Source organism: Helicobacteraceae bacterium (assembly GCA_031258155.1).
Classification (GTDB): domain Bacteria; phylum Campylobacterota; class Campylobacteria; order Campylobacterales; family SZUA-545; genus JAIRNH01.
In genome coordinates, this window is the sequence record JAIRNH010000026.1 from 1 (window position 1) to 44,723 (window position 44,723).

Here is a 44,723-nt window from a genome sequence, read left to right on the forward strand (position 1 = left end):
ATCAAACGGATAGATTACGACTCCTTTGGAAATATCCTATCTCAAAGTAATCCAACTCCTTCGGTTACCGCCCTAGACAATCTGGATATTCCTATAGGCTTTGGAGGAGGACTATACGATAGGGATACAAACTTAATAAGGTTTGGATACAGAGACTACGATCCCTTTATAGGACGATGGACGGCTAAAGACCCGATTGACTTTATGGGAGGACAAGGTAATCTCTATGTTTATGTAGGGAATGATCCGATAAACTATGTTGATCCGACTGGGGAGTTTTGGCAGGTTATAATTGGAGGTATTATCGCATACTATCTGGTAGACGTTATCCTTGATACATATGAATATTTAATACAAGCAAAAATAAAGATCGATAATCCACAGGGCATTGGCTCGCCAGAACATCGCGATCAATTACGCGGCGCATTGGATGACACTGCGGGGTTCTGTCGGGAAAATGCGCCTATATCACCAATTGGCAATCCAGTGCGGTTAATACCGCTTCCAAAAAATGAGCATAACAAGCTATTTGATATTGGATATGAATTTGGTAACGATCTAATGAGAAACAATCAAAGTCAAGGCAATGGTAAACAATAACTGTAGATAATATGCGAGCTTGTCGGTTATGTATACCAAATTGACTTAATAAAATGGAGAAAACCAAAGCAATGAAGCGGTTAAGCACATATAAAACGCCGTTGATATTATTTTTGTTCCTTTCGATATTATGGATCGCTAATAATATTTATCATGTGCTTCCGCTCAAAATATATTACTATTTTGTTAACGGACAAACAATTACGCTTGAACGTTATAAAGTAAATCTGCCGTTCCCGCAATGGGTTTATGTTGGCAAAAACGAGCTTTTATTTGTCATAAGCTCCGATAAAAACAATTTTGCCGAGATAGCAATAGATTATAGAAATGTAGATATTGACCATCTATTAACTACATGCGATCAAATACAAAAAGAGCAGAAAACATATAAAAATATAAGCGGAACAGAATATCTATGCTATCAAGCCGATATTGGCGTAACGTTATATTTTCTATCAAGCGATAATTTTTTCTTTTTAAGAACCGCAAACTATCAAAATGATACTCTCTTGTATAAAATGTTATTTGACTCTATTACAGTTGCTGAATACAAAGATACGACAACAGATCATAACCTAACGTCAAATAACAATAGTAAGATTTCAAACAAGCAGGCAAGCTATGTCCAAAAGCCCCTCTAATCTAACCGCTCAATTCTCAAACGCAACTACTCCCAATCTCTCTTTAGAGGAAGTTGATATTCCGCTAGGCTTTGGAGGAGGACTATACGATAGGGATACAAACTTAATAAGGTTTGGCTATAGAGACTACGATCCCTTTATAGGACGATGGACGGCTAAAGACCCGATTGACTTTATGGGAGGACAGGGTAATCTCTATGTTTATGTAGGGAGTGATCCAATAAACTATGTTGATCCGACTGGGGAGTTTTGGCAGGTTATAGTTATAGTGGCTATAGCTGCTCCTATTGCTTATAATATTTATAAGTTTATCGCAAATACAATGGACAACATAAAGGAACCAACGCCAATTCGTGGTAAAAGTTGGGGGGAATTGCAAGGGATAGATAAAGGACACAAAGACGATCTAAAAAATGCGTGCGATGAAGCCGCAGATTTAGGACGCGCTTTAACGGGAACACTACCAACTTTGGGCATTCCAGTATCTGGCGCAGCTTCACTCGGTCTGACCGCTACCGATAGCGCATATCAGTATTTACGAGATCGAGAACGGCAAAAAGAACAAAAATGAAGACATTAGCGCAAACGTTAAGAGATGGGAAAAAAGCTTATATTATATTATTTATAATAAGTTGCTCTATATCAGTTATAATACATTATTTTGGTTTTTTCTTTATTCAATTGTGTTTTTATCTGAAAAATGGCAATCTCATCGACCTTAAATATTATTATGTTGAACTGCCATTTCCCAAGTGGGTTATTTCAGGTAACGATAATTTTGGCTATGCCGTATCTGCAAAAAATGATTTTAGTTATGCAATATCTACAGCAGAAAACGAATCTATCGACATTGCAATTTCAAGGCGCGTTGGGCAGCCGAACGATCCAGATTCTGAAATGGTATCTACAATATTACGCTGGAAAGCGTTAGCAATAACTTTTGTTAGTTATAAGGAAGTTGAAGGAACAAAGTATCTTTATAAGGGATTAGAAGGAAAATACGTTATGCTTTTTCTTTCAGACGATAGACGTTTTTATTTAATTGTTACTTCATACGATCCTACCGAAGAAAACGAAAAATATTTAGATTTACTACTTAATTCCGTTAAAAAGAAGCCCGATGTCTAAAATTGTTTCATTAGCTAAACTTTACGATAAGAAAGGTAACTTCGCTAGATTTACCTACGCTACCGATAGAACGCCTATTCAAATGGATTACAAGGAGAAGTCCGAGACAATAAATAGATACAATCGGGAGGCATAAGGCAATGGTATTTCCAGATATTCATACGCAACGTACGATAAGAATAAATGCTTTTGATTGAGTTGATCGCATTTTTTTTAATCGATACTCCTTATGAAGGACATTATGGAGTAGAATATGCCACAGTTTATTATCTAAATTTATTTAACGAAACTCATATAGAAACCGAAAAATTTGTTATAGAAACGCCAAAATTTACTTGGCGTAAGCGCTCTAAAGATCAAAATTATTTCATAGGACTATTTGAAGAGGTGAATAATTCAAGAGATTTTCCGTCAATAGGACATGTTGACCTATCGGACAGTAATTGTAGTTTGGAGATAGTATTCCCTGTTTTTTTGCAAAACTCGTCCAAAATATTTTACAGAAACGATAAACGACTGGGAAGCGGAAATATACGAATGCGAGGATAAAGAAGACAATAATAACATGAAAAGGTTTATTAAATATGAATGCGAGTCTTTTTGGTTGTTTTCATATCGCGATATTTTCAAGCCTCAATTTGATAAATTCTTTCAAGGCGTTCGTCTTAAAGACCAAAACGCTTCAAACTTCAATTCCGCCGTCTTTCTATAAACAAGTTTCATGCGTCGCGCAAGAGCGATCTTTGCGGATTTTGGCTCTTTTTGGCACAATCAGGGTTAAAAACGGGGTCAAATGAAAACGGAGCGCAAACGCTACGAGGTTGTCGGCACGGTTCAAGGGGTCGGTTTTCGCCCTTTTGTTTATCGGCTGGCAAACGAGCTAAAACTATGCGGCAAGGTCTATAACGACGGCTTTGGCGTAATAATAGAAGCGCAAGGTAAAAGCGAGGCGCTCGCCACGTTTGAAAAACGGCTAACGGCGGAAAAACCGTCTATGGCGGTTATTTTTCGCGTCGCGGGTCAATCGATCGCGCTTCAAAACGATTCGGCGTTCGCGATTGAGCAAAGCCAAAGCGCAGAAACGATCGCGGCGTATATTCCGCCCGATACCGCCATCTGCGCGGAGTGCGAGCGAGAGCTTTTTGATCCAAGCGATCGACGCTATCTGCACCCGTTTATCTCCTGTTCTCATTGCGGCGCAAGATACACGATCGTGGAAAATCTGCCCTACGATCGCGCCGCTACCTCTATGAACCGCTTTACAATGTGCGAAAAGTGCCAAAAGGAGTATAAAAATCCGAATGATCGCCGCTTTCACGCGCAGCCGATCGCGTGTAACGATTGCGGCTCGGTTTTGACGCTGTTAAACGCGGCGGGCGATACGATCGCGCAAAGAAACGAGGCGATCGAGAAAGCCGCCGAAGCGATCGAAAACGGAGCTATCGTCGCGATAAAAGCGTTAGGCGGCTATCAACTCTGCTTAGACGCAAAAAACGACGAGGCGTTGAAAGCTATCAGGGCGCGCAAAAACCGCCCGCTTAAACCGTTCGCCGTTATGTTCGCGTCGATCGACGAGATCGAAAAACAAGCGATTGTAACCGACGCGGATCGAAAGCTGTTAATGTCAAATCGCCGCCCGATCGTCCTGCTAAACAAAAGCGAAGCGTATAATCTTAGCGCGCTCGTCGCGCCGCAAATAGATCGCGTCGGCGCGGCGCTGCCAAGCTCGCCCATTCAGTATCTGCTTTTGAAGCGGCTAGAACGCGCGCTAATCGCCACGAGCGCCAACATTTCTGACGCGCCTATCATTATCGACGAAAAGAGGCTTTTCGCCGCGCTAGGCGGCGTTTTTGATCTCGCGCTCACGCATAATCGCGCGATTATCAACGCGTGCGACGACAGCGTAACGCAAACAATCGCCGATCAAACGATTATGATTCGGCGCGCTAGAGGCTTTGCGCCCGAAGCGTGCGTTCTGCCGCGCAAACTTGATCGTCCCGCGCTCGCGTTGGGCGCGCAACAAAAAAATACGATTGCGATCGGTTTTAATAGAAGCGCGATCGTAAGCCCGCATATAGGCGATCTCTTTTCGGTCGAAGCGACGGATTACTTTGAGCGGGCGATAACGACGCTAAAACGGCTATATCGTTTTGAGCCGCAACGCGTGATTTGCGATTTACATCCGCGCTATTTTACGACCGAATTCGCCAAAACGCTAAATCTGCCGATCGCGCGAGTTCAACACCACCACGCGCACGCGCTCGCGGTTATGGCGGAGTATCGATTGACGTCTAGCGTTCTGGCTATCGCGTGGGACGGTTCGGGATACGGAACGGACAATACGATCTGGGGCGGCGAATTTTTGATAGCCGATTATGGCGGTTTCAAGCGAACGGCGCATATAAAGCCGTTTGGGTTAATCGGCGGCGAAGCGGCGATCAAAGAACCAAGTCGCATTGCCGCGTCGCTTTTATACGAGGCGAAAATCGATAGCCCGATTCTCTCTTGCAACTATAAAACAATGCTTTCAAAACGGCTTAATTCGCCGCTTACAAGCTCGATCGGACGACTTTTTGACGGCGTTGCGTATCTCGCGGGCGTTCAAACGCGATACGGTTTTGACGGACAAAGCGGACTAATGCTGGAATCGCTTTTCGACGCGAAAGAAAAACGGGGCTATCCGTTCGAGGAAAAAAATGGCGTTATAGATTGTTCGTATATGATACGCGAGATAACAAAAAGCGCTAACGCGCGCGAGATCGCCAGCCGTTTTTTCAATACGCTTTGCGCGATCGCGGCGCAAATCGCGGCGCCTTACGATCTGCCAATCGTTTTATGCGGCGGGGTATTCCAAAATAAAACGCTTGCTAATATGCTGTTGAATAAACTACGCGCAAGCGGAAAAATGGTCTATTTATCTGAAAAATTTCCGCCAAACGACGGCGTGATCGCGCTTGGGCAATTGGCGTATGATAAGGAGTAACACATGGACGAGACAATCAGGTTTAGCGTATCGCTTCCAAAGGCGTTATTAGACGCGCTCGATCAAAAAATTATCGCTAAAGGCTACGATTCGAGAAGCGAGTTTGTGCGCGATCTTATCCGCGAGCAGATCGCCGCCGAGCGATGGGAAGACGAAACGGCGGAGGTTTTTGGCAACCTAACGCTTATCTACGATCACCACCAGCGAGAGCTAAGCGCGAAGATGATCGATCTCGCGCACCACTCGACGACGAACGTGCTATGCTCTACTCACGTTCATCTCGATCATTGCAACTGCATGGAATCGATTATTCTCAAAGGCAAACCAAGCGAAGTTGAAGCGGTCGCGACGCAAATAGGCGGTTTGCGCGGCGTGAGGCTTGCCAAATTAACCCGCGTCAGCCGTTTAGAACACTAGCGATCGGCGCATTAAGCGACTATAACCGCGTCAAAAAGCTGTCGGTAGGCGTTTTCGGCGGTTAAAAGCGAGCTAAAAGTCGGCTAATTGACGGGGCAAACGCTATTAACGCCCCCATCTTCCTCGCGAAACAAGCAACGTATAATCGGCGAAGGAATTCTAGGCTTTTGGCAATTTGTCCAATCGCTTTTTCGCGCCCTCTATCGTATTGTGATCGGGATAGAGCTTGATTAACGTTTCGTAGAACTTGCGCGCGTCGGCGTTATTTTTTAACCGTTCGTGGCAAATGCCGGAATAGTATAACAGCACGGGCATATACTTCGCTTTGTTGTCGGCTCCAGCGCTGGCTTTGAACGCCTCTAACGCCTTTTCGTTATTCTCTTGAAAGTAATAGACCGTCCCAAGATAAAACGAGGTTTCGGCGCTCTTATACTGCTTGCCGAGCAGATAGCTTAGGCGGTTATAAGCCGCGTCGTATTCTCTCGCGTCGATCTGTTTTCTAGCCTCGCTTAAAACCGCTTCGGGTTGTTGCCCTTCAAATTCGCTTACGCCTCCCAAAGCCCTGACGGTCTTTTCGAGTTGCGATTTAGTAACGGTGTTTTCAAGCGCTTTAGCCAGCTTTTCCTGATTTTTCGCCTGATCGCTAAGCGATTTATTAACCTGTTTCTCCAGCGAGTCTTGGCGCGAGCTAAGCGCGTCTAACTGCTTTTTGTTTTTCGCCTCGCTATCGACGGCAAACTTTACCTGTTCTTCGTATGTTTTTGAATCGCGCCTAAGCGTAGCAAACGCCTCGGCGTTGGCTTTGTTTATCGCGCTCATTCCCTCTACGAGTTCGGATAGCTTATCGACCTGTTGCTCAAGCGTAAGAACGCGCTTTTCCAGACGCTCAATAGTCTGCCTATTCGCGCGAATAGTCTTTTCGTTTTCGGTCAATCCGTACGGCGTAGCGCTATTGGCGTTCCCCGCGCGAAAAGCCGAAGGTTCGGCGGCGAGCGCGACGCTCGCCGTCAAAATAAATGCAATTGTTCGACGCATTCGCCGTTATTGAAGAGTGGTTACTTCAACGCGACGATTTTGCCGCCAACAACTAGAGTTGCTTTGCGTGCAAACCGGATTGGATTCGCCGTAGCTAATCAACGTTATCTGATCGACGTTTACGCCAGCTTTGACAAGCGCGTCTTGAACGCTTTTCGCTCTGCGAAGACCCAAAGCGTAGTTATACTCTTCGGTGCCCCATTCGTCGCAGTTGCCTTCGATCCTGAAGGTAACGTCGCCGTTGGACGAGATTGCGCTTCCGATGTCGCCGATTGCGCCGTCTTGATCGGCGCGAATTTCGTATTTGTCGAAGTCGAAATACACAACCGGCAGTTTTTCTCCGCTATACGAAACCGTCTCTTCGGTTTCCTCTACGCCTTCTTCCGTCGTAACCTCAATGGTTTCGTCAACGGTTTCGTCCGTTACGACCTCTTCCGTTTGCTCGTCCGCAGGTTCAACGTTCTGCTTGTCGCCGCAGCCGGTAAAAGCAACCAAAGTCGCCGCCAAAATGCTCGTGAAGATGAGCTTCTTCATCTCCTTACTCCTTTTTTGATTTAAACGCTACTATCATATCCTAGCGATAGTTAAAAATAGGTTAAAAAACCGCGCGAATTGCGATTAATTGTTCAATATAGCCGCTTTTTACCGACCTAAATTAGAGATTACGGGCATTTAGCGAAACTCGCCGTCCAAACGGCGACGCAACCGAACCTTATATATTGCCGCGCGCGTAACTACCGCAGATCGCCCGCCTTCAATTGGTCGAGTTATAAACGCGTGATCGCCCCGCCCCACGCGCCCTCTTTCGCGCTTATACCCGCGCGAGAGAACGCGACAGAGCCGGGCAAACCGAGCTTTTAGCGCCTCCGCGAGGGGGGGGGAGCTTCCGTTCCCCCTTAAAAACGAGCGGTTACCAGTCGATCGCCTGAATCGAGCCTTCTAAAGGAAAAAGAAAGCTCTTGTTGTAGGGCAAACGAATAATAGCCAACGCGCTTTCCTTGCCGCGTCTGATCTCTTTGGTGTGCAAGATCGTATCGCCGGAATTTGAAAATCGCGGAAAATTATTCTTACCCGTAGTAGTTAGCTGCCTAATGTAGTTGCTTTTCGTCGATACAAGATAGAGATTGAAGGTGTTTTGCGCAAACTCGCTATCCGTATCGCGGCTAACAAAAACCGCGTAGTGCTTCCACGTGGTAACGTAGTTGTTATTGCGCCCTTTGAATACATACTGCATCGCCGCTTCGGGATTTTTCATCGACGCGTAGAAAATTTCGGGATAGCCCAACCGATCGGTTACAAACACAAACGCGCCCTCGTCGTCGATATAGTGCCCGTTGACGTCGATACCCCTGAAATTGGTTAGCCTTCGTAGTTTTTTGGCGCTTACGTCAAACTCAAACACGTCCGGCTGATCGTCTCGCGCCATCGTTAGCAACAGCTTTTTGCCGTCTTTGCTCACATCGGAGCAAACAAGCATGCCCTCGCTGTCGATAATCTTGGTTTTCGCGCCCGTTTTCAGATCGACCTTGTAAAGCGTGGGTTTTTTGTCGTAGTGCGTGTAATAATAAGAGGTTTGTTTGCTATCCGCCCATTTAGGAAACACGTTAAAGCCGCCGCGAACGATCGTTTGGCGGTATGTCAAAGAGTAGTCGGCGATCATAATCTCCGTCTGCTTAGGCGAGGTTTGGCGCGACAAAAGCACGAAACGATTCATCCACTCCAAGCCGCCTACGCCCATCTTGTTGGCTAAATCCATAACGAAATGGTGCGATAAAAAGACGTAGCGATCCTCTCTTGAAACCTTATAAGGTTGCGAAAACAGCAGTTTTTTGGATTTAATATCATAAACCTGAACGCGAATGCCTACTTGCGTTCCCTCGTAAAACAGTTCGTAACGAATTAGCTGATGCAAACCGGCGTTTTGATAGATCGGACTATCAAAAGCCACGTTTGCTCCGGCTCCTTCCGGCGAAGGCAACACGTTGTAAAAACCAGCCGTCTTTAGATCGGCTTCGATCATCTTGCCGATCTTAACGTCCATCTGCGATCTGGTTCGGCTTTTAGACTCCACCGCTACGTTCAGCGACGATCTAGCCTCCTTGATAATCTCCAGCGTAGCGTCGGCGGCAAAAAGCCGAGTCGATACTAACAATAGACACGCTATTAGCAATCGCATTATTTCTCCTCCCTAACCTGAAAGTCGATGTTTATCGTCAGAGCCCTTGGCGGCGGCTCCAATTTAGATTGACGAGCCTGCTCCAAAGCCGCTATCAACCTATCTCTAAAGAACGGATCGTCCGGCGCGCCTACTATACGATAGGTAAAATCGCCGCCTCGATCTACGCGCAACTCAATTCTCGCGATCTTACCCAAATCGCTATTTCTTATCTGCCACGCGTTATATATCCGTTTATACAGCTCTTTGTAGTATTGCGCCTCAAGCGGCTTTTGCGCGGCGACCTCTCGTTGCGCGGATCTAGCGGAGTTAATCGCGCTAAAGGCGGAAAGCTCCGGTCTGTTAGTCTTTGTCTGCGTTCCGTCTTTATCTAAATCGTCAAGACTAAAATTTGGCAAAGCTACTCTGCCCGCGTTAGCCGTAGGATTTGGCGGCAACAAATCCTCCGGTTTGACAGTGGCGTTAGAATCGCCAAACAGCTCCTTAATAGCGTCGGCTACGCTTTTTTCCTGAGCGACGGACGCGTCGTAAGGCATTTCGATCTCCTCAATCAACTCGATCGATTGCGACGTTAAGGACTTCAACCATTCCTCGTCTATCTCAAAATCTTCCATAAGTTCGGCGGGAGAAAAAGAGATAACGGGAACGCGGTAGAGCATAAAAGTCATCAAAGCCGCAAAAAAAACCGAGCAGAACGCGACGGAGATTGTTCCGCTTAAACAAAACCAGCCCGCATGGCTATTGCTATCCATCAGTTATCAGCGCGATCTGCGTAAATCTCGCCGCTTTTACGCTTTTAAGAATATAGATAATCTCTTTGTAGTTCAGATCGCCGTCAGCGGCGATCAGTATTTTGTGGTTGCGATCGGGAAATTGATTGGCATATAGCACAAAACTGTCGGGAAAGGAGTCGTATTCAAACTTCTGCTTGCCCACCCACACGTCTTTTTTCGCGTCGATACGAATAACGATCGAGGCGGTTTCGCCGATCGGCGTCTGCTTGCTGCCTTTTGGCAACGCGATGCGTTCCTCAAAAAGCAACATGGGCATAGTCAGCATCAAGATTGCCACTAACACCAACATTACGTCCACAAGAGGCGTAATGTTTATCTCAGGTTTTTCTTCCCAGTCCATAATTAAGAGCGCGAGACCAAAATGTCTATTTGGACTTTGATTGCGTTCGTTACTTCGTATGCCTTGCGTTTAAGCAACAAATGCGTCCAATACGCCGGTATCGCTACGATAATCCCCATCGCGGTGATAACCAGCGCTTCGCTAATAGCGGGCGCGACAATCGAGAGCGTTACCCCCTCTTTGAAACCCGCGAAAGCCTGCAAAATACTTACGATCGTTCCAAAAAGCCCCACAAACGGCGCGGTCGAAGCCACCGCCGAAAGCGGCGTAAGCAACGAGGTGGCGTCTTTCGTCGCCGATTCGTATGCCGCTTTCATCAGTTGCGGACCGAAACTCTGACGCGAGCATGGAAACAACGAAGAGTCGAAATTAGGTCTTTCCGCGCCGCTAAGCAAAGCCTGCATCGAGCTGTTCTCGCGTTTAAGCCAGCCTCTTAGAACAAAATAGCGATACAGAAAAACCCAAACCACTATTATCGAATACAAAAACAGCCAAGCGGCGACGATTATGGCGACCGTTCCGGCGGAATCAAACCAAGCGAGCAATTTTCACTCCTTAATTATAGTTGAGAGCGCGCCGAAGTCTCAATTTTGGACTCGACCGCCGATAAAAGCAAGCGCGAATCATGCGCCTCGCGCAAAAGTTGTTTAGCCGCGTCCAGCGCTTTGGCGACTTCGCTTTCGTTTTCGCCCATAATCGGCACCGCGCCGTCCACCAACACAATCATGTTATCCGCGGCGATCTCGGCGTAGCCGGCGTTGATTGCGACGCTCTCTACGCTATCGTCCTCTTTCTGTATGTCGATCACGCCCGCCGCAAGCAACGAGACAAGCGAGGCGTGATGCGGCAGAACGCCAAACTCGCCGTCGGCGCCGGGCAGAGTTACGCTTTTAACGTTTCCTGCGAAAACCTTGCCTAACGGCGTGATTACTTCAAGATGTAAAACGCCCATCGCGTCTCCTTTTACGCTTTAGCTTTAAGCGATTCCGCCTTAGCCGTTACCTCGTCGATACCGCCGACCATATAAAACGCCGCTTCGGGCAGCGCGTCGTATTTGCCTTCTAACACCTCTTTAAACGCCTTGATCGTATCGCTTAGCGGCACGTATTTTCCCGCGCTACCCGTAAAAGTTTCGGCGACAAAGAACGGCTGAGAAAGCAGTCTTTCAACCTTGCGGGCGCGATAGACGACGAGCTTGTCGTCTTCGGATAGCTCGTCCATGCCTAAGATCGCGATAATATCCTGCAAATCTTTGTATTTTTGCAAAGTTTTCTGAACGTTTCTGGCGACCGCGTAGTGTTCCTCGCCCACAATTTGGGGATCGAGCAGGCGACTTGTGGAACCAAGCGGATCGACGGCGGGATATATCCCCTTTTCGGCGATACGTCGTTCAAGCACGGTCGTCGCGTCAAGGTGGCTAAACACCGAAGCGGGCGCGGGGTCTGTCGGGTCGTCGGCTGGGACGTAAACCGCCTGAACGGAGGTAATAGAGCCTTTTTTTGTCGAGGCGATCCGCTCCTGAAACGATCCCATTTCGCGCGCTAACGTTGGTTGATAGCCCACCGCCGAAGGAATACGCCCAAGTAGAGCGGACATTTCGGAACCGGCTTGCGCGTAGCGGAAAATGTTGTCGATAAACATCAGCACGTCAAGCCCCATCTCGTCGCGGAAATACTCCGCCATCGTTAAACCGGTAAGCGCTACGCGGTTTCTGGCGCCCGGCGGCTCGTTCATCTGCCCGTAGCACAGCGCCACTTTATTCAATACGCCGCCCTCTTTCATCTCGTGGTAAAGGTCGTTGCCCTCGCGCGTGCGCTCCCCCACTCCGGCGAACACGGAGTAGCCGCTATATTTATATGCGACGTTGTGGATTAGCTCCATAATGATCACGGTTTTACCCACGCCCGCGCCGCCGAAAAGACCGACCTTGCCGCCCTTTGGATACGGCGCCAGCAGATCGATAACCTTTATGCCCGTTTCAAAGGTTTCCGTTTTTGTGCTTTGGTCTTCAAAGCTAGGCGGATCGCGGTGAATCGGCCATCTAGCGGTAACGTTCACCTCGTCGCCCTCGTCGATCGCTTTGCCCGTAACGTCAAAAATACGCCCAAGCACAACTTCGCCGACCGGAACGGAGATAGGTCCGCCCGTAGCCGTCGCTTGCGCGCCGCGCGTCAATCCGTGCGTGCCGTCCATAGCGATCGCGCGAACGCGCTTGTCGCCCAAGTGCATAGCGGTTTCGCAAACTAATTTACGCTTCGCGTCGCCATGCTCTATCTCAATCTCTATAGCTTCGTTGATCTGTGGTAGGTAGTCGTCAAACGCGACGTCAACCACCGGACCGGTAATTTGAATAACTTCGCCGATTTTTCCAGCCATTGTCTTCCTTTCAAAATTATTTCATTGCTTCCGCGCCGCTGACGATCTCGCTAAGCTCGGTCGTGATCGCCTCTTGGCGGGCTTTGTTGTATTGCAACGTAAGCGCTCTAGCCAACTCTTTGGCGTTTTTCGTGGCGCTCTCCATAGCCTGCATTCTAGCGCTATGTTCCGCCGCTAGAGAGTCGATCAGCGCGTAGTAGAGGTTGAACTCCACGTAACGATCCACCAAAGAGTTAAGAATAGATTCGTCGCCCTTTGGCTCAAATTCAAGCAACGAACGCTCCTCGATCGGCTCCACGCGATTTATATCTACGGGCAGCAAAAGCACTTCGCGTATCTCCTGCGAAATCATATTCCTAAAGCCGTTGTATATTAGCGCCACGCGATCGGTAAGCCCTTTCATATAGTCGTTAGCCGATTTTGCTATATGCTCTTTGGCTCTCTCAAAATTAGGCGCGGAGCTTAGCCCGATCGTCTCGTCGTATAACTCCACATGGTTAAACCTAAAATACTCGACTCCTTTTTTGCCTATGCCGCGAAGCCGAACCTTAATCTTGTTTTCGCGGTATTCCTCCAGCTTCTGACTCACCGTTTTGATCGTGCGGTAGTTAAAGCCGCCGCACAATCCCTTGTCCGCCGTAACAAAGATCAGATCGATCTTCTCCGCCTTTTCGTTGGAAGCGAAATATCTGCTTTCGATCCCTCCTACGCGATAGGTTTCAATCTGTCTAGCGATAGTGGAAAGCATTTCGTTCAGCTTTTGGGAATAGGCGCGAGACTGCATGGCGATCTCTTGCGAGCGTTTAAGTTTTACGGTTGAAACCAGCTTCATAGCCGAAGTGGTTTTTTGCGTGTTATTAACGCTCTTTATTCGCCGTTTAATATCCTTTAATGCCGCCATATCTTAACCCTAATTCGCGTTAAATACGCTTAGGAAATCCTCCAAAGCCTTTTTTAGTTCCGCTTCGGCGTCCTTATCAAGCTGCTTTTTGGAGCGAATGCTCTCTAGAATATGCGGATATTTCGCTTCTAAGAACGGATAGAGTTCCGACTCAAAACGACCGACCGCGCTAACGGGAACGTTGTCTAAATAGCCCCTAGAGGCGGCGAAGATAACCGCGACCTGCTTTTCTACCGCGAGCGGCGAATAGGGCGGCTGTTTAAGCGCCTCGACCATCTTTTGCCCGCGCTCTAGCTGTTTGCGGCTCACCTCGTCAAGATCGCTGGCAAATTGGCTAAAGGCTTGTAGCTCTCTAAACTGCGCCAAATCGCCTTTAAGCGATCCCGCGACCTGCTTCATCGCCTTGACTTGAGCCGCGCCGCCGACGCGCGAAACGGAAATACCTACGTTAATGGCGGGTCTAACGCCGGAGTTAAACAGATCGGTTTCTAGGAATATCTGTCCGTCCGTGATAGAGATAACGTTCGTTGGGATATACGCCGAAACGTCGCCCGCCTGCGTTTCCACGATCGGAAGCGCCGTTAAACTCCCCGCCCCTTTCGCGTCGCTCATCTTCGCGGAGCGTTCCAAGAGACGCGAATGCAGATAGAACACGTCGCCGGGATACGCTTCGCGTCCGGGAGGGCGGCGCAATAGTAGCGACATCTCGCGATAGGCGACGGCGTGTTTAGATAGATCGTCGTAGATAATCAGCGCGTGGCGCGAACTATCGCGGAAATACTCGCCCATCGTAACGCCCGCGTATGGCGCGAGATACTGCATAGCCGCCGATTCGCTCGCCGCCGCGCTTACGATAATCGCGTAATCCATAGCGCCGTGTTCTTCCAGCCTACGGACGACTTGAGCCACCGTGCTTTGTTTTTGACCAATAGCGACATAGATACAGACGACGTCCTGCCCCTTCTGGCTGATAATCGTATCCACCGCGACCGTCGTTTTACCCGTCTGGCGATCGCCGATAATTAGCTCGCGCTGTCCGCGACCGATCGGCACAAGCGCGTCGATCGCCTTAATACCCGTTTGCAACGGCTCGTGAACAGACTTCCTCGCCATAATACCGGGCGCTTTCTCCTCTACGAAACGTATTTTCGCCGCCTCGATCGGACCTTTACCGTCGATTGGCTCTCCCAGCGCATTGACCACGCGACCGATCATACCGTCGCCGACGGGAGCCGATAGCAGTTTGCCCGTGCGTTTAACCGCCGTTCCCTCTACAATCGCCGTCGCCTTGCCAAGCACGACGACGCCCACGCTGTCCTCGTCGAGGTTTAGCGCGAGACCTTTTTCGCCGCCCTCAAACTCGACGATCTCTTCCGCCATAATATTTTTTAGCCCGTAAACCCTTGCGATGCCGTCGGCAATCGATACGACTTTGCCGACCTCTTGAATATCGAGTTTCAGTTCAAAGTTTTCGATTCGATCGCGAATGATCGCGCTAATCTCTTCCGTTTTAAGCGCCACAATTACCCCTTTCTTAGTATTGTTGATTATAGTCCGCGCAGAATATGCCCCAAAATCTGGGAGCTAATTCGCGTTTTTGAAAAATCGACCTCTACGCCGAGATCGTCGATCGCCGCCCTTACTCCGTCGTATCGGCGGTTAGACTGCGTTAGTTTGATCTCCGCGCCAAGCCGTTTGGTTAGAGATTTAGCTAGAGCGTCTAACTTCGCCTTGTCGATCGGAGTTTGCGCGTCCACGATCCCCTCGTAAGACGAACGTTTGCCCGCAAGCGCGATCTTAACCTCTTTAACGATATGCGGCAAAGCGCATAAACGATTTTTTTCGGCAAGCAGGGCGATTAGATTGCTCAGCTTAGTTAAGGACGGCGAAACGCTCGCCTCTTGCTTGCTCGTTTTTTGCGAGCCGCTATTTGATTCGCGTCTTGGCGCGGCGCCAAACGCCGAGACGATCGCGTTTACTTTCTCGGCGTTTGGCATAAGAGGAGATTTAATCTTCTCCGTAAATTTTTTGTTTGAAAATAGCGAAGCGACGGCGTCTAGGGACGATAAAATCTCGGCAAGCTCCTTTTCTTTCGCGGCGGCGACCAGCGCGGCGGCGTATCGCTTCGCGGCTAGTTTATCGTTCATATTAAAGCGCTCGCTTTCTAAGGTTTTCAACTATCGCGTCTTGATCGTTTAAAATATCGTCGGCGCTTAATATCTCGCCCATCGTGGCGGCGACGACGGCGCGAACCATTTTATTCTCCGCCACGATTTTGCTTTCGTCTTTAAGTTTATGAAGTATTTTTATCTCCTCGTCCGTTTTGACGGCTACGCGATCCGAGATAGCTATCGCCTCGTCGTTGGCGAATTTAATAATCGACTCGGCGTTGGCTTTCGCCTCCTCTAAAGCCAGCGCGGCTTTTTCGCGGCTTGATCGCGCCTCTTTGGCTTTATCTTGCGCTTTTTCAAACGCCAACACGATCGATCGCGTTCGATCGCCAAAAAACTTTTTAATAAAACCGGCGAACAGATAGTAAACCAAGCCGGCGAAAACGACGAAGTTAATCGTCCGCCATACAATGTCCAGCTCCGCCTCGCTCGCAAAAGCGGCGGCGGCGGCAAAAATAAACAGTGCAAAAACTTTCACCGATCCCCCTTTACGCCGCTATAAACTTGGTTTTGATTCGTTCTTTAAAGAGCGGCGCCTCGCCAAGCAACGCGCTTTTTAGGTTGGTTTCGTCCGTTTGCAACGTTTTTTCAAACTCGGCAAGCTCTTTTACGATTTTCTCGCGCTCGCCGTTTAGCCGTTCTTCGGCTTGAAGTTTGGCTTTCATAAGCGCTTCCTCTTTGATCTTTCCCGCTTCTTTCTTCGCCGTCAAAAGCGTCTCTTCGGCTTGCGTTTTCAATGCGAGAGCCTCCGCCGTATCGTCTTCCGCGCCGCCCTGCTCGTTTTGCAGATGCGCCTTTCTAGCTTCAATATGAGACAGCAACGGCTGAAAGAGCGTCGCGTTCAAAAAAACGAGCAAAGTTATAAAGAGCGCGAAAAATCCTCCCATTAGAATCGCGTTAAATTCAATCATTTATCACCTCTTACCGAATATCTAATGCTAACACAGCAAAACTAAGCGACCAAAAAAACGGTCATAAACCGGTTACTTTTCAATAAGCCGCGCGAAACGATCGCGCCCCTCTTGAGCGTCGAACGAAACGATCAGGCTGTTTTTTTTGCTCCGCGCCTCGAACCCCCGCGCTTTAAGGTTCGCGATCAGATCGCTAAGATCCAAACGCGGCGCGGAGCTTTTTGATTTCGGCGCGGCGCTTTGATTTTCGCGTTTGATCGATTGAAGCAATCTCTCCGTTTCGCGGACGCTGAGCTTTTGGTTGACTATGCTATCAACCAGCTTGCGCTCCTCGCGCTCGCTTAAACCCACCAGCGCCCTCGCGTGTCCGTAGCTAATTTTTTCGCTTCTGATCGCCTCTTTTGCGTAATCGCCAAGCTGTAACAGACGCAACATATTGGTTATATAAACGCGGCTTTTGCCTATTAGCTCCGCTAACGTCTCATGCGTCAAGCTATGTTCGCCAATCAACTCGTTGAACGACTCGGCAAGTTCCAGCGGGTTAAGGTCTTGACGCTGAATATTTTCAATTAAGGCAAGCTCGCGTAGTTTGGAGTAGTTAATATCGGCGACGATAGCGCGTATGGCGGTTAGCCCCGCTAATTTGGAGGCTCTTAAACGCCGCTCTCCGGCGATCATAACAAACTTGCCGTTTCTTTCAAAAACGACGATCGGTTGTAAAAGCCCGTGCTGTTTTATGGAGGCGGACAGATCGGCTAACGCCTCGTCGTCAAAACGTTTTCTTGGTTGAAACGGGTTTGGCTCGATCTCGTCTATATCTAAGATTAGTATTGCTTCGGTATTGCCGCGAATATCCGCCGCATACGCCTCTTCGACTTCGCCTAAGATCGCGCCAATTCCGCGCCCTAAAGTAGCCCGCTTAGCCAACTCTCGCCCCTAAGATCGCGCCGGCTAGATTCTGATACGCCGACGATCCGACGGATTTTACGTCGTAAAGAATCACGGGCTTGCCAAAGCTAGGCGATTCGGCAAGTTTGACGTTACGCGGGATATAGATGTAATTCTCGCCCTCCTCGTCCTCGCTAAAAGCGGGGAAAAGTTGCGTAGGATAATGCTCTTTAAGCTCGCTGAATACCTGCTTGGACAGATTGTTGTTGGAGCTATACATCGTAGGCAGAAACCCGCGGACGCGCAAAGAGGGATTGATCGTTTTTTTAATCATCTTCACCGTGTTAAACAGTTGCGCCAAACCTTCCATCGCAAAGTATTCGCACTGAATAGGAATGATCACGCTGTCCGCCGCGCACAAAGCGTTTATCGTGATCAGCCCAAGCGTCGGCGGCGTGTCGATAATCAGATAGTCGTAATCGGCGCGCGCCGGTTTGATCTTCTCTTTGAGCGCCAACTCTTTTTGCCCGTATTCTTTGGAATACAGCTCCTTTTCAAGCCCCACCAAACCGATATTTGACGGAGCGAGATCGAGGTTGTTTAGCTGCGTTTTGAGGATAATATCCCGCAACTCTTTCGCGCCGCGCAACACGTGGTAAATATTATATTCGTAGGCGTTTCTACGAAATCCGTAGTGGCTTGTGGCGTTGGCTTGCGGATCGGCGTCGATCAGCAATACCCTCTTTTCCGCTACCGCGAGAGACGCGGCTAGATTGACGGCGGTTGTGGTTTTGCCCACTCCGCCCTTTTGGTTGGCTATAGCTATTACTTCGCTCATCGCTGGCTAAATACCCTTTCTTCCCCGACGCGAACCGATCCGTCGGCTTCTAACGCCGCGTCTTTAAGAGAAAAGACTCCCTTATCCAAATGGACTTGGTAGGCGCGACTGAGCGGATATTCTAGCTTGTATCCGCTAAAAACATCGTCCCATTTTGGAGCGCATTGCGCTTCTTGCAGAAATTTTTTGAGAGCCTCTCGCGGGTCAAAAACCGCGTCGATCGCCCCGAAAGCCTTGCTAGGGGCGATAAAGTTCAGTCCTACGCCGCATACGATCGCCTCTCCAAAACGTTTCGTGATCGCGCCGCCGATCTTTTTATCGTCCAGATAGAGATCGTTAGGCCATTTGAGCCATACTAGCGATCCGTAAGAGGCGAGCGTCTTTTTGAATAGATACCCAAAGTATAACGAGGCGCTTTGAATCGGCAGATCGCTAGGAAGCGCGCTTAGCTTCAAGGCGAAAGAAAACGCCAGATTGCCTTTTAAGCCCTGCCAGCTATTACCTCTGCTACCTATGCCGTCGGTCTGATTTAGCGTCCAGACGCATATCGGCGCGTTTAGTCTGCCGTCTTTTAGCGCGTTTTCTAAAAAAAGCTGCGTCGAGGCTGTCGTTTCAAGATAGCAAATCTCCAACTTTAAGCCTCCTTCCGTTTAGGTAATCCAACGCGTTCATCGCGTTTTTGCCGCTTGGACGTATTGTTGATATTGTTACCGCGCCCTCTTTGCAGGCGATCGTAGCCGCGCCGCTCGCCCTATCGATCGCGACGATTTTTCCCGCCTCGCCGTTTGCGTCGATCGCTTGTAAATCCAGTAGCTGCAAGCCGCTTTCAACATATATATTTGGCCAACCGTAATACGCCCTAAAAGCGCGCTCGATCTCCCGCGCCGATCGATTGAAGTCGATTAGCCCGTCCTCTTTTTTTACCTTTTTTACCAAACTAGCCTCGCACGCGTTTTGCGCGATCGGATTAAGCGCGTCGCCTTGCCTTAAAGCGCCTAGTATCAATCTAGCGCCCGTTTTAGCCAGCGCGATCGTTAGCGTCTCCAGATTATGCGCGGCGGTTTTAATAAGCGAAAAACCAAGCGTTTCGCCGCTATCAAGCTCTTTGCGAATTTGCATTAGCGTAAGCCCCGTCAACGAGTCGCCGTTTAACAGCGCCGCTTGGATCGGCGAGGCGCCGCGATATTTTGGCAACAGCGAAGCGTGCAGGTTCCAGCACGGAGCGATCGACAAAATTTGATCGCTAATCATCTGCCCGTATGCCGCGACAATTATCAGATTTGGTTTGAGCGATCTAAGATCGCCCGCTATATCGTCGAGTCTGCGCGGCTGCGCGATCGCTAGATTACGTTTTAGCGCCGTCTCTTTAACGCTCGGCGCGGTTAGCGTCCGATTTCGACCCGAAGGCTTATCCTCTTGCGTAACGACAAGCGCGACATTAACGCCGCTATCGACTAACTCCTCTAATATAAGCGCCGCGTATTTGGGCGCGCCCATAAACACTACTCTGCGCAAAATAACGTTCCTTTCTCGTAAGCGCCCGTTTTCAGAAAGTTTGCGGCGTGCGTCAGATCGAAGCCGCTGGCTAGAAACATACTCTTGCCGCGCTTTAGTAAAAAATCCGCCGCTTTCAGCTTGGTTACGATCCCGCCCGTGGCGAACTTATCGGCGGGCGTGGCGCCCTGCTCTAGCGCCTCCTCGGGAATAAAACCGACTTTCGCGAACATCTTGGCGTTTGGATCGGTTCTCGGATTGCCGTCGTAATAGCCGTCCACGTCCGTTAGCACGATTAGTATGTCCGCGCCGAAAAAAAACGCCGCTCTAGCCGAAAGCTGATCATTATCGCCTCGCAACAGCTCGTCGATCGCCACCGTGTCGTTTTCGTTGATAATGGGCAAAATTTTATGAGCCAAAAGCGTATTAAGCGCGATCTTGGCGTTTTCCGATCGGCTGAAATTGTCGAAATCGTCCTTGGCGATCAGTATCTGCGCGACGTTTATGCCGCGCGGCTTAAACAGCTCCGCGTATATATTCATCAAAGCTACCTGACCAACCGCCGCCAAAGCCTGCCTTTCCGGAGTTTTCTTGTTCGATAGCGATGGAACCACGCTATGACCCGCGGCGATCGCGCCGCTTGAAACCAAAATCAACTCGTTGTCGTCGTAAAATTCGCTTAAAAAATTGACGAGCGCGCCTATTCTCTCGCGCGATAAAACGCCGTCGTCAAACAGCGTAGAGGTTCCGACTTTAACCGCGATTCGCATTTTTCTCCCGATTGATAAGTTTGTCCAGCTTAAAAACAAGCTCTTTTAGGTTGTAGCCGCTAACCGCGCTTATAGGCAACGCGAAAGTCTCCTCGTTTTCATAAAAGCTAAAACCTTGCGCGTCGGTTTTAACGTCCATTTTCCGCGCTCTGAAAAACTCGGCGATCTTATCTTTGGCTCCGATTGGATCGGCGTCGATTTTTGTAAATACGATCGCTTTGGATCGCCTAAAAAGCTCCTCGCTGTATTTTTGAAGCTCCGCTAAAAGTTTATCTTGTTGAGCCGACAGAGACAGATCGCTTTGCGTATCCAGCGCCAGCAGCAAAATCCGCGTCCGCTCGATATGGCGCAAAAACTCGATCCCAAGCCCCTTGCCGTCGCTTGCGCCCTCGATAATGCCCGGAATATCCGCTAAAACGAAACTCTTATATTCGTCCGTCTTCACCACGCCCAAATGCGGCGTAAGCGTGGTGAAAGCGTAGTCGGCGATCAGCGGTTTCGCGTGGCTAACCGCGCTAATCAACGTGGATTTGCCCGCGTTTGGAAAGCCGACCAATCCGGCGTCGGCGATCAGCTTAAGCTCCAGACGAATGTCGCGCGACTCGCCTTCTATGCCCGACTGCGCGTAGGTCGGACGTTGATTGATCGACGACTTGAAATGAATGTTGCCCCGCCCGCCTTTGCCGCCCGTTAAAAATACCGCGCGATCGCCGTCGTTAGTCAAATCCAAAAGCCTTTCGCCGCTCTCCTTATCGAAAACCTGCGTGCCGGGCGACACGATCAATACAAGGTCTTCGCCGCTCGCGCCCGTTTTATTGCGCGAACCGCCCGCCTCGCCGTTTTGCGCTCTATAAACGCGCTTGCCGCGATAGCGCGAAAGCGTGTCGGCGTTTGAATCGACCAAAAAAACCAGATCGCCGCCCTTGCCGCCGTCGCCGCCGTCGGGACCGCCCTGCGGAACAAACTTTTCGCGCCTGAAACTGACGCAACCGGCGCCGCCTTTACCTGAAGCTACCGTAATATCTACTCGATCAATAAACATTGCCCTATCGATTCGTTAAAAAAGTCGCGTATTTTATTCTCTGTTGGCTTGGCGCGCGCCTTTGGCGCTTCTACAAAACTATACGCTAAATAACGCAAGGCGCAATTTAGAAGCGTTTGTCGTTTTAGCTTCGCTGTAATATTATTCGCTCAATTTTGACTTAAGGAAAAGCTATGAGAACGATAACGAAGGCGGCGCTAGGCGTATTTTTAGCGACTAGCTTTGCGTTTGCGACGGATAACGCTTTTGGTCGCGGAGTAAGCGCGTTTGGTCAAAGAGATTACCAAGAGGAGATCAAACATTACTCGATCGCCGTTGAAGAAAATCCAAACGACGCTAAGGCTTACTATAGCCGCGCGGACGCTTATTATGAGCTAAAGGACTACGCTAAAGCGATCGCCGACTACAGCCAAGCGCTCAAGATCGACCCAAACTACGTCGGAGCTTACTATGGTCGCGTTAGCGCCTACGTAATGTTGGACGAGCTTAAACAGGCGACTCAATACGCGCGCGAAGCGTGCGAACTGGGCTATTGCGACGCGCTAGAAGTTTTAAAAGAGGAATACTTGATAGACGATTAACTTCTAGGCGGCGCGTTAATTCGTTAGCTATCGCCGCCGCCTTAGCGAGTTATTGACGAAAGCAATAAAAAAACAAAATAAACGGCATACGCCGCCGCTTAAACTCGCCTCGCCGAAGGAAAGCGATTATCCCGTCGGCTTAATAACTAACGATATGCCGCCCTAGCAGACGTATAGCTTAATTTTATTAAGCGCAAACCGCCTTCTAGCTTCGCGCCGCCGCAACGCCAAAAAGTCGCTGCGATTAACTAAATCGTAGCAAACTCGAAAACAAGCCGATACGATACGCGCAAGCTAACGCGGCGAACAGATTCCGTCAAGAGAGTTTGCCAAGCGCTAACGTTGAACGGCTTTTTCAAACTCCTCTTTCAATTGCTCTTGCGCCTTTTGACTTTGGAACTGCTGCCAGAGCGCGTTTTCGTTGCGAAGGCTTGTCATCATCGCGTTTTCGGTCTGATCTAATGGCGCCGCCATAAGAACAAAAAGCGTTCCGTTGGACGGGTGCTGCCATGTGTCGGCGACTTTTGAACCTTTTATGCTTAAAAACGCCGTTTGACGCGACACGTTTTCTTTGTTTTGCTCGAACACCGCGCTATCGCCAAGTCCCGTGTTTCTCTGCCAACTATCGATCGCCGCGCGAACGTTGGTTTCCACGCTTAGGGCAATCGCGTTGCGCCCTTCGGCTTGCGCTTGCGAAAATTGGAAGCCGTAGTCGTTAGCCGGATTTTTCTGCGCCGTGCCTAATCCAGCGATCGTCTGATCGTTAAGATAAGGGATACAAACCCACTTAGGCGCTTCCGCGCTATCGTTTAAGCATTTGCCCTCCGCCGCCGTATCAGGCTGTTTGCCGCCGCAACCGCCCAAAATAAGCGCCGCGACCGCAGTCGCTAACGCCAAACCCATCGCTTTATTCATCGTCTCTCCCTTAATAAAATTATCGTTGCGATTGTAGCCTACTTTTCTCTAATTCATAGAAACGATCTACGAGCGGGTTTGCCTTTAGCGCCGACTTTATAAGCCGTATCGGATCGAAGTCGCTCTGCAAATAAAGCCGTTTTGGATCGATCGCCCTGCTAACAGCCACGTAGAATTGCCCGAACTCAAATAAATGATTAAGATTGATCGCCAGATCTAAAATGCTCATTCCCTGCGATTTATGAATGGTGATCGCCCACGCTAGACGAAGCGGAAACTGCTTGACGCTAACTAGCTTTTTAGCGTTCTCCGCGCCCTGCTCCTCGTAATCGAAACTATATCGCGATACCGTCGCGATCGCGCCGTTTTCTTTTCTTACCGCGATTAGCGGCTCGCCAAATTCGTCCTCGTCGATCCCGATAACCATGCCGCGCTCGCCGTTATAATACGATTCCGCTTCGTTGACCGTAAATAAAACGGGCGCGCCGACTTTTAGTCTCAAAGTTAACGGGGCGCTGATAGAGCGCAAAAAGCTCTCGACTTGTTTTTCGCTTGCGCCTTTTGCCGCGCTAATCTGCGCTTCAAACTGATATTCGCGCGATTCAATCCGCTTTAACCGCGCCTCGTTAAGCCTGTCGGCTTCCAAATTTCGCCCGAATAGATGCGTGGGATCGCTATTTAAGACCTCTTTTTGCGCGGCGTATTGACGCAGTTTAGCTTCGGCGTTTTGATTCAGCCTGCCAACGCGAAGCGCGTTAAGCAATTCGTAAAACTGAGCGTCGCTTGATCGCCTCGACGTCGTAAGCTCGATAAACTTAGGATCAAGCTCGCGCCAAGCGGCGCTTTCAAAGGCGTATAGCGCGTAAAAAAGATTTCGCCGCTCTTTATCTTTCGCCTTCTCGACGGGCGGCAACTGATAAAAATCGCCCGCGAGGATCACTCTGCCGCCAAAGCCGCCCTGACGCAAACGGTAGGCGATCATATCCATTAGATCGGCGCTTATCATGCTGATCTCGTCAATCATAATCAGATCGAGCTTGCCGATTGCCGCTAGGATTTTGCCGACGCGAGCTTTGGAGCGCTTGTCAAACGCGGCAAGCTCCTCGATCGAACCGCATAGCCCAAAGCCGAAAAAACTATGCGCCGTTTGCCCGCCGATATTGACCGCCGCAATCCCCGTGCTGCCGAGCGCGGCTACCCGCGATCCGCGTTTGCGCAGCGTAGCGCACAGCTCGCGGAGTAGTTCGCTTTTGCCCGTGCCGGCGCCGCCGGTGATAAATAGGTTATCTTTTTGCGAGATTATTTCGTCAATCACGACGCTTTGTCTTTTTGCGCGAAAAATAGCCGATAAGCAGATACGAACCGCCTATAATCGTAACTAAAGCGATTGGCAAAATATAGGGATAACCGCTCGCGTAATGCGCCATTTCGCGAAAAAATCCGCCGGCGAAGTAGCTGCCGGAGCCAAATATAAGAACGAATAAAAACGCGCCGATCAGATTGAATAGGAAAAATTTTTTCGCGTCGTATTTCGTGAAACCCACCACGATCGGAACCAGCGTTTTTAATCCGTAGATGAACTTTTGAATAACCAGGATCCTATTGCCCTGTTTTTTGAGTAGCAGATGCGAAAGCGCCAGCTTGCGGCGGTGTCTTCGGAGGTAGGGTCTAATTTCGCGTTTGTTGAAACGGCTGAGAAAAAACAACGCTTGATCGCCGATAACGTTTGCGGCGAACACGACCGCAATCGATATAAAAATGTTCATATAGCCAAACCCCGAAAGCGCGCCCGCCGCGACGATACCCACGAAACCGCCGCCAAGCGAGTAGATAAACAACGCCGCATAGCCGTAAGCCTCGATATTCTGCATGACAGTTTCCATCAACGCCCTTCTGTAAACGCTTTTTTAATAACGTTTTTCAAATTTAAGGCGATATTATGGCTGAAAGTAGCAAAAATCACGGAAGACAAAGTTGGCAAAGGCTATGTTCAGCTTTGCGGGCGAAATACTTGGCGCGTTGCGATCGCGCCGTTGCGGCAACGCGCGCAGCCATTTCTGAGCTTGGTTTCTAGCGCGTCTTCAATAAAAACGGCGGCGAACGCGCGGATCGTTACCTATCCGTTCTTTCGGCTGCTTTTAGCGCGGTTACCCTGTCTTTAGCGCCGCTTTGCTAAACTAAAGCGAGTTATATGAAACAAGAAATCAACGGAAAAAACATAACCAATGCGAGCAAAGGTCTAGCGGCGAAAAGCATGGAAGCCGTTATTATGCGTTTTAATCGGCTAGGCTTTTGCGGGAAAATCGGCGTTGTTTTCGGGATTTGCGTCGTAGTCGTTAATCTAGCGCTAGCGGCGATCTACGGCGTATCTATTAACGGCGCGATCGGAGTTATTTTTGGTCTATCGTTTGCCGTTTGCGGGTTTGCTTATCCGTTAGCGTCCAAGCTAATAAAAACATTGATTAAATCAGCGTTTGCGTTCGCCGCGTTGTTCTTGCTCTTAATAGCTTGCTTGATCGCTTCAGAAGGCATAAAAAATACGGCTACCTTTAACGAAGACGCGGTTATTATATTGGGCTGCGGCATTCGCGGCGAGGAGCTTTCTATTATGCTAAAAAGCAGAGTCGATAGCGCGATCGAGTATATCCGCCGCAATCCAAACGCTTTAATTATAGCGACTGGAGGACAGGGATACGGCGAGGATATTTCCGAAGCCGAAGCGATAAAACGTTATCTGATCCTAAACGGCGCGCGAGAGGAACGTATAATTATTGAAGATAGATCGAGAAACACTTACGAAAATTTTGCAAACGCTAAAGGTATATTAGATTCACATTTTAACGGCGATCGCTACGCCGTCGCGGTTGCAACAAGCGATTTTCATATGTTTAGAGCTTTAGCGATCGCCAAAAGATACGGCATTAACGCCGCGAGTTACAACGCGCCGCTTAAATGGTATTTGAAAGCGGCTAGTTTCTTGCGCGAAACGCTCTCCATTATAAAGCTCTGGCTAATTTAGCGTCAGATTTATATTATCAATAATCAAGCATTGTCGTATTTGTTTGCGAAACGTTTTTGCTTGATTGCGGCTATAACGCGCGAAGTTAAGCTAAAGCCATCAAAGATCGGACGGTAATTCAAAAATATGACAAAAACTTTTCACAGATTGATTTATTTATCGGGCAAATTGGTTTGAATAATGTATCGCGATTGTTGATAACTCTTACGTATCGCATTCAAGCGTTTATGTTTAGTTATTGAATCGCGCAAAATATTCGTCGATTTCCGAGCGCAGCTCAATACCCGCTTTTTCAAAACATTCAAGCAATTCTCCATACGCGCCATGACCTCCAAGAAAATCCCAAAACTCTTCTGCGACTTTAAGTTCGTGTTCAATGTCAAGCATACCTGCTAAAGTCCAAAACTGATATGGCTGCGGTTCGTATGGATTATATGGAATGGCTATTAAAGTATTAACCTTTGCATCTTGATTTTTTGTGTAAGCAATACCTGCCCATTCAAGCAGAGTTTGTTTATACTTTTGAAAGTCGCCCTTGTTTGGTTTTGCCGTTTTTAAGTCGAAAAGATATTGTTCGCCTGATTTTGTTTCAAGAAACAAATCTATTTTTGCAGGTTTTAGCGTATTTTTTATGCCCGATAATGATTGTCTTAATATTTCCAATTCTTGTAATTTATCTGGCCTTGGATTGACTGTTAAACTGTTTATGATTGCTTGCACATTTTGCTGACAGTCATTAAAAATTTGATTTCCGACCGAATATTGCGTTTCAACTTTGATAAAACGAGTTTTTGCCAATTCTGCCGCTACAGGTTCAAAAATTGACGAACCAAAAGTAGTGAATAACGACTGCATAAAAGAATACAAAGCCAATCTATCCTTTCCCAATAATCTAAAATGGAATGGCATAAAATTGTCTTTTGCTTCGTAATTTTGAAACTTATTACGCAAGCAATTTGCAATAACTTGTTGAATATGTGATTTTTGTTGGTTAGTTAGCGACATAGTCATTTTCTTCGATTATATCTTCTATTCCCATCATCATATTATAATGTCCTACATGATTGGTCAAGGTAAAAATGTCTTTGAATACCTTTTTATATTTATCAATAGCATTCTCTTGTAATTCCAAATATACATCATCGCCAATACCAGCATTGTGTGAACCATCATTCGTCCAATGAAACAAAGATTTGCATATAACTTGTTCTTCTTTTGTCTGAAATTTCTTTATTAAATCATCATCGCCATATTTCCCAAGTAATTTAAAATAATTCTCAATAATTCTCCTCATTACATTTTGTATTGTTATGCTTGACTTTGCATCATTACTTTTTAATTCTTGCCACAACAAACCATAAGAAGATTGTATAGGATTATCCATTTTAAATACTTGTATGTTTGAAATTTTGTCATCTTTTCTCAATATCCAAAAGTGGGTATCCTTACTTTGCTTTGTTCTACCATCAACAAAAGAAACTTCTTTATGAAAATATATATTATGCGTTAAAATAATAAGTTGTTTAATGTTTCCTTTGTCTGCTTTAACTTTTTTGATAATCTCTTTTATTAGAGAACTTACAACAAATAGCACATTACTATCTAAACTTGAAATGGGGTCATCAATAACTAAAATTCGTTCAATATTAACAGTTTCTTCGGAAATTCCGCCTTTTGCTAACTGTAAATAATACAAAAAAGTAATAAATGTAATTTCTCCTTCACTTAATGTTTTTTCAGCTATTGTTCCATTATCCCTTTGGATTTGATAAAAACCATTTTCGGTGGCAGACACTATTTTAAAATTCAAAAATCCAAATGATTCTAACAAACGGTTTATTTCATCTATAGTTGGCTGTATACTCGTTACATTTTTACTTAATTCTTTAGTTTCTATATCTAATTTTTTATATTTTTTCTCCAACTCTTCTTGTTGTTCTTGCAAATTTGTAATACCTGTTTGCAAACCATTTTTACTTTTATTGAATTCTGTAATCTCGGTTTTAAACTCTTCAACAAGATATCTCCAAACGGATTCAATCAAATTATATTTTTCTGTTTGAAAATTAGCAACTATCTTATTGTGTTTCTGTATTGCCTTATTTGCATTTTCAATTAACGCCGTAATTAATGAAAATTGTTCTTTCGTTACAATCAACTCAAAACTTCGACTCGGTTCTTTTTCTTTGCTGTTTAGATATTCCTTGTTTGTGGTGCATTGACTTGTTAAAGTTTTCAAATAGGCGGAAAACTTGTCAATCTCTAATTTTGTATTCTTTATCACTCTTTGATTGGCTTCGATTGTGCTTAATTCATTAATAGTATTTTGTATCAACGAATCGTATTCGCTTTTCAGGTCTTTCAATAATTTCAAATCATTCAAATAAGTTTCATCAAAAAAACTTTCGATTTGCTTTCTAAAATCATCTGTAATTGTTTGTTGCTGACAAAACGGACAAATATTATCATCTTGTACATAACTCTTTCCCTGATTTACCCAATCGTTAATATTCAGTTTGTTTATCAATTTTGCAATATCTACATCTACTTTACCAACAATGATTTTCTTCCAAATCTGATTATTTTCAATTTCAACTATTCTATCAAATAAAGGTGTTGCTATTGCGGTAATTTCAATTTGTTGCTCGCCAAAAATTATTTTTGCTTTTTCTTTCAGTTCATCAAGAATTGGTAAGGCAGTTTTATTATTTGCAAATTCCGACAATAATTTTTCCTTAAAACTTTCTTTTTGCAAAGTACCTCGAAATGCTTCTTTGAAATCGTTTTCGTATTTCTTGTAAATCTTTGTCCAAGAAGTTTCTTTGAATTGATTTTCTATATTTTCTTTCTCTTTTGTTTGGGCTTCTATGGTAGTCTTTTTTTGAATACATTCCTTTTGAATATTTCCCAATTGCTGCGTTTTTTCTTCAATTTCTTTTATCTGTTCTGCAGTCGCCTCGCCAATAGTAAAAACGCCTGTAATTTTCCCATTTCCAAAATTTCTTTCTCTAAAATCTTTATTATAAACCAGAGTCTGTAATTCCAAATTGTTTTTCCATTTTACAGAACAATCAGTATTTACAAATTTTTCATCATTGGGATTATGTAATAGATTTGATATGGTTGTTTTACCAGAAGCATTTGCTCCATAAATGAAATTTACTTTTTTAAAATCATCAATTTGAATACCTACGGTATCGAAAGTAGCAACATTTTTTATTGTAATTGATTCTATCATGATTCTACTCCTCCCTAAAATGAAATATCGTTTCCGAATATGCGGTTTTATCTTTTTCTGTTCTGTTTAATACCGGACGGTGAAATTGATTTACGATTTTCATTCCAGCGTTTTTGGCTATTGTCGGATACATATTGTATTTGTCGTTTGCCACAAGAAATACATTGTAATTATCCGCTAAAAAATGTTTGCAATTATTCAAAACGTCTGAAATACCTTGAATATAATTTTCTCTTGCCTCTTTAGTTTTGCCTTTGAAAAGCGGACCGATTTCCAATTCGTCTTTGCGCTCAAAACCAAATATATCGTAAGCGTAGGCGTGTTGCTCATGATAATCAATCAAACCGACATAAGGCGGCGAAGAGAAAATGCCCTTGATTTTTTGTTTTGTCAGCAGTTCGCCAAAATCGGCGTTTTTCTTTTTCATCTGTTCAAAAACATCTATGTTTCTGCTGTCTCCAGTCAAGCAATACTGAAACGTCTGAGTTCTTAATTTATCAAATTGCGCAAGGCGGTTGATCGTGTCCTTCGCGTAACTTTCCCACCACTTAAGAATTGAAAAGAGCGGTTTGCATATTTTGCCGTGTTTTGCGCAGTAGTAAGTTGTAGTAACAGGTTCCGCAAGCGTAGCAAGATCAGCATGCGATGTGGCTCTGCAGCTGCGGATTGCGCGGCTTAAAATCACGCTGATTATATTCTTTGCATTTTGGTCTTTGATTTTTTTGATTTCATTAAATGTAAACTCTATCTCGTCTCTTATGTGCTGCGAATACCATTTGTCAAGGAAGCTCACGCATTTTTCCTGCCGTAATTTAATGCGGTATTGTGCTATAAGACTATTATATATTGGCAAAAACTCTTTTTCTTTTTCTGCGCCATATCGTTTTTCGTTTATTTCGCCTTGTCTTAAACGGTATTTATATTCGGGAACGGGAAAATATTTACTATTAAATTCATTAAGCGCTTGCGATAGTTTTTCCTCAAACTCTAAAACATGAGAGTTCGTTAAAAATATTTTCAACGCTTTTGTAATACGATTGGTTTGCGTTTGAATATCGGCGATATTGTATTTTGCCGTTTTGCAGTTGCTTATCAGCGCGTTAAAGGCTGAAATATCAATTCCGACCGCATGTATTCCAAGCTCGTTAGCCTCTGCCATTGTCGTTCCGCTTCCGGCAAATGGGTCAAGCGCTATATCGCCTCTGTTAAAATATATCTCTTTTTTGAAACTATCCGTATGGTCGTCCAAAAAATACTCTACAAGCTGAGGGATAAACTTGCCTTTATACGGATGCAGGCGGTGAATATGTTTTGTTGTTTCAGCCTCTTTGTATTGTTCAAACGATAACGCCCAATTTAAGTCTTTACCTAAACGCTCTTTGAAATTCGTTTCACGCGAACCACTATATGCGTTGTAATAATTTTTAAGTTCCGATAGCGAAATTTGCGTCGAGCCGTTTTCGCCGATTTTTCTTATGCGTCCGTATTGGACAAGATACGCGATATTAGACGGCGTTACGTTTTTGCCGATATATCCGCTTGCCCACTCGCTAGCCTCTTTAATGGTAAGTAGGCTAAGCGGCGTATCCGTTGAAAATAGACCTTGCATAGGCGAATTATAGCGCCGCTTACGTAAAGATTACGCGACGGTCGCAGTCGCGATCCAACGCGGGGCGGGCAAAATTACGCCACGATTTGAAACGCGATCTAGCGGACGAAGCCGCGAAAGAAATCGGTTTCTGGTTGATTTGTCCGTCGATTGCGTATAGCCGCGTTTTAATACCGCCGCGCTTGCTTGCGGGGCGCCTTTTGGCGCGCCTTGTTAAAACGGATGTTTGCAAAACGCCTTTCAAGACGCGGCTAACGTCGTTCGCGCGTAATATCAAAAGCGCCGCGTATGCCGATCGTAATAGCGTATTCGGAGGGCGGATTTAATTGTAAGTCTTGGGCTTTCTGGGTTTGCGCCGCGCTATTAACGCTGTTTGTTACAAGCGGATCGTAATCGCCGTATCTGTATTCTCCATAATCAATATCCATACTAACGATCGCGAGATTGCTTGGAACGCCTATTGAATAGCCGCTGCCTCCGACCGCCCTTTCAGCTTTCTCTAACAATTTAGAAAACAGTTTGCTCTCATGCTCGCTAATGACTTTTTGCCTCTTTTCTTCCGATACGCTGTAGCGAAGATCGTTGTTAACGTTCATCTTTAACTCTTGCGCTTTCGTAAATATCTTGCCTATATGATCAAAATCCGAAACTTTTATCTTAATTTTATTAAATACAAAATATTTTTTAACCTCCTTATCTATACGTTTTTGCGGTTTTGTTTCGTATTTTTTTATATCGACGTCGGCGGCGTTTATATCGTCAAGCCGCGCTCTTATTTTCTCATAGAGGTTTTGGACGTTTTGCGCGGATAACTCCTCGCTCGCCCCCGCGCCTTCGATTGTAAAGTAATAATTTTTATTATAGTCGTCCTTCCCAAGATTCTTAACGCCGTTTTGATCAAGCAGTTTTATCGCCTCGTAAAACGCTTCGGCTTTCATATTAAAAGTAACCGTCAGTTCGGTTTTATACGGCGTCTTAGAATCGATCGACGTTGTTATCGTTCTCTCGTAATTTTTATAATCGATTGTTTCTATATCGCTCTCGCTAACTCCGAACGTTTTCATATATTTTTTCAGTTCGCCCATATTTTTGATATTCTGATTGGACGCGGCGTTGGGGGTGTTGCCTTCCGTTACATAGGTTACGCTAAACTCGGCGCCGTCGGGTTTAAGCGTAACGTTTTCGCTATAAGTTACGCTGATAGAGCCTACGGCAATCTGTTTTTCGCCGTATTTTAACTCGTTGAAGCGTTGCGCCCATTCGCCGCCGTCTTGCGCCGCGATCGCAACCGCCGCCGCTATCGCCCATACAAACGCGCCTTTCATATCCGCTCCTTTTAGCAAAATCGTCGAGATTATAGCTCTTGACGACTTTCAAACGGGGAACTACCCCGTTTGAAACGCAATCTAGCGGACCAGATCGTAAGAGAAGTCGGTTTTGGCGATCTCTTTTGTTTGCGAGTCGATCGTGTCTAATATCTTATTGACGATCCAATTGAGCAGATTTAATCCGCCTTTGTAGCCGACAATGCTGTATCGGTGCAAGTGGTGGCGATCGAAGATCGGAAAACCGATCCTAATCAACGGAACGCCCGTATCGCGTTCAAGTTCCTTGCCGTAGCTGTTGCCGATAAGGTAATCTACGGGTTCGGTAAAGAGCAGACTGCGCAAATGCCACAGGTCTTTGCCCGCCCAAACGCGCGAGCTATCTTTAGCGGGCGATCGATCCAAAACGGCGCGCGCGGCTTCCGCCCACCCTTCTGGCGCGTTGTTGCACAACAGATGCGTAACCTCGCCGCCCATCTCTATAACGAACGCCGCCAATCCAAGCGCGAAATCGGGATCGCCGTAGATCGCGAACTTTTTGTCGTGAACGTAGGAGTAGCTATCCTGCATCGCATCGACGAGCCGCGCGCGATCGCGCTTGATCGATTCGGGAACGTCCTTGCCCGAAAACTCTTTCAAGAACATAACAAGCTCGTCGGAGCCGCTAAGCCCGATCGGTCGCGCCTCGAAGGTCTGTTGCTTGAACTTATTTTTACAGATTTTCAGCGTTTTTGGCGTGGTGAAGGGTTGCATGGTAACGATCGCTTTGGCGTTGCAAGCGCCCTTTATCTCTTCGATCGGCGTGCCGCCCGCGAACATCTTATATTCGCCCGCGCCGGTATTCCACTGCTCGCCGTGATCGGGAATCACCACCGCGTCTATGCCAAACGCTTCGGCAAGCTCTCTTTCCTCGTCGATACCGCCAAGATAGGTTTCAAAACCCGGGACGATATTAAGCCGCTCTTTTTTATCTTTGGAGATCGTTTTGCAAAGCTGCTTGAGCGTTTCGGAGAGCATATTGTCGTAGCCCGTTAAATGACTGCCGACAAAGCTAGGCGTATGCGCGAAAACCACCGGATAATCTTCGGGCAAATAACCTTCCGTTTTCGCCCCGTCCACAAAGGCGTTAAGATCGTCGCCGATCACCTCCGCCATGCAGGTCGTGGAAACGGCGATCATCTCGGGCTCGTAAAGCGCTTTGCAGTTTTGCAAGCCCTGCTTCATATTGTTAATGCCGCCGAACACAGCCGCGTCCTCCGTCATCGAGTCGCTAACGCACGGCGTCGGCTCTTTGAAGTGGCGGGTAAAATAGGTGCGGAAATAGGCGACGCAACCATGACTTCCATGCACATACGGCATCGTGTTTTCAAAGCCTAGCGCCACCATAACCGCGCCGAGCGGCTGGCAGGCTTTAGCTTGGTTTATAGTGATCGCTTCGCGTTTGAAGTTCAGATCGCAATACTCTTTGCTCTTCGTCCATTCGGCGATCTCTTTGACCTTTTGAACCTCTGGCATATCCTCGAAGGCTTTTTTGTTTTTGAACGTCTCGTCGTATTCGGGTTGCAAAAACAGGTCTTTGCCAATTACTATTTTTTGCGGATTTTGCATTTTCTCTTTCTCCTCTCAACTCATCTGTTTATTGAGGCTATTAACCCCGCGCCGCCAAACTAGGCGGCGTCCCATGGCGCTTTGTTGTGTCCCCAAACGGGGCTGTTAATCGCCATATCCATATCGCGCGCGAAGATCGCAAAACCGTCAAAACCGTGATAGGGTCCCGAATAATCCCAACTGTGCATCTGCCTAAACGGCAACCCCATCTTCTGGAAGGTGTATTTTTCCTTCACGCCCGCCGCGACAATGTCCGGCTTAATCCGTTTGCAAAAGGCTTCAAGCTCGTATTCGTTGGCGTCGTCGTAGATCACGGTCGATCGCTGGATTTCATGCGTCGTGCGGCTGTAGTCGTCGTTGTGCGCGAATTCGTAGCCCGTGCCGATGATCTCCATACCTAAATCCTCGTAAGCGCCGATTACGTGGCGCGGACGCAAACCGCCGACATAGAGCATCACCTTTTTGCCTTCTAAACGCGGCTTGTATTTATCTAGCACGGCGTCCATTACGGGTTTATATTTGGCGATCACCTTTTCGGCGTTGTCCTGAACGCCCTGATCGAATTGGCTCGCGATCTTGCGAAGCGATTCGTAGGTTTTGCTGGGACCGAAGAAGTTATACTCTATCCAAGGGATATTAAACTCCTGCTCCATATGACGGCTGACGTAGTTCATCGATCGATAACAGTGAAGCAGGTTGAGCTTGGCTTTCGGTCCGTTGCGCAATTCGTTTAACGTCGCGTCGCCCGACCACTGCGCAATCACGCGCAAACCCATCTCCTCGAGCAAAATGCGGCTCGCCCAAGCGTCGCCGCCGATATTGTAATCGCCGATAATCGCTACGTCGTATGGCGTGGAGCCTACGTCGGAGCCTTTAGACGTAAATACGTGATCGCGGATCGCGTCGTTCGCGATATGGTGTCCTAACGACTGACTAACGCCGCGAAACCCTTCGCAACTGACGGGAATAACGGGCTTGTTGATTAACGCCGTAGTTTTTTTCGCCGTCGCTTGAATATCGTCTCCGATCAGACCGATCGGGCATTCGGATTGAACCGACACGCCTTTGACGAGCGGAAATAGCTCGTTGATCTCCTCGATCGCTTTGGTCAGTTTCTTATCCCCGCCGAAAACGATGTCGCGCTCTTGAAAATCGGTGGTGAAATTCATCGTAACGAACGTATCCACGCCCGTAGAGCCGATATAGTAGTTGCGCCGCCCCGATCTGGAGTATTGGCTACAACCTACGGGACCGTGGCTGATATGAACCATATCCTTCACCGGACCCCACACGACGCCCTTCGATCCCGCGTAAGCGCAACCGCGCTGGCTCATTACGCCCGGAACCGTTTTCTTGTTCGATTGAACGCCGCCGCACGTTTTTTGACTCTCGTCCGCGGGCAAACCTACGCCCAAATGTTTGGCGCGATCTTTCTGCGCTTTTTCGGGATACTTTTTTAGTATATCCTCTAAGGCGCTTTTTTGAATACTCTCTAGGCTCTCTGGACCCATCTGTCTTACCTTCCTTTTGAGACTATGCAATCGGTTTTGTCGATTGATCGTTAGTTAAAAACCACCTCTACGTTGATCGGCTCCATGTCTTGAAACTTCTTTGCGATCTCAAAACATTCCGCGTCCTTGTCAAGCTCCAAACTAAGCTCGGCGATCTGGTATTTGTTGGTGAAATACATATACTTCAAACCGTCCTCTTTGGCGGTCTCCTGATTAAGGTAGAAGTGCGTCAACGCCTTAGCGAGAAAAGTGTCGTTTTTCGTAAGCGTCTTGTAAAGCTCCGTTTTGGTCGATTTGGTCGAGCCTTGATGGAGCTTGATCTCCTTAACCTTGCTCATATCGACGGCTTTATCGACCAGCGCCGCCACCTCGCTCGATGGAATAATGTTGCCGCGATCGGCGGGAAAATGCATGCCAAGAATAAACATGTTCGCTCCTTTCTAATTTTCGGCTTTTTTGCCGATGTTCTCTTCGTCGAATTGTTCGGCTATGCCAAACTCCATCAACAAATTCTCGAGATCGTCCATCGGAAGCGGCGTTGGTATCACCTTCAGATCGTTGGCGATGATCTTGCGCGCAAGCTCTTTGTATTCGAGAGCCTGATCGGCGCTTTCGGCGTATTCGACTACGGTCATTCTGCGAAGCTCCGCGTGCTGAACGATGTTGTTGCGCGGCACGAAGTGAATCATCTGCGTGCCGAGCCTCATAGCCAGCGCTTTAGCCAGATCGTATTCGCGATCGGTCATGCGAGCGTTACAGATCAGTCCCGCTAGGCGCACGCCGCCGCTGTTGGCGTATTTCAAAATACCTCTTGAAATGTTGTTCGCCGCGAACATAGCCATCATTTCGCCCGACATAACGATGTATATCTCCTGTGCTTTGCCTTCGCGGATCGGCATGGCAAATCCGCCGCACACAACGTCGCCAAGCACGTCGTAGGAGACGAAATCCAGTTCGTCGTCATACGCGCCGTTCTCTTCGAGAAAGTTAATAGCCGTAATCACGCCGCGTCCCGCGCAGCCTACGCCCGGCTCCGGACCGCCCGATTCCGTGCAACGGATATAGCCGCCTTCGGTCGTCGTACCAAATATGCCCGCGCCGTCTTTGCACACTTCGTCAAGCTCTAAATCCTCGACCGTGCCTTTTTCCGCCGCCATCTGCATAATGGTCTGCTGCGCTTTCTCATGTAGGATTAAGCGGGTCGAATCGGCTTTTGGGTCGCATCCGACGATCAGAATTTTCTGTCCGTAGAAGTGCGCCATAGCCGCGAGGGTGTTTTGGGAAGTGGTCGATTTGCCAATCCCGCCTTTGCCGTAAAAGGCTATCTGCCGTAATTCGCTCATCTAAGCTCCTTGTCTTAATTTATGGATCAGCCGCGTCGCTTTTCCAGACAGATATTTTGCCCCGCTAATGGACATATGGGCGCCTTTTTTTTAATCATTACTCTATATTTTTACAAAATTCGCGTATTTTCTCGCGCCGCTACCTTTAGGTTTTAGATCAACTTGCGCCGATAGGCGCATTTTGTGCGATCGCTAACGGGCTATCGGGCGGAGATGGGGGGGGTCGCGCCGTTTTTAGCCGCAAATTACTAGATTGCGGCGGTTTTGCGATCTCTTGGCGCCAATAGATTCGGGCGGTTTTATTTTATACGTTTATATTAATGTTTATCATTAGCGATCGCTCTCGCCGTAAGATGAAAATCACAATATATGAACGCGGCGCGCGCGTTAAAGCTATCGATCTATCGCTTATCAACGTCCGTTTTCGCAAAAGCGTTAAGCTAAAACGATTATTAACGGCGGGTTATACGCGCAATTTTATAGAAACTTTTTTAAGCGCGTAATGTGCCCAAGAGAATAAACTATTTACTTCGCGATCGCGGCGTTTGCGATAGCGAGCCAAAGCGCCAAAAAGCTTCTCGCAAACTTAACGCTCTAGGCTTGGAACTTGCTTAGCTCAATTCTTAGCAACTCGCTTTGGCGACTAAGATGCGAAGCCAGATCGGCGATCTCTTTGATACTAACGGAGCTTTCGTTGGTGCGCGAACTAATCTCGTCTACGCTCGCTAAAACTCCTCGCGTCGCTTGCACAATCTCGCGAGAGTCCTCCGCCGCTTTCGCGAGACGCTCTTTTGTTCGCGAAATCTCCTCCGCGCCGCTTTCAACCACGGAGCTTGCCGCCATAGCGCTTTCTAACAACAATCTAAATTCGTCCGCGTTCTGCTCCATAGAACTTGCCGCGTCGCCAATAGACTGGGTGATCGCAGTGATTGTCGCGCTGGTTTCAGACAGGCTCTTTTGCGTTCGTTCGGCAAGTTTTCGCACTTCGTCCGCCACCACCGCGAAACCGCGTCCGGCGTCGCCCGCCCGCGCAGCTTCGATCGCGGCGTTCAGCGCGAGCATATTGGTTTGATCGGCAATATCGCCTATTACTCCTAAGACCTTCTTAACCGAATCCGCCTCGTTAGCAAGCTGATTCAAACGTTCGCTTAATTGCGTTTGCGCCTCGCTTTCCCTTTGAACTAAACCGGCGACCTTTCCGATCTCTTCGCGCGAACTGTATAGCTTCTCGGCGGCGACGTTCATACTTTCTTTCACATCCTCGATCTCGTCGCGCATCTGTTGAAGTAACTTATTGGTTTCGCTCCCGTTTGCGACAATTCTGACCATTTCGTCCAGATTGGCTTTCGCCTGTTTATGAATTAACGCTCCGCTTGCGTCTAATTGCGAGGAGATCGAAGCGTTTTCGTCCGCGCTATCGATCGCTTTTGTTATCGCCTTTTGAACCTCGCCTAAAAGTAGGTTAAGATCGGCGCATAGCGCGCCGATCTCGTCCGGATTTTCGTTCAGCCGCGCCACAAAGTCAAGATCGCGAGCGATTGTTTTTACAGCCGATCGCGCAAGCGAGATTGGATTAAGAAATTTCGCGATTGCGATCCAGCCCACAATAGCCGAAAGCGCGAAACCCGCCGCGCCGATAATCAACGCGCTATAAAGCGCGGCGGCAAGCGTCCTGTTAATACTTTCCAAAGGCATATCGGCGCCCGCCACAAACCTAACGCCGTTATCCGTTTCGATTGGAACAAATATGCTTCTGTGGCTTCCCCATTCGTCTACATATTCGTCGAACTGTATTTCATTCGTCCGCAACGCTTCGGCGAGCTTGGGGCTTGCGTCCTCATATAGGTATAACGGCTCTTTTTCAAGCGCGCCTTGCTCCATTTCAGACTCTTCGGGCGTATCAACGACAAAATGAAAGCCCTTTTCCGACTCGACAAGGGTGTAAATAAACTCGATGTTTGTGCTGGCGCAGAACTTATAGGCGCGTTCGTTGAGCGCCTTGAAAAGCTCTTGATCCATAACGCCGTTTATAGCCTTATCATACGTGTCTTCGGACGCAAAGCCGGCAGCGGCGTAAGCCGCCGCGAAAAGACGGCTGTTGACGCCCTCGTTGACGTCGCTCCTATGCCCCGTATAAATGTAAACGCCGTAACTAACAGCCGTAATGGCGTTAAGAAGCAGCACCGTTATCAAGAGTCGCCCGCGAATAGAAGACCAAAACGACATGGTTAAACTTTCCGACGCAAATTTGCTTATAATATCACTATATCGGTTAATATAATGGATACTTTTTACCAATGTTAATAGATTTTCAGCGTTACAGCTCCATTAAAATCGGCTCGCGGATTGAGGCGGAAGTCGTCAAAGATCGCGGTTTTGACCCGCGCGGCTTCTTTATCGTCGGAAACGCTTGCAATCTGCTTATATCGCCAAATCCGCCGCCGATCGCGATTTTGGATCGCTCGTTCGATTACCTTCGCGTAGAGGGCGAAACGCTAATCGCCGGAGGCAAAACGCCAAGCGGACGAATAACGTCGCTGTGCAAAAAAGAAAATCTGGGCGGCTTAGAATTTTTATCGGGGTTGCCCGGTAGCGTCGGAGGGCTGATAGCGATGAACGCGGGGTTGAAAAACGCAAGCGCGTTTGATCGGCTGCTTTGGATCGACTTTGGCGGCGGCAAAATCTGCGCGAAGGAAGTAGAAAGCGGCTATCGGTTTGCCAATCTGCGAGGCGTCGTTTTTGAAGCGGCGTTTAAGCTCTCCAAAGGCTACGACCGAGCGCTTGAAGCCTATTATTTAAACATACGCGATTCGCAACCTAAAGAGCCTAGCGCGGGAAGCTGTTTTAAGAACCCAATCGGCGATTACGCGGGCAGGCTGATCGAAGCGGTCGGCTTGCGCGGCGCGCGGCGCGGCGGCGTTGGCTTTAGCCAAAAACACGCCAATTTTCTGGTTAATTTCGGCGGCGGCTCGTTCGACGACGCTATAAAGTTGATCGACGAGGCAAAACGCCGCGTTTTAGAGAGCTTTAATATCGCGCTGGAAACCGAAATTAAAATTATATAAGCGCGTCGAATGCGGGGGTTATTAAAGAAAGAGATTCGGCGCGCTCTTTTGCGCTTGCCGCCTATAGCTTATCTTCATTGCAGAAAGTAGCGTTTTCTACGACGCGAAAGCCGCTTTCTTTGCGCCGCCATACACTCTCCGTAACTCTGCCGACGCGCCGCCTCCCGTCGTTCCCGCGCGGAACAAGCGAGAGCGCTTCGTAATCGCAAAAGAAGGCGGGAATCCATAACAACGACCGTCAAAAGATGGATACTCGCTTGCGCGGGAACGACGGAGAAGGTTGCCATTGCCGCGAAGCGCCCGCGCGGGGTAGGGAGCGCAAGGCGCGGAGGGGCGGAAATCTATCTCGGCGTAAATCTTGAGGAAACGATTAGCTTCCATAAATGGTCGGCGGCGCTTTTAATAAGCCTCGCCTACGGGTCCCATCTCGGATTGGTATCGCACCACGCGGTTGCGCCCGCCGTCTTTTGCCTTATAGAGCGCTATATCGGCTAGTTTAATCGCTCGCCATATACCGTCGGCGTCTTGCGGATAAAGCGTTATGCCGACGCTGACGGTTTTTGATATGCTATCGCCGGCGCCCGTTTTGAAAGGGCGCGCCGCAAATTTTTCGCGTATCTTTTCCGCCACCGCCACCGCGCCCTCTTCGGAAGCGTTAAGCAGCATAATCAAAAACTCTTCGCCGCCCTGCCTGATCGCTATATCCGCCTCTCGTATAGAGCTTGTCATAGTGTCGGCTAAACCCTTGATCACAAGGTCGCCTATATCGTGTCCGTAGGTGTCGTTTACCATTTTGAAATGATCTATATCCAATGCAAGCAACGCGTAAGAGGAGCGCACGCGAGAGGCTTGGCGGGCGATATGATCGGTAAATTCGTTAAGAAATTTGCGGTTATACAGCCCCGTCAAACCGTCGCGCAAATTGGATTCTTGCAACACGTGCGTTAAATAGCGGCTTTCAAGCACGGGACGCGCCGCGTCAAAATAGTTGTTTAGCGTCGTGATTTCGACCTTGATTCGCTCTAAACCGACGGAATCTTCCGACGAAACCTGCAACAGCAACGAAACCTCGTCCGTTACGCGATAGGGCATACACATAAGAACGCGCCTCTCCTCGTTTTCCAAATCAAAATAAGCGCACACGCGGGAAAAATCGTCGCTGAACACGACGGTTTGACTTCTTAACGCGCGGCACTCCTCGCACAGCGTCTGCGCTTCGTGCGCGCGGCAGTAAAGTCGAGGGTTGACGGCGTATATAACCTCGCTTTTACCCTGCGCGATCGAAACCTCGAAAAGCGCGAAATCGCCGTTCTCGCCGAGAATTTTGCGAACGACGTCGATCAAATGCTCGTATATTTCGTTTTTGTCCCGATCGATCTCTATCGTCTTTTTGAACTTGTAAATATCGACGAGCGAATCGACGATTTCGCGCATGCGGATCAGCGGGTTTTCATTCGCGTTTTTTTGCGCCGTAGCGCCGATTAAAATCACGATTCGCTTATCGATCTGCTCCACCATATCGCGCAGTTTGGAGTAGAGGCTGTTTAACTGCTCGGCTAACTTGCCGCCTTCGTCGGTAAGCGAGGTGGAAATCTGCGGCGAAAAGTCGCCTTCGTGTCCCTTTTTGATCGCTTTGGTCAGCGCTTCAAAAAGTTCCAAATATCGGTTAAGCCACTGATTTGTTATCAAAGCCGCGGCGATCGCCACTAGAAACGAGGCGATACAGATACGCGCCATAGTTTTTAACCCGCTCTCGCGCATATCGCTTATGTCCATAATCATACTGATCGCGCCTAGCACTTCGCCGCGTCCGCCGACATGACACTGCAAACATTCCGGAGTGGCTATGTATGGAATGGTAACGCGCAAATGCGCCGACGAGCTTGTTTCGGTAACGCGATCGGCGCTTTTGCCGCTGCTTATCACTTCGGCGTCAATTTCGTCTTTTGACCTTTCGCCCTCGAAGCCTACTCCGTAATCTCGTATAACGCTGTCGGCGCGAATCACCCAAACCTGTTCCAAATCGCGCACCGCGCCGATTCGCTCCATAAAGTGATGGCGGTTTTCCATAACGTCGTTTATCATATGCGCCGTCAAACCGTCGCGCACCAACGTCGCGGTCATTTTGGCTTTGTCGATAGAGCTTTGGATTGCAAACTCTCGAAAATTAAACCCCACGATCAGCGTTACCGTCAACGTAAGCAGCACGAGAGTTAAAACTAGCAAAACCGATATGCGACGCTTCATAGATCAACGCCTCCGAATTCTTTCTTAGCGTTACATTATACGTAATATCGGCTATTTCGCGCTTAAGAAAAACAGCTGCTTGCCCGTCCCCATCTTTACCGCGACGTCAAATTCCATTCCGAGCGCGGCGGCGGTCGAAAAAATATCGGTGAAATACTCGCACAAAATCGCCGCCGCGTCCGAAATCGCGGGGTTATGTCCGATAATAAGCGCGCTTTCGCATCTTAAAGCGATCGAGTCGATAGCGCGGATATACTCCCGCGATTCGCCTTCGTATAGGCTTTCCTCCGTTTTTACGCGATCGAGCGCTCCTAAAATATCGGCGACGATCAGCGCCGTTTCTCTAGCTCTCCTAGCGTCGCTTACCAGCACAATATCCGGTTTACAGCCGTTTTCGGCGAGTTTTTCCGCGATTGCTATCGCCTCTTCTCTGCCCTCGTTGGTTAGCGCCCGCTCGCGATCGTTTTTTCCTTTTTCCGCCTTAGCGTGCCGCATTAACACTAACGTTTTCATTTTTTACCTCGATTTTATTTAGACTTAACAGCGCGTCCGCGTTCGGGCGACGTCCCATAAATTCGGCGAAACTATCCATAGCCTTTCTCGATCCGCCGACGCTTAGAACCGAGTTTAGGAAACGATCGGCTAACGCGCGGTCAAAAACGCCTTTTTCGGCAAACGCCAAATACGCGTCCGCGCTTAGAACCTCCGCCCATTTATAGCTGTAGTAGCCCGCCGAATAACCTCCGCCGAAGATATGGCTAAAGCCGTTTTGAAACTTATTATACTCCGGCGGTTTTATTAACGAGGTCGTTTTTCGTATTTCGTCCAAAATCGCCTGAACCTCGCCGGCGCTATGCGCGCCCAAATGAACCTTGAGATCGAACAGCGCAAACTCGCACTGGCGCAACATAGCCAGCGCCGACTGAAAATTTTTAGCGTCGATCAGCTTTTGAATCATCGCGCGCGGCAGTTTTTCGCCCGTTTGATAGTGCGACGCGAAAAGCTCCAGAACGCGCGATTCGTAAGCGAAGTTTTCAAGCCACTGACTAGGAAACTCCACCGCGTCCCACTCGACGCCGCCAATACCGCTAAGATCGCGCTCGTTTACGCGGCTAAATAGGTGGTGGATCGCGTGTCCGACCTCGTGAAAAAGCGTAACTACGTCGCTATGGCGCAGTAGCGACGGCGCGTTTTCGCTAGGGGCTGGAAAGTTGCAGCAGATATAGGCGCTCGCAAACTCTAGGCTATCGTCGGCGCGGCGCATTCGCGTTTGATAAGCGTCCATCCACGCGCCGCCGCGCTTACTTTTGCGCTCGTATAGATCGACGTAGAGCCGTCCGAAAACCTCGCTCTTAAACGCCAGATCATAGATCAAAACGCGATCATTCCAGACGGGGGCTTTCGCCTCTTGGAACGAAACGCCAAAAAGCCGCGTCAGAAAATCAAACAGCCCCAGCAACGCGCGGTTTGATTCAAAATATGGTTTATACAGCTCCTCGTTCAGATCAAATTTGGCTTTTTCTAGTTTTTTGCTCCAGAGGCTAAAATCGTAGCTTTGCAGTTCGTCTTTGAAGCCGTTCGCTTTGGCAAACGCCTTTAACTCGTCCAACTCCCGCTTCGCTTGCGGCGCGGATTTCTCGATCAGCTCCGTTATAAAGTCGATCGCCGCCTCCGCGCTCGGCGCCATTTTGGTTTTGAGCGAGTAGTCGGCGTAATGGCGCATACCTAATAGGCGCGCCTTTTCATTTTTGAGCTTCAACATCTCTTCGATAATCGCCTCGTTTTGCGGCGCGCGCGCGGTATGGGCGCGGTAAAGCTCCTCTCTAAGCGCGCGGTTTTGCCCGTAGGTCATATAGGATATATAGGCGTGCGGCAGGAGCGTTAGCTTCCATTTGCCGCCTTCGGCTTTGAACGCTTCGAGATCGCTTGGCGCGATACCCTCCAAATCCGCTTGATCGATCTCTTTTTCGTAGGCTTTCGTCGCCTCCAGCAGGTTTTGCGAAAAGAGGTTGTCTATATCCGCCAGCCTCGCGTTGATCGCGGCGATTTGCTCTTTAGCGCCGTCGTCAAGCTCCGCGCCCTCCAGAACAAACGCCAAAATCGCGTCTCCTAAGAGCTTTCTTTGCGTCGCGTCAATCGTATTGTCGTTTGATAAGATATCCCGATATGCCTTAAGTATCCTCGTATCTTGCGCCAAGCGCGTTTCGTAATCGCTAAGGAGCGGCAGCATAGCGCTATACGCCGCTTGCGTCTGTTCGCTATTTTCCGTATATTGAAGTATGCAAACGGGGGTTGTGAATATCGCTAATTTTTCGTCTAGTTCCGCTATTGGGCGAATAAACGACGTAAAACTTTTGTTTTCTTGAGCGATCAGCGTCTCTATAACCGCCTCGTTTTCGGCGAGCAGTTTTTTTAGCTCGTCTGGTTTCGCGGCTAGATCGCCCGCGTTAAATTGCTCGAACATCGCGTTCCTTTATAAATAAAGCCGCAATTATAGGGCGCGTATCATTTAGCGGCGCGCAAACGTTTTGCTCCTGAATCTGGTTAAAAATGGCATACTTACGGCTCAATTCTAAGTCGCGAAGGACAATAATGGCAAATAAAACTCCCGCAAACGCTTCTGATAGCGTCAATGAAACTACCGCGCCGCCTAAAAGCGCGGTCGTTGGGTCGCCCCCCCCCCCCCCCGAAGGCGAAAATTTTGGTTTCTGCCTACCAAAAGCCGTTTTATATCGTTTAGTCAAGTAAGAGAGGATT

General features: G+C 48.0%; 45 protein-coding genes. 11 read left to right on the forward strand and 34 right to left on the reverse strand.

Annotated features, from left to right (window positions below; all coding sequences use genetic code 11):
- The 7 genes from LBF86_03780 to nikR form a co-directional block, all read left to right on the forward strand.
- Positions 1 to 600: RHS repeat-associated core domain-containing protein (locus tag LBF86_03780; protein ID MDR0664623.1), on the forward strand; the 600-nt coding region annotated here is incomplete at its 5' end.
- 71 nt (positions 601 to 671) lie between these two features.
- A complete protein-coding gene (locus LBF86_03785; protein ID MDR0664624.1) occupies positions 672 to 1,241 on the forward strand; it encodes a hypothetical protein in 570 nt (189 codons plus the stop codon).
- Complete coding sequence (locus tag LBF86_03790) at positions 1,222 to 1,812, forward strand: RHS repeat-associated core domain-containing protein (GenBank protein ID MDR0664625.1); 591 nt, start codon at positions 1,222 to 1,224, stop codon at positions 1,810 to 1,812. Before LBF86_03785 ends, LBF86_03790 begins: the two co-directional genes overlap by 20 nt.
- Positions 1,809 to 2,369: a hypothetical protein gene (locus LBF86_03795; protein MDR0664626.1), complete on the forward strand. Its 561-nt coding sequence runs from the start codon at positions 1,809 to 1,811 to the stop codon at positions 2,367 to 2,369. Before LBF86_03790 ends, LBF86_03795 begins: the two co-directional genes overlap by 4 nt.
- Before the next feature lie 183 nt (positions 2,370 to 2,552).
- Entirely contained in the window at positions 2,553 to 2,918 is a 366-nt protein-coding gene (locus LBF86_03800; protein MDR0664627.1) for a hypothetical protein, read from the forward strand.
- Between the two features lie 244 nt (positions 2,919 to 3,162).
- Positions 3,163 to 5,352 carry a carbamoyltransferase HypF gene (gene hypF, locus LBF86_03805; GenBank protein MDR0664628.1) on the forward strand — a complete coding sequence of 730 codons (2,190 nt, stop codon included), beginning with the start codon at positions 3,163 to 3,165 and terminating at the stop codon, positions 5,350 to 5,352.
- A 3-nt stretch (positions 5,353 to 5,355) separates the two neighbouring features.
- The gene (gene nikR, locus LBF86_03810; protein MDR0664629.1) at positions 5,356 to 5,769 is read left to right on the forward strand and encodes a nickel-responsive transcriptional regulator NikR; all 414 of its coding nucleotides are present in this window, start codon (positions 5,356 to 5,358) and stop codon (positions 5,767 to 5,769) included.
- 159 nt (positions 5,770 to 5,928) lie between these two features.
- Here the strand turns inward: nikR and LBF86_03815 are convergent, their stop codons facing one another.
- The 19 genes from LBF86_03815 to obgE form a co-directional block, all read right to left on the reverse strand.
- Positions 5,929 to 6,804, reverse strand: coding sequence for a tetratricopeptide repeat protein (locus LBF86_03815; protein MDR0664630.1), 876 nt, complete (start codon positions 6,802 to 6,804; stop codon positions 5,929 to 5,931).
- 6 nt (positions 6,805 to 6,810) lie between these two features.
- Positions 6,811 to 7,338: an OmpA family protein gene (locus LBF86_03820; GenBank protein ID MDR0664631.1), complete on the reverse strand. Its 528-nt coding sequence runs from the start codon at positions 7,336 to 7,338 to the stop codon at positions 6,811 to 6,813.
- Between the two features lie 376 nt (positions 7,339 to 7,714).
- Positions 7,715 to 8,980, reverse strand: a complete 1,266-nt coding sequence (tolB, locus tag LBF86_03825; protein ID MDR0664632.1) for a Tol-Pal system protein TolB — start codon at positions 8,978 to 8,980, stop codon at positions 7,715 to 7,717.
- Positions 8,980 to 9,732 (reverse strand): TonB C-terminal domain-containing protein, encoded by a 753-nt coding sequence (locus LBF86_03830; GenBank protein MDR0664633.1) that lies wholly within the window; start codon positions 9,730 to 9,732, stop codon positions 8,980 to 8,982. The genes tolB and LBF86_03830 overlap by 1 nt, the downstream gene beginning before the upstream one ends.
- Positions 9,725 to 10,114, reverse strand: coding sequence for a biopolymer transporter ExbD (locus LBF86_03835; GenBank protein ID MDR0664634.1), 390 nt, complete (start codon positions 10,112 to 10,114; stop codon positions 9,725 to 9,727). Before LBF86_03835 ends, LBF86_03830 begins: the two co-directional genes overlap by 8 nt.
- 2 nt (positions 10,115 to 10,116) lie before the next feature.
- Positions 10,117 to 10,659 carry a MotA/TolQ/ExbB proton channel family protein gene (locus tag LBF86_03840; GenBank protein ID MDR0664635.1) on the reverse strand — a complete coding sequence of 181 codons (543 nt, stop codon included), beginning with the start codon at positions 10,657 to 10,659 and terminating at the stop codon, positions 10,117 to 10,119.
- Between the two features lie 14 nt (positions 10,660 to 10,673).
- Positions 10,674 to 11,066 (reverse strand): F0F1 ATP synthase subunit epsilon, encoded by a 393-nt coding sequence (locus tag LBF86_03845; GenBank protein ID MDR0664636.1) that lies wholly within the window; start codon positions 11,064 to 11,066, stop codon positions 10,674 to 10,676.
- 11 nt (positions 11,067 to 11,077) lie between these two features.
- Positions 11,078 to 12,490 carry a F0F1 ATP synthase subunit beta gene (gene atpD, locus LBF86_03850; protein MDR0664637.1) on the reverse strand — a complete coding sequence of 471 codons (1,413 nt, stop codon included), beginning with the start codon at positions 12,488 to 12,490 and terminating at the stop codon, positions 11,078 to 11,080.
- Positions 12,491 to 12,506: 16 nt separating this feature from the next.
- Positions 12,507 to 13,391, reverse strand: coding sequence for a F0F1 ATP synthase subunit gamma (locus tag LBF86_03855; protein MDR0664638.1), 885 nt, complete (start codon positions 13,389 to 13,391; stop codon positions 12,507 to 12,509).
- Between the two features lie 9 nt (positions 13,392 to 13,400).
- On the reverse strand, positions 13,401 to 14,912 hold the full coding sequence (gene atpA, locus LBF86_03860; GenBank protein MDR0664639.1) for a F0F1 ATP synthase subunit alpha: 1,512 nt from the start codon (positions 14,910 to 14,912) through the stop codon (positions 13,401 to 13,403).
- Between the two features lie 26 nt (positions 14,913 to 14,938).
- Entirely contained in the window at positions 14,939 to 15,538 is a 600-nt protein-coding gene (locus LBF86_03865; GenBank protein ID MDR0664640.1) for a F0F1 ATP synthase subunit delta, read from the reverse strand.
- A 1-nt stretch (position 15,539) separates the two neighbouring features.
- Positions 15,540 to 16,040, reverse strand: coding sequence for a hypothetical protein (locus LBF86_03870; protein MDR0664641.1), 501 nt, complete (start codon positions 16,038 to 16,040; stop codon positions 15,540 to 15,542).
- A gap of 10 nt (positions 16,041 to 16,050) precedes the next feature.
- Entirely contained in the window at positions 16,051 to 16,473 is a 423-nt protein-coding gene (locus tag LBF86_03875) for a hypothetical protein (protein MDR0664642.1), read from the reverse strand.
- 72 nt (positions 16,474 to 16,545) lie between these two features.
- Positions 16,546 to 17,400 carry a ParB/RepB/Spo0J family partition protein gene (locus LBF86_03880; protein MDR0664643.1) on the reverse strand — a complete coding sequence of 285 codons (855 nt, stop codon included), beginning with the start codon at positions 17,398 to 17,400 and terminating at the stop codon, positions 16,546 to 16,548.
- The gene (locus LBF86_03885; GenBank protein ID MDR0664644.1) at positions 17,393 to 18,199 is read right to left on the reverse strand and encodes an AAA family ATPase; all 807 of its coding nucleotides are present in this window, start codon (positions 18,197 to 18,199) and stop codon (positions 17,393 to 17,395) included. The genes LBF86_03880 and LBF86_03885 overlap by 8 nt, the downstream gene beginning before the upstream one ends.
- Positions 18,196 to 18,831: a biotin--[acetyl-CoA-carboxylase] ligase gene (locus tag LBF86_03890; GenBank protein MDR0664645.1), complete on the reverse strand. Its 636-nt coding sequence runs from the start codon at positions 18,829 to 18,831 to the stop codon at positions 18,196 to 18,198. Before LBF86_03890 ends, LBF86_03885 begins: the two co-directional genes overlap by 4 nt.
- Positions 18,812 to 19,714: a methionyl-tRNA formyltransferase gene (fmt, locus tag LBF86_03895; GenBank protein MDR0664646.1), complete on the reverse strand. Its 903-nt coding sequence runs from the start codon at positions 19,712 to 19,714 to the stop codon at positions 18,812 to 18,814. Before fmt ends, LBF86_03890 begins: the two co-directional genes overlap by 20 nt.
- Positions 19,702 to 20,463 (reverse strand): glutamate 5-kinase, encoded by a 762-nt coding sequence (gene proB, locus LBF86_03900; protein ID MDR0664647.1) that lies wholly within the window; start codon positions 20,461 to 20,463, stop codon positions 19,702 to 19,704. The genes fmt and proB overlap by 13 nt, the downstream gene beginning before the upstream one ends.
- Positions 20,447 to 21,505 (reverse strand): GTPase ObgE, encoded by a 1,059-nt coding sequence (gene obgE, locus LBF86_03905; GenBank protein ID MDR0664648.1) that lies wholly within the window; start codon positions 21,503 to 21,505, stop codon positions 20,447 to 20,449. Before obgE ends, proB begins: the two co-directional genes overlap by 17 nt.
- 173 nt (positions 21,506 to 21,678) lie before the next feature.
- Between obgE and LBF86_03910 the strand changes: the two genes are divergently transcribed.
- Positions 21,679 to 22,086 carry a tetratricopeptide repeat protein gene (locus LBF86_03910; GenBank protein MDR0664649.1) on the forward strand — a complete coding sequence of 136 codons (408 nt, stop codon included), beginning with the start codon at positions 21,679 to 21,681 and terminating at the stop codon, positions 22,084 to 22,086.
- A gap of 336 nt (positions 22,087 to 22,422) precedes the next feature.
- Here LBF86_03910 and LBF86_03915 read toward each other — a convergent pair whose 3' ends face one another.
- The 3 genes from LBF86_03915 to LBF86_03925 are packed head-to-tail and all read right to left on the reverse strand — an operon-like array spanning position 22,423 to position 24,884.
- Positions 22,423 to 23,001 carry an LPP20 family lipoprotein gene (locus tag LBF86_03915; GenBank protein MDR0664650.1) on the reverse strand — a complete coding sequence of 193 codons (579 nt, stop codon included), beginning with the start codon at positions 22,999 to 23,001 and terminating at the stop codon, positions 22,423 to 22,425.
- Between the two features lie 19 nt (positions 23,002 to 23,020).
- Positions 23,021 to 24,316 (reverse strand): AAA family ATPase, encoded by a 1,296-nt coding sequence (locus LBF86_03920; GenBank protein ID MDR0664651.1) that lies wholly within the window; start codon positions 24,314 to 24,316, stop codon positions 23,021 to 23,023.
- Positions 24,309 to 24,884: a DedA family protein gene (locus tag LBF86_03925; protein ID MDR0664652.1), complete on the reverse strand. Its 576-nt coding sequence runs from the start codon at positions 24,882 to 24,884 to the stop codon at positions 24,309 to 24,311. The genes LBF86_03920 and LBF86_03925 overlap by 8 nt, the downstream gene beginning before the upstream one ends.
- Before the next feature lie 308 nt (positions 24,885 to 25,192).
- Here LBF86_03925 and LBF86_03930 point away from each other — a divergent pair, with 308 nt between their 5' ends.
- Positions 25,193 to 26,020 (forward strand): YdcF family protein, encoded by an 828-nt coding sequence (locus LBF86_03930; GenBank protein ID MDR0664653.1) that lies wholly within the window; start codon positions 25,193 to 25,195, stop codon positions 26,018 to 26,020.
- Positions 26,021 to 26,251: 231 nt separating this feature from the next.
- On the opposite strand, the gene LBF86_03935 is transcribed toward LBF86_03930, so the two are convergent.
- The 9 genes from LBF86_03935 to LBF86_03975 all read right to left on the reverse strand — a co-directional run bounded on the left by LBF86_03935 (position 26,252) and on the right by LBF86_03975 (position 38,880).
- On the reverse strand, positions 26,252 to 27,025 hold the full coding sequence (locus LBF86_03935; protein ID MDR0664654.1) for a TdeIII family type II restriction endonuclease: 774 nt from the start codon (positions 27,023 to 27,025) through the stop codon (positions 26,252 to 26,254).
- Positions 27,012 to 29,258, reverse strand: coding sequence for an AAA family ATPase (locus tag LBF86_03940; protein ID MDR0664655.1), 2,247 nt, complete (start codon positions 29,256 to 29,258; stop codon positions 27,012 to 27,014). Before LBF86_03940 ends, LBF86_03935 begins: the two co-directional genes overlap by 14 nt.
- Positions 29,259 to 29,262: 4 nt before the next feature.
- A complete protein-coding gene (locus LBF86_03945; protein MDR0664656.1) occupies positions 29,263 to 30,867 on the reverse strand; it encodes a site-specific DNA-methyltransferase in 1,605 nt (534 codons plus the stop codon).
- A 251-nt stretch (positions 30,868 to 31,118) separates the two neighbouring features.
- The gene (locus LBF86_03950) at positions 31,119 to 32,192 is read right to left on the reverse strand and encodes an SIMPL domain-containing protein (protein MDR0664657.1); all 1,074 of its coding nucleotides are present in this window, start codon (positions 32,190 to 32,192) and stop codon (positions 31,119 to 31,121) included.
- Between the two features lie 81 nt (positions 32,193 to 32,273).
- Positions 32,274 to 33,800: a nitrogenase molybdenum-iron protein subunit beta gene (gene nifK / locus LBF86_03955; GenBank protein ID MDR0664658.1), complete on the reverse strand. Its 1,527-nt coding sequence runs from the start codon at positions 33,798 to 33,800 to the stop codon at positions 32,274 to 32,276.
- Positions 33,801 to 33,859: 59 nt separating this feature from the next.
- A complete protein-coding gene (gene nifD / locus LBF86_03960) occupies positions 33,860 to 35,311 on the reverse strand; it encodes a nitrogenase molybdenum-iron protein alpha chain (protein ID MDR0664659.1) in 1,452 nt (483 codons plus the stop codon).
- 50 nt (positions 35,312 to 35,361) lie between these two features.
- Positions 35,362 to 35,739 carry a hypothetical protein gene (locus LBF86_03965; GenBank protein MDR0664660.1) on the reverse strand — a complete coding sequence of 126 codons (378 nt, stop codon included), beginning with the start codon at positions 35,737 to 35,739 and terminating at the stop codon, positions 35,362 to 35,364.
- Positions 35,740 to 35,751: 12 nt separating this feature from the next.
- Positions 35,752 to 36,654 (reverse strand): nitrogenase iron protein, encoded by a 903-nt coding sequence (gene nifH / locus LBF86_03970; protein ID MDR0664661.1) that lies wholly within the window; start codon positions 36,652 to 36,654, stop codon positions 35,752 to 35,754.
- A gap of 594 nt (positions 36,655 to 37,248) precedes the next feature.
- Positions 37,249 to 38,880 carry a methyl-accepting chemotaxis protein gene (locus LBF86_03975; protein MDR0664662.1) on the reverse strand — a complete coding sequence of 544 codons (1,632 nt, stop codon included), beginning with the start codon at positions 38,878 to 38,880 and terminating at the stop codon, positions 37,249 to 37,251.
- A 71-nt stretch (positions 38,881 to 38,951) separates the two neighbouring features.
- On the opposite strand from LBF86_03975, the gene LBF86_03980 reads away from it, so the two are divergent.
- Positions 38,952 to 39,719, forward strand: a complete 768-nt coding sequence (locus LBF86_03980; GenBank protein MDR0664663.1) for a UDP-N-acetylmuramate dehydrogenase — start codon at positions 38,952 to 38,954, stop codon at positions 39,717 to 39,719.
- Positions 39,720 to 40,118: 399 nt separating this feature from the next.
- On the opposite strand, the gene LBF86_03985 is transcribed toward LBF86_03980, so the two are convergent.
- From LBF86_03985 to LBF86_03995, 3 genes are read right to left on the reverse strand one after another with little or no spacing between them, the layout of a single operon-like run.
- The gene (locus tag LBF86_03985; protein MDR0664664.1) at positions 40,119 to 41,966 is read right to left on the reverse strand and encodes a diguanylate cyclase; all 1,848 of its coding nucleotides are present in this window, start codon (positions 41,964 to 41,966) and stop codon (positions 40,119 to 40,121) included.
- A 51-nt stretch (positions 41,967 to 42,017) separates the two neighbouring features.
- Positions 42,018 to 42,479 (reverse strand): histidine phosphatase family protein, encoded by a 462-nt coding sequence (locus LBF86_03990; GenBank protein ID MDR0664665.1) that lies wholly within the window; start codon positions 42,477 to 42,479, stop codon positions 42,018 to 42,020.
- Positions 42,448 to 44,430, reverse strand: a complete 1,983-nt coding sequence (locus LBF86_03995; GenBank protein ID MDR0664666.1) for a M3 family metallopeptidase — start codon at positions 44,428 to 44,430, stop codon at positions 42,448 to 42,450. Before LBF86_03995 ends, LBF86_03990 begins: the two co-directional genes overlap by 32 nt.
- 128 nt (positions 44,431 to 44,558) lie before the next feature.
- Between LBF86_03995 and LBF86_04000 the strand changes: the two genes are divergently transcribed.
- Positions 44,559 to 44,714 carry a hypothetical protein gene (locus LBF86_04000; protein MDR0664667.1) on the forward strand — a complete coding sequence of 52 codons (156 nt, stop codon included), beginning with the start codon at positions 44,559 to 44,561 and terminating at the stop codon, positions 44,712 to 44,714.
- Positions 44,715 to 44,723: the final 9 nt, after the last annotated feature.

What these genes read in the sequence shown, in the direction of transcription:
- LBF86_03785 (MDR0664624.1), top strand. Translation starts at nt 672, where the DNA reads ATGAAGCGGTTAAGCACATATAAAACGCCGTTGATATTATTTTTGTTC.
- LBF86_03790 (MDR0664625.1), top strand. Translation starts at nt 1,222, where the DNA reads ATGTCCAAAAGCCCCTCTAATCTAACCGCTCAATTCTCAAACGCAACT.
- LBF86_03795 (MDR0664626.1), top strand. Translation starts at nt 1,809, where the DNA reads ATGAAGACATTAGCGCAAACGTTAAGAGATGGGAAAAAAGCTTATATT.
- LBF86_03800 (MDR0664627.1), top strand. Translation starts at nt 2,553, where the DNA reads ATGCTTTTGATTGAGTTGATCGCATTTTTTTTAATCGATACTCCTTAT.
- hypF (MDR0664628.1), top strand. Translation starts at nt 3,163, where the DNA reads ATGAAAACGGAGCGCAAACGCTACGAGGTTGTCGGCACGGTTCAAGGG.
- nikR (MDR0664629.1), top strand. Translation starts at nt 5,356, where the DNA reads ATGGACGAGACAATCAGGTTTAGCGTATCGCTTCCAAAGGCGTTATTA.
- LBF86_03815 (MDR0664630.1), bottom strand. Translation starts at nt 6,804, where the DNA reads ATGCGTCGAACAATTGCATTTATTTTGACGGCGAGCGTCGCGCTCGCC.
- LBF86_03820 (MDR0664631.1), bottom strand. Translation starts at nt 7,338, where the DNA reads ATGAAGAAGCTCATCTTCACGAGCATTTTGGCGGCGACTTTGGTTGCT.
- tolB (MDR0664632.1), bottom strand. Translation starts at nt 8,980, where the DNA reads ATGCGATTGCTAATAGCGTGTCTATTGTTAGTATCGACTCGGCTTTTT.
- LBF86_03830 (MDR0664633.1), bottom strand. Translation starts at nt 9,732, where the DNA reads ATGGATAGCAATAGCCATGCGGGCTGGTTTTGTTTAAGCGGAACAATC.
- LBF86_03835 (MDR0664634.1), bottom strand. Translation starts at nt 10,114, where the DNA reads ATGGACTGGGAAGAAAAACCTGAGATAAACATTACGCCTCTTGTGGAC.
- LBF86_03845 (MDR0664636.1), bottom strand. Translation starts at nt 11,066, where the DNA reads ATGGGCGTTTTACATCTTGAAGTAATCACGCCGTTAGGCAAGGTTTTC.
- atpD (MDR0664637.1), bottom strand. Translation starts at nt 12,490, where the DNA reads ATGGCTGGAAAAATCGGCGAAGTTATTCAAATTACCGGTCCGGTGGTT.
- LBF86_03855 (MDR0664638.1), bottom strand. Translation starts at nt 13,391, where the DNA reads ATGGCGGCATTAAAGGATATTAAACGGCGAATAAAGAGCGTTAATAAC.
- LBF86_03865 (MDR0664640.1), bottom strand. Translation starts at nt 15,538, where the DNA reads ATGAACGATAAACTAGCCGCGAAGCGATACGCCGCCGCGCTGGTCGCC.
- LBF86_03875 (MDR0664642.1), bottom strand. Translation starts at nt 16,473, where the DNA reads ATGATTGAATTTAACGCGATTCTAATGGGAGGATTTTTCGCGCTCTTT.
- LBF86_03885 (MDR0664644.1), bottom strand. Translation starts at nt 18,199, where the DNA reads ATGAGCGAAGTAATAGCTATAGCCAACCAAAAGGGCGGAGTGGGCAAA.
- proB (MDR0664647.1), bottom strand. Translation starts at nt 20,463, where the DNA reads ATGCGAATCGCGGTTAAAGTCGGAACCTCTACGCTGTTTGACGACGGC.
- obgE (MDR0664648.1), bottom strand. Translation starts at nt 21,505, where the DNA reads ATGTTTATTGATCGAGTAGATATTACGGTAGCTTCAGGTAAAGGCGGC.
- LBF86_03910 (MDR0664649.1), top strand. Translation starts at nt 21,679, where the DNA reads ATGAGAACGATAACGAAGGCGGCGCTAGGCGTATTTTTAGCGACTAGC.
- LBF86_03915 (MDR0664650.1), bottom strand. Translation starts at nt 23,001, where the DNA reads ATGAATAAAGCGATGGGTTTGGCGTTAGCGACTGCGGTCGCGGCGCTT.
- LBF86_03925 (MDR0664652.1), bottom strand. Translation starts at nt 24,884, where the DNA reads ATGGAAACTGTCATGCAGAATATCGAGGCTTACGGCTATGCGGCGTTG.
- LBF86_03930 (MDR0664653.1), top strand. Translation starts at nt 25,193, where the DNA reads ATGAAACAAGAAATCAACGGAAAAAACATAACCAATGCGAGCAAAGGT.
- LBF86_03935 (MDR0664654.1), bottom strand. Translation starts at nt 27,025, where the DNA reads ATGTCGCTAACTAACCAACAAAAATCACATATTCAACAAGTTATTGCA.
- LBF86_03940 (MDR0664655.1), bottom strand. Translation starts at nt 29,258, where the DNA reads ATGATAGAATCAATTACAATAAAAAATGTTGCTACTTTCGATACCGTA.
- LBF86_03945 (MDR0664656.1), bottom strand. Translation starts at nt 30,867, where the DNA reads ATGCAAGGTCTATTTTCAACGGATACGCCGCTTAGCCTACTTACCATT.
- LBF86_03950 (MDR0664657.1), bottom strand. Translation starts at nt 32,192, where the DNA reads ATGAAAGGCGCGTTTGTATGGGCGATAGCGGCGGCGGTTGCGATCGCG.
- nifK (MDR0664658.1), bottom strand. Translation starts at nt 33,800, where the DNA reads ATGCAAAATCCGCAAAAAATAGTAATTGGCAAAGACCTGTTTTTGCAA.
- nifD (MDR0664659.1), bottom strand. Translation starts at nt 35,311, where the DNA reads ATGGGTCCAGAGAGCCTAGAGAGTATTCAAAAAAGCGCCTTAGAGGAT.
- LBF86_03965 (MDR0664660.1), bottom strand. Translation starts at nt 35,739, where the DNA reads ATGTTTATTCTTGGCATGCATTTTCCCGCCGATCGCGGCAACATTATT.
- nifH (MDR0664661.1), bottom strand. Translation starts at nt 36,654, where the DNA reads ATGAGCGAATTACGGCAGATAGCCTTTTACGGCAAAGGCGGGATTGGC.
- LBF86_03975 (MDR0664662.1), bottom strand. Translation starts at nt 38,880, where the DNA reads ATGTCGTTTTGGTCTTCTATTCGCGGGCGACTCTTGATAACGGTGCTG.
- LBF86_03980 (MDR0664663.1), top strand. Translation starts at nt 38,952, where the DNA reads ATGTTAATAGATTTTCAGCGTTACAGCTCCATTAAAATCGGCTCGCGG.
- LBF86_03985 (MDR0664664.1), bottom strand. Translation starts at nt 41,966, where the DNA reads ATGAAGCGTCGCATATCGGTTTTGCTAGTTTTAACTCTCGTGCTGCTT.
- LBF86_03990 (MDR0664665.1), bottom strand. Translation starts at nt 42,479, where the DNA reads ATGAAAACGTTAGTGTTAATGCGGCACGCTAAGGCGGAAAAAGGAAAA.
- LBF86_03995 (MDR0664666.1), bottom strand. Translation starts at nt 44,430, where the DNA reads ATGTTCGAGCAATTTAACGCGGGCGATCTAGCCGCGAAACCAGACGAG.
- LBF86_04000 (MDR0664667.1), top strand. Translation starts at nt 44,559, where the DNA reads ATGGCAAATAAAACTCCCGCAAACGCTTCTGATAGCGTCAATGAAACT.